The organism is Kitasatospora sp. NPDC058048 (genome assembly GCF_042885555.1).
Classification (GTDB): domain Bacteria; phylum Actinomycetota; class Actinomycetes; order Streptomycetales; family Streptomycetaceae; genus Kitasatospora; species Kitasatospora lactacystinica.
On the sequence record NZ_JBHVRT010000003.1, the window covers coordinates 273,509 to 330,854 of the forward strand.

General features: G+C 73.5%; 49 protein-coding genes. 29 read left to right on the forward strand and 20 right to left on the reverse strand.

Translation table 11 applies throughout. From position 1 onward, the window contains the following. Positions 1–632: 632 nt before the first annotated feature. On the forward strand, positions 633–1,958 hold the full coding sequence (locus ACFVVA_RS04995; protein WP_380545356.1) for a hypothetical protein: 1,326 nt from the start codon (positions 633–635) through the stop codon (positions 1,956–1,958). A gap of 221 nt (positions 1,959–2,179) precedes the next feature. On the opposite strand, the gene ACFVVA_RS05000 is transcribed toward ACFVVA_RS04995, so the two are convergent. From ACFVVA_RS05000 to ACFVVA_RS05040, 9 genes are all read right to left on the reverse strand, one after another. Then, the gene (locus ACFVVA_RS05000; RefSeq protein ID WP_380354263.1) at positions 2,180–3,058 is read right to left on the reverse strand and encodes a CDP-alcohol phosphatidyltransferase family protein; all 879 of its coding nucleotides are present in this window, start codon (positions 3,056–3,058) and stop codon (positions 2,180–2,182) included. Next, the gene (locus tag ACFVVA_RS05005) at positions 3,045–3,737 is read right to left on the reverse strand and encodes a phosphatidylserine decarboxylase (RefSeq protein WP_387685794.1); all 693 of its coding nucleotides are present in this window, start codon (positions 3,735–3,737) and stop codon (positions 3,045–3,047) included. Before ACFVVA_RS05005 ends, ACFVVA_RS05000 begins: the two co-directional genes overlap by 14 nt. Positions 3,738–4,226: 489 nt before the next feature. Then, positions 4,227–5,429: an acyl-CoA dehydrogenase family protein gene (locus ACFVVA_RS05010; protein WP_380354260.1), complete on the reverse strand. Its 1,203-nt coding sequence runs from the start codon at positions 5,427–5,429 to the stop codon at positions 4,227–4,229. A 231-nt stretch (positions 5,430–5,660) separates the two neighbouring features. Next, positions 5,661–6,164, reverse strand: coding sequence for a MaoC family dehydratase (locus ACFVVA_RS05015; protein ID WP_387685797.1), 504 nt, complete (start codon positions 6,162–6,164; stop codon positions 5,661–5,663). Between the two features lie 11 nt (positions 6,165–6,175). Continuing rightward, positions 6,176–7,138, reverse strand: coding sequence for an HpcH/HpaI aldolase/citrate lyase family protein (locus ACFVVA_RS05020; protein WP_387685799.1), 963 nt, complete (start codon positions 7,136–7,138; stop codon positions 6,176–6,178). Between the two features lie 42 nt (positions 7,139–7,180). Next, entirely contained in the window at positions 7,181–9,211 is a 2,031-nt protein-coding gene (locus ACFVVA_RS05025) for a protein meaA (protein ID WP_387685801.1), read from the reverse strand. A 9-nt stretch (positions 9,212–9,220) separates the two neighbouring features. Further along, positions 9,221–10,558 (reverse strand): crotonyl-CoA carboxylase/reductase, encoded by a 1,338-nt coding sequence (gene ccrA, locus ACFVVA_RS05030; protein WP_387685803.1) that lies wholly within the window; start codon positions 10,556–10,558, stop codon positions 9,221–9,223. A 368-nt stretch (positions 10,559–10,926) separates the two neighbouring features. Beyond that, positions 10,927–11,850 carry a TetR family transcriptional regulator gene (locus ACFVVA_RS05035; protein ID WP_380545346.1) on the reverse strand — a complete coding sequence of 308 codons (924 nt, stop codon included), beginning with the start codon at positions 11,848–11,850 and terminating at the stop codon, positions 10,927–10,929. A gap of 188 nt (positions 11,851–12,038) precedes the next feature. Continuing rightward, entirely contained in the window at positions 12,039–13,814 is a 1,776-nt protein-coding gene (locus ACFVVA_RS05040; protein WP_387685807.1) for a 3-hydroxyacyl-CoA dehydrogenase family protein, read from the reverse strand. A gap of 549 nt (positions 13,815–14,363) precedes the next feature. On the opposite strand from ACFVVA_RS05040, the gene ACFVVA_RS05045 reads away from it, so the two are divergent. The 4 genes from ACFVVA_RS05045 (at position 14,364) to ACFVVA_RS05060 (ending at position 21,480) form a co-directional block, all read left to right on the forward strand. Beyond that, entirely contained in the window at positions 14,364–17,075 is a 2,712-nt protein-coding gene (locus tag ACFVVA_RS05045) for an MXAN_6230/SCO0854 family RING domain-containing protein (RefSeq protein ID WP_387685810.1), read from the forward strand. A gap of 77 nt (positions 17,076–17,152) precedes the next feature. Further along, positions 17,153–18,616, forward strand: coding sequence for a glutamine synthetase (locus ACFVVA_RS05050; RefSeq protein WP_387685812.1), 1,464 nt, complete (start codon positions 17,153–17,155; stop codon positions 18,614–18,616). A gap of 3 nt (positions 18,617–18,619) precedes the next feature. Further along, complete coding sequence (locus ACFVVA_RS05055) at positions 18,620–19,738, forward strand: amidohydrolase family protein (protein ID WP_387685814.1); 1,119 nt, start codon at positions 18,620–18,622, stop codon at positions 19,736–19,738. 254 nt (positions 19,739–19,992) lie between these two features. Continuing rightward, entirely contained in the window at positions 19,993–21,480 is a 1,488-nt protein-coding gene (locus tag ACFVVA_RS05060) for a S8 family serine peptidase (RefSeq protein WP_359903359.1), read from the forward strand. Between the two features lie 202 nt (positions 21,481–21,682). Here ACFVVA_RS05060 and ACFVVA_RS05065 read toward each other — a convergent pair whose 3' ends face one another. Further along, entirely contained in the window at positions 21,683–22,585 is a 903-nt protein-coding gene (locus ACFVVA_RS05065; RefSeq protein ID WP_387685816.1) for a HipA family kinase, read from the reverse strand. Positions 22,586–22,676: 91 nt separating this feature from the next. Between ACFVVA_RS05065 and ACFVVA_RS05070 the strand changes: the two genes are divergently transcribed. The 9 genes from ACFVVA_RS05070 to ACFVVA_RS05110 all read left to right on the forward strand — a co-directional run bounded on the left by ACFVVA_RS05070 (position 22,677) and on the right by ACFVVA_RS05110 (position 33,866). Beyond that, complete coding sequence (locus ACFVVA_RS05070) at positions 22,677–23,117, forward strand: SRPBCC family protein (protein WP_359903353.1); 441 nt, start codon at positions 22,677–22,679, stop codon at positions 23,115–23,117. Between the two features lie 301 nt (positions 23,118–23,418). Then, on the forward strand, positions 23,419–24,573 hold the full coding sequence (locus ACFVVA_RS05075; RefSeq protein ID WP_387685818.1) for a glycosyltransferase: 1,155 nt from the start codon (positions 23,419–23,421) through the stop codon (positions 24,571–24,573). Between the two features lie 396 nt (positions 24,574–24,969). Then, positions 24,970–26,493, forward strand: coding sequence for a sugar transferase (locus ACFVVA_RS05080; protein WP_387685820.1), 1,524 nt, complete (start codon positions 24,970–24,972; stop codon positions 26,491–26,493). Between the two features lie 6 nt (positions 26,494–26,499). Next, positions 26,500–27,846 carry an O-antigen ligase family protein gene (locus ACFVVA_RS05085; protein ID WP_387685822.1) on the forward strand — a complete coding sequence of 449 codons (1,347 nt, stop codon included), beginning with the start codon at positions 26,500–26,502 and terminating at the stop codon, positions 27,844–27,846. Further along, complete coding sequence (locus ACFVVA_RS05090; protein ID WP_387685824.1) at positions 27,843–29,582, forward strand: lipid II flippase MurJ; 1,740 nt, start codon at positions 27,843–27,845, stop codon at positions 29,580–29,582. The genes ACFVVA_RS05085 and ACFVVA_RS05090 overlap by 4 nt, the downstream gene beginning before the upstream one ends. Next, positions 29,572–30,423: a polysaccharide deacetylase family protein gene (locus ACFVVA_RS05095; RefSeq protein WP_387685826.1), complete on the forward strand. Its 852-nt coding sequence runs from the start codon at positions 29,572–29,574 to the stop codon at positions 30,421–30,423. Before ACFVVA_RS05090 ends, ACFVVA_RS05095 begins: the two co-directional genes overlap by 11 nt. Next, complete coding sequence (locus tag ACFVVA_RS05100) at positions 30,420–31,535, forward strand: glycosyltransferase (protein WP_387685829.1); 1,116 nt, start codon at positions 30,420–30,422, stop codon at positions 31,533–31,535. Before ACFVVA_RS05095 ends, ACFVVA_RS05100 begins: the two co-directional genes overlap by 4 nt. A gap of 49 nt (positions 31,536–31,584) precedes the next feature. Then, the gene (locus ACFVVA_RS05105; RefSeq protein ID WP_387685831.1) at positions 31,585–32,709 is read left to right on the forward strand and encodes a Wzz/FepE/Etk N-terminal domain-containing protein; all 1,125 of its coding nucleotides are present in this window, start codon (positions 31,585–31,587) and stop codon (positions 32,707–32,709) included. After that, positions 32,706–33,866: a GNAT family N-acetyltransferase gene (locus tag ACFVVA_RS05110; RefSeq protein WP_387685833.1), complete on the forward strand. Its 1,161-nt coding sequence runs from the start codon at positions 32,706–32,708 to the stop codon at positions 33,864–33,866. Before ACFVVA_RS05105 ends, ACFVVA_RS05110 begins: the two co-directional genes overlap by 4 nt. 4 nt (positions 33,867–33,870) lie before the next feature. Here the strand turns inward: ACFVVA_RS05110 and ACFVVA_RS05115 are convergent, their stop codons facing one another. Further along, the gene (locus tag ACFVVA_RS05115) at positions 33,871–35,112 is read right to left on the reverse strand and encodes a glycoside hydrolase family 26 protein (protein WP_387685835.1); all 1,242 of its coding nucleotides are present in this window, start codon (positions 35,110–35,112) and stop codon (positions 33,871–33,873) included. 369 nt (positions 35,113–35,481) lie between these two features. Here ACFVVA_RS05115 and ACFVVA_RS05120 point away from each other — a divergent pair, with 369 nt between their 5' ends. From ACFVVA_RS05120 to ACFVVA_RS05160, 9 genes are all read left to right on the forward strand, one after another. Continuing rightward, the gene (locus ACFVVA_RS05120; protein ID WP_387685837.1) at positions 35,482–36,549 is read left to right on the forward strand and encodes a hypothetical protein; all 1,068 of its coding nucleotides are present in this window, start codon (positions 35,482–35,484) and stop codon (positions 36,547–36,549) included. 257 nt (positions 36,550–36,806) lie between these two features. Next, the gene (locus ACFVVA_RS05125; RefSeq protein WP_387685840.1) at positions 36,807–38,405 is read left to right on the forward strand and encodes an ABC-F family ATP-binding cassette domain-containing protein; all 1,599 of its coding nucleotides are present in this window, start codon (positions 36,807–36,809) and stop codon (positions 38,403–38,405) included. Between the two features lie 327 nt (positions 38,406–38,732). Further along, positions 38,733–38,966: a helix-turn-helix domain-containing protein gene (locus tag ACFVVA_RS05130; protein WP_030059940.1), complete on the forward strand. Its 234-nt coding sequence runs from the start codon at positions 38,733–38,735 to the stop codon at positions 38,964–38,966. Positions 38,967–39,297: 331 nt separating this feature from the next. Continuing rightward, positions 39,298–40,104 (forward strand): enoyl-CoA hydratase/isomerase family protein, encoded by an 807-nt coding sequence (locus tag ACFVVA_RS05135; RefSeq protein ID WP_387685842.1) that lies wholly within the window; start codon positions 39,298–39,300, stop codon positions 40,102–40,104. A gap of 282 nt (positions 40,105–40,386) precedes the next feature. Then, positions 40,387–40,875, forward strand: a complete 489-nt coding sequence (locus ACFVVA_RS05140) for an Asp23/Gls24 family envelope stress response protein (protein ID WP_380545380.1) — start codon at positions 40,387–40,389, stop codon at positions 40,873–40,875. 64 nt (positions 40,876–40,939) lie between these two features. Beyond that, entirely contained in the window at positions 40,940–41,131 is a 192-nt protein-coding gene (locus ACFVVA_RS05145; protein WP_359903317.1) for a hypothetical protein, read from the forward strand. Between the two features lie 164 nt (positions 41,132–41,295). Further along, entirely contained in the window at positions 41,296–41,574 is a 279-nt protein-coding gene (locus ACFVVA_RS05150) for a hypothetical protein (protein ID WP_387685844.1), read from the forward strand. 80 nt (positions 41,575–41,654) lie between these two features. Then, positions 41,655–42,272, forward strand: coding sequence for a DUF6286 domain-containing protein (locus ACFVVA_RS05155; RefSeq protein ID WP_387685846.1), 618 nt, complete (start codon positions 41,655–41,657; stop codon positions 42,270–42,272). Next, complete coding sequence (locus tag ACFVVA_RS05160) at positions 42,269–42,925, forward strand: alkaline shock response membrane anchor protein AmaP (RefSeq protein ID WP_387685848.1); 657 nt, start codon at positions 42,269–42,271, stop codon at positions 42,923–42,925. Before ACFVVA_RS05155 ends, ACFVVA_RS05160 begins: the two co-directional genes overlap by 4 nt. 45 nt (positions 42,926–42,970) lie before the next feature. Here the strand turns inward: ACFVVA_RS05160 and ACFVVA_RS05165 are convergent, their stop codons facing one another. Beyond that, complete coding sequence (locus ACFVVA_RS05165) at positions 42,971–43,732, reverse strand: SDR family oxidoreductase (RefSeq protein WP_387685850.1); 762 nt, start codon at positions 43,730–43,732, stop codon at positions 42,971–42,973. A 106-nt stretch (positions 43,733–43,838) separates the two neighbouring features. Here ACFVVA_RS05165 and ACFVVA_RS05170 point away from each other — a divergent pair, with 106 nt between their 5' ends. Further along, positions 43,839–44,246: a MerR family transcriptional regulator gene (locus ACFVVA_RS05170; protein ID WP_387685906.1), complete on the forward strand. Its 408-nt coding sequence runs from the start codon at positions 43,839–43,841 to the stop codon at positions 44,244–44,246. Positions 44,247–44,249: 3 nt separating this feature from the next. Continuing rightward, on the forward strand, positions 44,250–44,579 hold the full coding sequence (trxA, locus tag ACFVVA_RS05175; protein WP_359903302.1) for a thioredoxin: 330 nt from the start codon (positions 44,250–44,252) through the stop codon (positions 44,577–44,579). 28 nt (positions 44,580–44,607) lie between these two features. Here the strand turns inward: trxA and ACFVVA_RS05180 are convergent, their stop codons facing one another. Both ACFVVA_RS05180 and ACFVVA_RS05185 read right to left on the reverse strand, forming a co-directional pair. Continuing rightward, positions 44,608–45,405, reverse strand: coding sequence for an SURF1 family protein (locus ACFVVA_RS05180; RefSeq protein WP_387685852.1), 798 nt, complete (start codon positions 45,403–45,405; stop codon positions 44,608–44,610). Positions 45,406–45,436: 31 nt separating this feature from the next. Further along, entirely contained in the window at positions 45,437–46,432 is a 996-nt protein-coding gene (locus ACFVVA_RS05185) for a DEDDh family exonuclease (RefSeq protein ID WP_387685854.1), read from the reverse strand. Between the two features lie 125 nt (positions 46,433–46,557). On the opposite strand from ACFVVA_RS05185, the gene ACFVVA_RS05190 reads away from it, so the two are divergent. From ACFVVA_RS05190 to moaA, 4 genes are all read left to right on the forward strand, one after another. Next, positions 46,558–47,601: a zinc-dependent alcohol dehydrogenase family protein gene (locus tag ACFVVA_RS05190; RefSeq protein ID WP_387685856.1), complete on the forward strand. Its 1,044-nt coding sequence runs from the start codon at positions 46,558–46,560 to the stop codon at positions 47,599–47,601. A gap of 342 nt (positions 47,602–47,943) precedes the next feature. Then, positions 47,944–48,300 carry a DUF485 domain-containing protein gene (locus ACFVVA_RS05195; RefSeq protein WP_359911500.1) on the forward strand — a complete coding sequence of 119 codons (357 nt, stop codon included), beginning with the start codon at positions 47,944–47,946 and terminating at the stop codon, positions 48,298–48,300. Further along, positions 48,297–49,904, forward strand: coding sequence for a cation acetate symporter (locus ACFVVA_RS05200; protein WP_387685859.1), 1,608 nt, complete (start codon positions 48,297–48,299; stop codon positions 49,902–49,904). The genes ACFVVA_RS05195 and ACFVVA_RS05200 overlap by 4 nt, the downstream gene beginning before the upstream one ends. Before the next feature lie 75 nt (positions 49,905–49,979). Then, on the forward strand, positions 49,980–50,969 hold the full coding sequence (gene moaA / locus ACFVVA_RS05205) for a GTP 3',8-cyclase MoaA (RefSeq protein WP_359911515.1): 990 nt from the start codon (positions 49,980–49,982) through the stop codon (positions 50,967–50,969). Positions 50,970–51,073: 104 nt separating this feature from the next. On the opposite strand, the gene ACFVVA_RS05210 is transcribed toward moaA, so the two are convergent. The 6 genes from ACFVVA_RS05210 to ACFVVA_RS05235 form a co-directional block, all read right to left on the reverse strand. Continuing rightward, complete coding sequence (locus ACFVVA_RS05210) at positions 51,074–51,313, reverse strand: hypothetical protein (RefSeq protein ID WP_359911494.1); 240 nt, start codon at positions 51,311–51,313, stop codon at positions 51,074–51,076. 265 nt (positions 51,314–51,578) lie between these two features. After that, positions 51,579–51,962, reverse strand: coding sequence for a DUF3099 domain-containing protein (locus ACFVVA_RS05215; RefSeq protein ID WP_387685862.1), 384 nt, complete (start codon positions 51,960–51,962; stop codon positions 51,579–51,581). Between the two features lie 186 nt (positions 51,963–52,148). Further along, entirely contained in the window at positions 52,149–52,697 is a 549-nt protein-coding gene (locus ACFVVA_RS05220; RefSeq protein WP_387685909.1) for an RNA 2'-phosphotransferase, read from the reverse strand. Positions 52,698–52,728: 31 nt separating this feature from the next. Next, the gene (locus ACFVVA_RS05225) at positions 52,729–54,126 is read right to left on the reverse strand and encodes a metallopeptidase TldD-related protein (protein WP_387685864.1); all 1,398 of its coding nucleotides are present in this window, start codon (positions 54,124–54,126) and stop codon (positions 52,729–52,731) included. Further along, positions 54,126–55,736: a TldD/PmbA family protein gene (locus tag ACFVVA_RS05230; RefSeq protein WP_387685910.1), complete on the reverse strand. Its 1,611-nt coding sequence runs from the start codon at positions 55,734–55,736 to the stop codon at positions 54,126–54,128. The genes ACFVVA_RS05225 and ACFVVA_RS05230 overlap by 1 nt, the downstream gene beginning before the upstream one ends. A 213-nt stretch (positions 55,737–55,949) precedes the next feature. Next, on the reverse strand, positions 55,950–57,095 hold the full coding sequence (locus tag ACFVVA_RS05235; RefSeq protein ID WP_387685866.1) for an MBL fold metallo-hydrolase: 1,146 nt from the start codon (positions 57,093–57,095) through the stop codon (positions 55,950–55,952). Positions 57,096–57,346 lie beyond the last annotated feature (251 nt).

A 57,346-nucleotide genomic window follows, 5' to 3' on the forward strand; every position in this document is an offset into this window, starting at 1 on the left:
GGGGGGGTTTTTGCCGCCGGCCCCCCCCCCTCCCCACTATTAATGCTTCCCCCCCGCCCGCGGGGGGCGCGCTCTCTGCCGGCGGGCCCCACTCCCCCCGCGGCACGATCCCCCCGCCCCGCCCGTCATCCGTCCGGATTCGGACTGGACAGCTCCGCCGGAAGTCGGCGGAAGGGGATTCCCCGTGCGACCGGCGCGAAAACCACCCCGATGTCAGGGACAACAATTTGCCCGGCCGCCGACCCCCCACCCGTACGCACGGTAACCGCCCGAGCATTCCCGGCGACCAGGATGATGTGAGTGGCATGGGCAGGTCACACGTTTCCGGCCAGGCGGTTTGCCGCTGTTGCCCGATCTTGCGGAGGTGCCGCCACCGGTCGCCCGGTCGTACGGACAACCGGATGTGACAGAAGGCCGGTACAAGGGGAAGACTGCTCGACGTGACGTCTCGGAACCCGCGCGACCGTGATGCCCCGCTCCCGCCGACGATCGGTACCGGTGCGACGGTGACCCGTCTCCCCGGAACGGCCCAACGGCCCGCCGGTGGCAGGCCGGGCGGGGCGGGTGTCCCCCGTAACGGAGTACCCCGGCGGCGAGGGCCCGCTCCGGCTCCCGGGCGGGGCAGGGTTCCCGTGCCCGAGGGCTTCCCGGCACCCGCCGAGCTGGCGCCGCTGGCCCGCCGGATGCTGGTGGACGCCGTCCGCGTCGCCCGCTGGGCCGGTGAGCTGGCCGAGGTCGACAAGCGCGGCGAACTGCTCCCCGAGGACGCCCGCGAGGCCGGCCGGGCGCTGGCCATGACGGTCGGCGCCGCCGCCAAGGCATGGGGGCAGGCACTGCTGGTGGGCCTCGTGGAGCCCCGGGACGGCGGAGCCGGCCCCGGCTGGCGCCTGCACGCCTGGGAGCACGACGACGAGGCCGTGGTGCGCGGATGGTCGGCCATGTTCGACGCCTGGACCCTGCTCGCCCCGGTGCCGCCCGCCGCGCTGCGCGGCGTGTTCGCCGTGCTGGCCGGGCAGGCCGTGGACCAGGCCCCGCAGCTGCTCTCCTTCCTGCACCTGGTGGACGGCCCGGTCGCCGAGAGCGAACTGCTGGAACTGCTGCGCCGGGGCCTGGACGAGCGCCGGGTCGGCACCGGCCTCGGCGGACCGGGGCTGTCGCCGGTGCCGCACGCGGCCTCGGCCGTCTCCGCCGTCCGCGGCACCTGCCGCGCGCCGCAGATCGACACCCCGGCCGCGCCGGCCGACGTGGCCGCCGTCCTGGACTGGATGCTCGACGGCCTGGAGGCCGTCGGCGCCCTGGTGCGCAGGAACGATGCCGCGGAGCTGTCGCCGCTCGGCCACTGGGCGGTGCGGGCCAAGCTGGAGGAGATCTGCACGGTCGCGCAGACCGCGGCCGGGCACATCGAGCAGAGCGCCTTCGAGCTGCTGAACGCGTGTGCGGACTACTCGCCGGGCCCGGCCCGCGCCGAGTTCCGCGCGTGGGTCGCGGCCCGTCCGGCGGACCGGGCCGTGGGCGAGCTGCTGGAGGCCGCCCGGGGCGACGACGCGCTGGTGCGCGGACTGGCCTTCGAGGCGCTGCGGGTGGCCGGCGGCCCGGCCGAGCAGGCGGTGCGCGCGGCGGTGGACGCGCCGGTGCTGCGCCCCTACGCGCTGCTGTGGCTGGCGGAGCGCGCCGACGAAGGCGTCTCCCCGGCGGACGTGCTGGGCGCGGAGGACGCGGCCTGGCTCTGGGTGGACACCGCGGCCGCGGTGCTCGACCACGGCGAGACCGAGCTGCTGGTGGGTCATGTCGAGGGCGCCTCGGCGGGCGACCCGGTCCGGCTGTTCGCCCGGGCCCGGCAGTCCGGTCACCCGCGGGCGGCCTCGGTGCTGACGGCGGTCTCGGGCGTGCACCCGGACCCGGGCGTGGCCCGGGCGGCCCGCCGCTCGGCGTTCAGCGTGCACACCGGTGGCGCCTGAGTTTTATGACTTTTGCGGGGACGTTCGGGGTCCGCGGCGACCGCGACGGCGGCTCCGGCGTCCGCGTCGAGGCCTGCTCCGGCGTCCGTGTCGAGGTTCGCTCGGGTCTCCGCTCGGACGGCTCCTGAGCCCCGCACCCGCGGCGCTCGATTGTTATGACATACGAGAAGGGCCCGGAACCAACAGGTTCCGGGCCCAACTCTTATGACTTTTGCGGGGACTCAGCCGAGCCGGGACTCCGCCCGCCGGGCGCGGACGTCGCCGACCTTCTGCCCCACCTTGCGGCGGATGACCAGCAGCGGTGCCATCGCCGCGAGAGTGATCTGGGCGAACGCGCCGACGTGCATCAGCTGGTTGCCACCGGGCAGGCCGGTGGCCCAGGCGGCCAGGCAGCCGATGGAGACCACGATCCAGCAGAGCGTCGCGGTGGCCAGCAGCCCCTGCGGCTTCGGGTACTCGATCCGGCTGACCATCAGGTACGCGGCGCCGAAGATGGCGAGCAGACCGGGCAGGAACGGCGGGTCGAGCAGCACGATGGCGATCACCGTCATCGCGCCCATCGGGCAGGGCATGCCCTGGAACACCCCGGGCCGCATCTTGACGGCCGAGAAGCGGGCCAGCCGCAGGACCACCGCGAGCAGCACCGTGATGGCGATGAGCGCCGAGAGCTTGCTGTTGGAGCCCTGGGAGACCATGCCCCAGACCGCGACGAAGTAGGCCGGCGCGATGCCGAAGCTGATCAGGTCCGCCAGGTTGTCCAGTTCCGCTCCGAGGGCGGAGGAGCGCAGCTTGCGCGCCACCAGGCCGTCGAAGAGGTCGCACATCGAGCCGATCAGCAGCAGCGTGACCGCGGTGGCGGCGCTGTGCCGGTCCGGAGCGGCGTCCGGGTTGGTGATGTGCGGGACCAGGACCCCGGTGGTGATCGAGTAGATCGCCAGGAAGCCGCAGACGGCGTTCCCCAGGGTCAGGAAGTCGGCGGTGGACAGGTGCTGAGGAGAGCGCGGGGCGCGCAGCTCGCGGTCGCGCGCCCAGCGGCGGCGGCGCAGGGCCGTCTCCTCGTCGTCCAGGCCGACGATTGTCTCAGGATCAGTCACGGTCAAGGCGCGTCACCCCGGCTGTGGTCTTCTGGCCGACCTCGACGCCGACCTCGACGCCGGCCGGCAGGTAGGTGTCGACCCGGGACCCGAACCGGATCAGACCGATCCGGTCGCCCTGCTCGACCTTGGTTCCGGCGTCCATGTACGGCACGATGCGTCGGGCCACGGCCCCCGCGATCTGCACCATCTCGATGTCGCCGAGCTCGGTGTCGAAGTGCCAGACGACCCGCTCGTTCTGGTCGCTGTCCTTGTTGAACGCGGGGACGAAGCCGCCCGCGACGTGCTCGACCGACGTCACCGTGCCCGGCAGGGGCGCGCGGTTGACGTGGACGTTGAGCGGGCTCATGAAGATCGCGACCCGGGTGCGGCCGTCCGGCCAGGCGTCGATGCTCTGCACCACGCCGTCGGCGGGGGAGATCACTCTGCCCGTGCCGATCTCACGCTCGGGGTCGCGGAAGAACCACAGCATGCCCGCGCTGAGCGCGCAGGCGGGTACCGCAGCCAGGGCCCACTTGCCGCTGCGCCGGGTGAGGGCGGTGGTCACGGCGGCCGTGGCGAGAGTGGGGACGAACCAGGGGGTGGCTCCGCGCGCGATGGTCACGCGGGGTCGCCGACCGGCCGTCGGGGCTGCGAGGGCATCGCGGTCCGTGACGGAGGTGTGAGGGGACGGGCTGATGGGCATCGAAGACCTTTGTCGCGGGGGATCATGGCCGCTGGACGGGGGCCACCGCGGGATCGGTAATAGAGGGACGGCTTGCTGTCCCGGTGGATGCTATCGGGAGCACACGGTGGGTGGGCAACCCGCCTGCTCGTTCATGTGTCCGGTGGCGGCGCGTGTGCGCGTCCACTCCTACGACCGTAGCTCGACCCGGTCCGGTTCCCAAGGGACCCGACAGGGCTGGTGACTCTTGTCTCAACGGGTGCGCCGACGGAACCCGACGGGGCGAAACGGCCGTAGCGGCCGCAAGCGGGTGTGCGGAAGCGGCCGCCGGGCGCGTCGTTGCAGCTGTACGCCCTGCGGCCGCTTCCGGAGGGCCGTGCCGGACCCAGGCGGACCAGGCCGGGCCCGTGACGGGGCACGGCGCTCCGCCGGCGCGGGCCCGCACGCCCGTCGACCGGCGGTTCGAGGGGGCCGCCCGGCGACGTGGTCCGTCGGCGGGCGGCCCGGGGATCAGTCGGCGATCCGGTACTCCTCCAGGAGCCGGCGTCCGACGATCATCTTCTGGATCTCCGCAGTACCTTCACCGATGAGCAGCATCGGGGCCTCGCGGTAGAGGCGCTCGATCTCGTACTCCTTGGAGAAGCCGTAGCCGCCGTGGATGCGGAAGGCGTCCTCGACGACCTCCTTGCAGTACTCGGAGGCGAGGTACTTGGCCATGCCGGCCTCGAGGTCGTTGCGCTCGCCGCTGTCCTTCTTGCGGGCGGCCATGACCATCATCTGGTGGGCGGCCTCGACCTTGGTGGCCATCTCGGCGAGCTTGAACTGGATCGCCTGGTGCTCGGCGATCTTCTTGCCGAAGGTGGAGCGCTGCTGGGCGTAGGAGATGCCGAGCTCGAAGGCGCGGCGGGCGACGCCGCAGCCGCGGGCGGCGACGTTGACGCGGCCGACCTCGACGCCGTCCATCATCTGGTAGAAGCCGCGGCCCGGGATGCCGCCGAGGATGCGGTCGGCCGGGATGCGGACGTCCTGGAGGACCAGCTCGGTGGTGTCGACGCCCTTGTAGCCCATCTTCTCGATCTTGCCGGGCACGGTCAGGCCGGGAACCGTGGGGTTCGGGCCGAAACCGGCCTCCTTCTCGATCAGGAAGGTGGTCATGTTCTTGTACGGCGTGTTGCCGCCCTCGTCGGTCTTGCAGAGGACCGCGACCAGGGTGGAGGTGCCGCCGTTGGTGAGCCACATCTTCTGGCCGTTGAGGACGTAGAACTCCCCGTCCTTGACGCCCTTGGTGGAGATGGCCGAAACGTCGGAGCCGAGGCCCGGCTCGGACATCGAGAAGGCGCCGCGGATCTCGCCGGCGGCCATCCTCGGCAGGAAGTGGTCCTTCTGCTCCTGGGTGCCGTGGGCGTTGATCATGTGCGCCACGATGAAGTGGGTGTTGACGATGCCGGAGACCGACATCCAGCCGCGGGCGATCTCCTCGACCACCAGGGCGTAGGTGAGCAGCGACTCGCCGAGGCCGCCGTACTCCTCGGGGATGGTGAGGCCGAACAGGCCGAGCTGCTTCATGCCCTCGACGATGGCGGTCGGGTACTCGTCCTTGTGCTCCAGCTCGGTCGCGACCGGAATGATCTCCTTGTCGACGAAATCCCGCACGGTGGCGAGGATGTCCCGCTGGATCTCGGTGAGGCCGTCGGTCTGTGCGAGGCGTCCCATCGTGCGGCTCCGGAAAGGTCTGAGGGGCTACGGAAAGTCGGGGATTCCCCCCGGGGGGGGGGATTGCGGGGGCCCTGCCGGCGTGGCTGCGGCAGCAGGGCCCCCGGTACCGGGTGGGGCGCGGCCGATGACGGCGGCCTGCCCGTCCGGGGTCTCTCGAGGGGGCTCTCCGTCCGTGGAGGGAGGGCCCCCTATAGAGGGGAGAGGCCGAGAAGGCGGGGAGGGAGGGGCTCAGGAGAGCGGGGTCGGACGACCGGGCTGCTCGCCGCCGCGCTCCTTGATGTACGTCTCGGTCGGCACCATCACCTTGCGGCGGAAGACGCAGACGACCGTGCCGTCCTGCTTGTACCCCTTGGTCTCGACGTACACGATGCCGCGGTCGTCCTTGGACTTGGACGGCCACTTGTCGAGCACGGTGGTCTCGCCGTAGAGGGTGTCGCCGTGGAAGGTCGGTGCGACATGCCGCAGCGACTCGATCTCCAGGTTGGCGATCGCCTTGCCGGAGACGTCCGGGACGGACATGCCGAGCAGCAGCGAGTAGATGTAGTTGCCCACCACGACGTTCCGGCCGAAGTCCGTCGTCTTCTCCGCATAGTTGGTGTCCATGTGGAGCGGGTGGTGGTTCATGGTGAGCAGGCAGAAGAGGTGGTCGTCGTACTCGGTGACCGTCTTGCCGGGCCAGTGCTTGTAGACCGCGCCGACCTCGAACTCCTCGTAGGTGCGTCCGAACTGCATGCCGTGGGCCCTCAGCTTTCCGGGATCTCGAACTTGGTGGTGCGCTGCATGCCCGCGGCCCGGCCCTTGCCGGCGACGACCAGCGCCATCTTGCGGCTGGCCTCGTCGATCATCTCGTCGCCGAGCATGGCGGAGCCCTTGGCGCCGCCCGCCTCGGAGGTGCAGTAGTCGTACGCGTCGAGGATCAGCTCGGCGTGGTCGTAGTCCGCCTGCGAGGGCGAGTAGATCTCGTTCGCGGCGGCGACCTGGTCCGGGTGGAGCACCCACTTGCCGTCGAAGCCGAGGGCGGCCGAGCGGCGGGCGACCTCGCGGTAGCCCTCCTGGTTGCGGATCTGGAGGTACGGGCCGTCGATCGCCTGGAGGTCGTTGGCGCGGGCGGCCATCAGGATGCGCATCAGGATGTAGTGGTAGGCGTCGGCGTTGTAGCCGGGCGGCTGCTCGCCGACGACCAGCGACTTCATGTTGATGGAGGCCATGAAGTCGGCGGGGCCGAAGATGATGGTCTCCAGCCGGGGCGAGGCCTCGGCGATGGCGTCGACGTTGATCAGGCCCTTGGCGTTCTCGATCTGCGCCTCGATGCCGATCCGGCCGACCTCGAAGCCCATGGTCTTCTCGATCTGGGTGAGCAGCAGGTCGAGCGCCTTGACCTGCTCGGCGTCCTGCACCTTGGGCAGCATGATGCAGTCGAGGTTGGGGCCGGCGCCCTCGACCACGGTGATCACGTCGCGGTAGGTCCAGTGCGTGGTCCAGTCGTTGACGCGCACGACGCGGGTCTTGCCGCCCCAGTCGCCGTTGTTGAGCGCGTCGACGATGTTGTGGCGCGCGCTCTCCTTGACCAGCGGGGCGCAGGCGTCCTCCAGGTCGAGGAAGACCTGGTCGGCCGGCAGGCCCTGGGCCTTCTCCAGGAAGCGCGGGTTGCTGCCCGGCACAGCGAGACAGGAGCGGCGCGGGCGCAGACGGTTCACAGCAGTCATAAGAATCGAGGGTTCCTTCCCAGTGGTCAGCTGGTCAGCTGTTCAGTTCGTGGCCGCGGTCGGTGCGGGCGTCCACGGCTGGAGCTTGTTGGCCAGCCGGATCTCGTCCACGATCCGGCCGATGATGGTGGTGATGCCGAAGTCCTTCGGGGTGAACACGGCGGCGACGCCGGCGGCCTTGAGGGCCTCGCCGTCCGCTGCCGGGATGATGCCACCCACGATCACCGGGACATCCTCCACCCCGGCGCGGCGCAGCCGCTTCAGGACGTCGGGCACCAGCTCGCTGTGCGCGCCGGAGAGGATGGACAGGCCCACGCAGTGCACGTCCTCCGCGACGGCGGCGGAGACGATCTGCTCCGGGGTCAGCCGGATGCCCTGGTAGACCACCTCGAAGCCGGCGTCGCGGGCCCGGACGGCGATCTGCTCGGCGCCGTTGGAGTGCCCGTCCAGGCCGGGCTTGCCGACCAGCAGGCGCAGCTTGCCGGCGCCCAGCTCCGCGGCGGTGGCGGCGACCGCGGCACGGACCTGCTCCAGCTCGCCGCCGGGCTCGGCGGCCACGGCGACGGGCGCGCCGCCGACGCCGGTGGGCGCGCGGTACTCGCCGAAGACCTCGCGCAGGGCGAAGGACCACTCGCCGGTGGTGACGCCGGCCCGGGCGCAGGCGAGCGTGGCCGGCATCAGGTTGGTCCCGGTGGCGGCGACGGCCTTGAGCTCGGTCAGCGACGCCTGGGCGGCGGCCTCGTCGCGCTGGGCGCGCCAGGCCTCCAGGGCGGCGAGCACGGACTGCTCGGAGGCCGGGTCGACCACCATGATCGCGGTGTCGAGGTCGGCGGTGAGCGGGCTCGGCTCGGTGGTGTCGAAGCAGTTCACCCCGATGATCTTGTCCTCGCCGGACTCGATCCGGGCCCGGCGGGCGGCGTGCGAGGCGACCAGGTTGGACTTCAGGTAGCCGGACTCGACGGCCGGGATCACCCCGCCCATCTCCAGCACCTTGGCGATCTCCGCCTCGGCGCCGGCCAGCAGCTCGTCGGTCTTGGCCTCGATCACCTCGGAGCCGTTGAAGATGTCGCCGTACTCCAGCAGGTCCGACTCGTACGCCAGTACCTGCTGGATGCGCAGCGACCACTGCTGGTCCCAGGGCCGGGGCAGGCCGAGCGCCTCGTTCCAGGCGGGCAGCTGGACGGCACGCGCGCGGGCGTCCTTGGAGAGGGTGACGGCCAGCATCTCCAGGACGATCCGCTGGACGTTGTTCTCCGGCTGGGCCTCGGTCAGGCCGAGCGAGTTGACCTGGACGCCGTAGCGGAAGCGGCGCTGCTTGGGGTCGGTGACGCCGTAGCGCTCCAGGGTGACCTTCTCCCACAGCCGGGCGAAGGCGCGCATCTTGCACATCTCCTCGACGAAGCGCACGCCGGCGTTGACGAAGAAGGAGATCCGGGCGACCACCTCGCCCATCCGCTCGGCCGGCACCTGGCCGGAGTCGCGCACGGCGTCGAGCACCGAGATGGCGGTGCACATCGCGTAGGCGATCTCCTGGACGGGCGTGGCCCCGGCCTCCTGCAGGTGGTAGCTGCAGATGTTGATCGGATTCCACTTGGGGATGTTGCCGACCGTGTAGGCGATCATGTCGGTGATCAGCCGCACCGACGGGCCGGGCGGGAAGACGTGCGTCCCGCGCGACAGGTACTCCTTGACGATGTCGTTCTGGGTGGTGCCGGTGAGCGTGGCGATGTCCGCGCCCTGCTCCTCGGCGACCACCTGGTAGAGCGCCAGCAGCCACATCGCGGTGGCGTTGATCGTCATGGAGGTGTTGGTCCGTTCGAGCGGGATGCCGTCGAACAGGGTGCGCATGTCGCCGACGTGGCCGACCGGGACGCCGACCCGGCCGACCTCGCCGCGGGCGAGGACGTGGTCGGAGTCGTAGCCGGTCTGGGTCGGCAGGTCGAAGGCGACGGACAGGCCGGTCTGGCCCTTCGCCAGGTTCCGCCGGTAGAGCGCGTTGGAGTCGCTCGCGGTGGAGTGGCCGGCGTAGGTGCGCATCAGCCAGGGCCGGTCGCGCTTCTGGGGCTCAGTCATCGGCGGGTCTCACACGTTCCTGAAGCGGTTGATGGCCGGCAGGTGCTTCTCGCGCAGCTCGGGGTCGGTGACGCCCAGGCCCGCCTCGGGGGCCAGGCAGAGCACGCCGACCTTGCCCTGGTGCTTGTTGTGGTGCACGTCCAGGGCGGCCTGGCCGGTCTCCTCCATGGAGTAGACCTTGGACAGGGTCGGGTGGATCTTGCCCTTGGCGATCAGGCGGTTGGCCTCGAAGGCCTCGCGGTAGTTGGCGAAGTGCGAGCCGACGATCCGCTTGAGCGACATCCACAGGTACCGGTTGTCGTACTGGTGCATGTAGCCGGAGGTGGAGGCGCAGGTGACGATGGTTCCGCCCTTGCGGGTGACGTACACCGAGGCGCCGAAGGTCTCCCGGCCCGGGTGCTCGAAGACGATGTCCACGTCCTCGCCGCCGGTGAACTCGCGGATCTTCGCGCCCAGGCGCTTCCACTCGCGCGGGTCCTGGGTGTGCTCGTCCTTCCAGAACTTGTAGCCCTCGGCGGAGCGGTCGATGATCGCCTCGGCGCCCATGGCGCGGCAGATCTCGGCCTTCTGGTCGTTGGAGACCACGCAGATCGGGGTGGCGCCGCCGGCCAGCGCGTACTGGGTGGCGTACGAGCCGAGGCCGCCGCTGGCGCCCCAGATCAGCACGTTGTCGCCCTGCTTCATGCCGGCGCCGTTGCGCGAGACCAGCTGGCGGTAGGCGGTGGAGTTGACCAGACCGGGGGAGGCGGCCTCCTCCCAGGTGAGGTGCTTGGGCTTGGGCAGTAGCTGGTTGGTCTTCACCAGGGCCAGCTGGGCCAGACCGCCGAAGTTGGTCTCGAAGCCCCAGATGCGCTGCTCCGGGTCCATCATCGTGTCGTTGTGGCCGTCCGCGGACTCCAGTTCGACCGAGAGGCAGTGCGCGACGACCTCGTCGCCCGGCTTCCAGGCGTTGACCCCGGCGCCGGTGCGCAGCACCACGCCGGCGAGATCGGAGCCGACCACGTGGTACGGCAGGTCGTGGCGCTTGGTGAGCGGCGACAGCCGGCCGTAGCGCTCCAGGAAGCCGAAGGTGGAGACCGGCTCGAAGATCGAGCTCCAGACGGTGTTGTAGTTCACCGCGCTCGCCATGACGGCGACCAGGGCCTCGCCGGGGCCCAGCTCGGGCAGGGCGACCTCGTCGAGGTGAAGGGACTTGCGGGGGTCCTTGTCGCGGCTGTCGAGGCCCGCGAACATCTGCTCCTCGTCCTTGTGGAGCGTCACCGCCCGGTAGGACTCGGGGAGCTTGATCGCCGCGAAGTCCGCCGACGTGGTGTCGGTGCTGATGATCGCGTCGAGGATTTCCTGCATGGCTGCCTCCGAAGGCGTACCTGTGTGAGGGCACAGGGCGTCTGGGGGAGCCGGGAGCGGACACCGGCTTCGCTGAGGTGGGTGGTGGGCGGGTCAGACTGGGCACCCGGGGTGGACCGGGCCGTTCTGGCTCTGCTCCCGGGGTGTGGGAACGCCGGACGACGGCGCGCCGAGGTGGGGAGCCGCGGCGCCGCGACTGGTGAGTAACAAGGTAGTGGCACCCTGTGCCACTCGTAAAGACACCGGGTGTCACGAATTCCGGCGGCCTCCGGGGCGGCGTGACGCGCGTTGCGCGGGCATGCGAAAGGCCCGCGCCGACTTCTCGGCGCGGGCCCTCGATACCGCTCTGACCTGCGTGAATACTGCGCTTACGACTCCCGGGCGCCACTCAGTGCGGCCCGGATGCTGTCCACCACGACCTCCAGTGGAGCATCCGTTCGGGCGACTGTGATGAGCACCTCACCTCCGGGACTGGCACTCAGTGCGCTCTCCGCCCCGGTGTCCCCCAGGGTCCCATTGGCACCCGGTGCCACCACCGATCCCCGACGCCTGGCACCCGGAGCGCTGGCGGCCCAGAAGGTCCGCCGGATCACCTCGAAGGAGTGGTCCAGCTGCGCCTCCACGTCGCCCCGGCCGCCGGCCCGCAGCCAGCGCCGCAGCACGTGGTTGTGTGCCGCGACCACCGCCGCCGCCGAGACCTCGGCCAGCATCGAGTCGTCCTCGCCGCCGCGCTGCCAGCCGGACGGGATGGACTCGCCGGTGTCGAAGCGCCCCAGCAGGTAGCGGGTGAACAGCCGCTCGTAGCGGGCCACCACGGCGATCTCCCGCTCGCGCAGCGCCGGGACCTGACGGATCAGCTGGTACCGCGCGACCGACACCCCCGGAGTGGAGGCGTACATCCGCAGCACCTCCTTGATGCCGCGGCAGACCACGTCCAGCGGGTGCTCCTCCGGCTCCGCACTGGCCAGCAGGTCGGCCACCCGCACCAGGGTGTCGTCGTGGTCCGGGAAGATCGCCTCCTCCTTGGACCGGAAGTACCGGAAGAAGGTGCGCCGGGCCACCCCGGCGGCGGCCGCGATCTGGTCGACCGTGGTCTCCTCGTAGCCCTGCGAGGCGAACAGCTCCATCGCGGCCGTGGCCAGGTCCTGGCGCATCTGCTGGCGCTGCGCCGCCGCCCGGCGGCTTCCCGGCCCGCCGTCCGGCCCGGTGCCCCCGGTCGAGGGGGCGGTCCGGCCGTCGCCGCCGTGCGGCCCGGCGGGGTGCTGCGGGGAGCTTGACTGAACCCGATCCATGTCCGGAACGCTACACGGCCCGGACGGCGCGGCCACGGCCCTTCCCCGCCGCACCGGTGCGACCGGACCGGTCACGGCCGGGCGGGGCCAGCGGGAGGACACCGTCCCGGGGCTCCAACCGGGTTGCGCGGAGGCCGCGGATCCGGCCGGCGGCGGCCCGTACGGGCCGCCCCCGGCCTGCGGCGTGGTCATCGGCGCGCGTGGTCGCGGAAGCCGCGGCCGGTCTTGCGGCCCAGGCAGCCCGCCGCGACCAGGTGCTCCAGCAGCGGCGCGGCGGCCAGGCCGGGCTCGCGGAACTCCTGGTGCAGCACCTGCTCGATCGTCAGCGAGACGTCCAGGCCGACCACGTCCAGCAGTTCGAACGGGCCCATCGGGTAGCCGCAGCCGAGCTTCATCGCGGTGTCGATGTCGTCCACCGTCGCATAGTGCTCCTGGAGCATCCGCACCGCGTCGTTCAGGTAGGGGAAGAGCAGTGCGTTGACGATGAAGCCGGCCCGGTCGCCGCACTCCACCGGGTGCTTGCGGACCCCGGCGGTCAGCTCCAGCACGGTGGCGGTGACGTCCGGCGCGGTCAGCACGGTGGAGACCACCTCGACCAGCTTCATCGCCGGGGCCGGGTTGAAGAAGTGCATGCCGATCACGTCCTGCGGCCGCGAGGTGGCGGTCGCGCAGCTGATCACCGGCAGCGAGGAGGTGGTGGTGGCGAGCACCGCGCCCGGCCTGACGATCTTGTCCAGGGTGGCGAACAGCTCCCGCTTGACCGCCAGGTCCTCGGCGACCGCCTCGACCACCAGGTCCACCTCGGCCAGTTCGGCGTACTGGCCGACCGGGGTGACCAGCGCCAGTGCGGCGTCCCGCGCCCCGGCGGACAGCCGGCCCTTGGCCACCGAGCGCTCCAGCGACTTCGCCAGCTGCGCCTTGGCCTTCTCGGCCTTCTCCTGGCTGCGGGCGGCCAGCAGCACCGGGTGCCCGGCCTTGGCGAACACCTCGGCGATGCCGGTGGCCATCGTCCCCGAGCCGCAGACGCCGACGGTGCGCACCGGCCGGCCCGGCACCTTCGGCCGGGCCGGCCCGGTGGCCGCGTCCACGGCCCGGGAGGAGCCCGGCGCCTCGTAGGTGTAGAAGCCGCGGCCGGTCTTGCGGCCCAGCAGCCCGGCGGCGACCAGCTGGCCGAGGATCGGGGCGGGCGCGTGCAGGCGGTCCCGGGACTGCTCGTACATCGCCTCCAGCACGGTGCGGGCGGTGTCGATGCCGATCAGGTCGAGCAGCGCCAGCGGGCCCATCGGCAGGCCGCAGCCGAGCCGCATCGCGGCGTCGATGTCCTCCCGCGACGCGTACTTGGACTCGAACATCGCGGCGGCCTGGTTCAGGTAGGCGAACAGCAGGCCGTTCACCACGAAGCCGGCCCGGTCGCCGGCCGCCACCGGCTCCTTGCCGAGGTCGCGGGCGAAGGCGGCGGCGTCCTCGGCGGTCCGCGGGGAGGTCAGCACGGTGCGGACCACCTCGACCAGCTTCATGCCGTGCACCGGGTTGAAGAAGTGCAGGCCGAGCACCCGCTCCGGACGGGAGGTCGCGGCGGCGATCCGGGTCACCGACAGCGCGGTGGTGCCGGTGGCCAGCACGGTGGCCTCCGGGCAGATCCGGTCCAGCTCGGCGAAGACCTCCCGCTTCAGCTCCAGCTGCTCGGGCACCTCCTCGATCACCAGGTCCGCCCCGGCGGCGGCCGCCAGTTCGTGGCCGACGGAGATCCGGGCCAGCAGCCCGGTGCGCTCCTCGGCGGTCAGCCGCTCCCGGTCGACCGCGTGCGCGGTGGCCTCCTCGATCCGGGCCAGTGCCCGGGCGGCCGAGTCCTCGGTGGCCTCGATGCCGATCACCCGGCGGCCGCTCTTGGCGACCGCCACCGCGACGCCGGCACCCATCGTGCCGAGGCCGACGACGGCGACAGTGGGGAAGGGACGCTCCATCTGTCCTGACTCCTAGTCATGAAGGGCCCGCGCGTGCTCCGGAGGGCACGCCGCCGCGCCCGGACGCGCGCCGGGGGCGGCCGCCGCCGGAGGAGGGTCCACGCGCGGGGGCTGGGGAGATGACGGGGTGCGGCGCATCCGGGCAGGGGCCGGTCCGCTCCGGCCGAACTGCGGATGTGCCGTGGTGCTCAGGCGCTCGAAGGTGAAGGAAGCGGCTCTGATACGAGGAGGAACCCGGCCCGCCGCGGTCCGCGGCACCTGCCGGTGAAAGCGCACCGCGCGGGCGCCGGAGAAGCGGCGACCGCGGCCTGCCGCCGGTGCGGCTCCCGAAGCCCGGCGGAGGTGCGTGTCCGGCCACTGTAGCGAAGCTACTGATGAGTAGGAAGGGGGCGTGGGCGGAAAACCGTTCGGGGCCGTGGGCGGGCGTTCGCTAGGGTGATCGACGCGGGGGCGGCTCCGCGGCGTGCTTCCTTCTCACTCATCTGCAAAATGAACCCGAGTGCGCCCACTCTCCGCCCCCGCTTCGTCGTATCCACCGGGGGAAGAGCAGTGAAGAAGCAGAACGCCGTGGTGCCCGAGGCCGCACTGGACGCCTACCTGCTGCACCGCCACGGGATGGTCCGGGTCGAGCCCGGAGCCGGGCCCGACGAGCCCCTGCCGTGGTCCGCCCAGGGGCTGGTCGCCCTGGAGGCCGACCTCGTCCGGCGCGGCCACGTGCTCACCGCCCCGCTGCGCGCCGCGCTCGGCCGGCTGCGCCCGCTCGACCTCGCCGCGGCCGGCACCCGGCTGCTGCGCGGCATCGACGCGATGCTCGGCGCCGACCGCAGCCACACCCCGCTGTTCCGCCGCTTCCCCGAGGGCGTGCCCTCCCACGCCCACGCCGACTACTCCGCGCTCGTCCGCGGCTACCTCCTCTGCCAGGCGAGCCAGATCTGCCTGGTCTGCGAGCGTGACAGCCTGGAGGCCGGGATCGGCGCCCTCGCCCCCTGCGCCCACCTGCTGTGCGGCGACTGCTACCTGGAACTGGTCGAGAACGGCGGCGACCTCCACTGCCCGCTCTGCCGCACCCCGCTGGATCGAAAGCGCCGCCTGTCCAACGACACCAGGGCCGCCCGCAACGCCGCCCGCGAACTGCGGGCCGGCCGGCAGCTCAAACCACTGCGCCAGGCCCGCCCCGAGGACGTGGGCCTCCTCGCCGCCACCGGGCTGGCCGCGCTGCTCGCCCGGCAGACCCCGCTGAGCCCGCAGGACCGCGAGGACCTCGCCCTGCTGCTCCACCACGCCCCGGACGACCCGGCCGGCTGGCTGCCCGCCGAGATCCCCGTCCGGGAGACCCGCGCCACCGTGCTGGCCGCCCTGCTGCACCGCGACCGGGAGGCCGCCCGGCCGCTGCTGGCCGCCCACCTCACCACCGCCACCGACGTCCTGCGGCTGATCTGGGCGTGGTCCGGCGCCGAGCCCGACCTGCTGCCCGAGACCGCCCGCACACTGCGCCTGCGCAACCTGCCCCGCCCGCTGCGCCGCGAACTGCTCGCCGTCCTGGACGCGTTCCCGGTCGGCACCCTCGCCGAGGACCTGCGCCGCCACCGCGAGCCCTGGCTGCGGGCCGGCGAACTGCTGCACCCGTACGAGCACCGCGCCCGCTTCCCGTACGCGGCGGCCGCGTTCGCGGTGGTCCGGCAGAGCGATCTCGACCTCCACGGCCTCGGCCCGCTGCTGCGCGAGGCGCCCGCCCCGCTGCGGGTGAGCGAGACGCCCGGCGGCCACACCCGGCTGACCGTGGAGACCTTCGCCGCCCGGGTCGAGCGCGCCCTCGGACAGGGCGACCTGCCCGCCGCCGTCCGGCTGCTGGCCGGCCGTCCGGGCGAACTGGTGCGCCGCCTGCACCACCTGCTGCGGGTCCACGCCGCCTGGCTGCCCGGCGAACCGCAGCCCGCCGAACTCGCCGAGGCGCTGCCCGGCGCCCTGCGCGCCGTCGCCCCCGGCCCGCTGCTCGGCGCGTACGGACGGCTGCGCGCGCCGCGCGAGTACGGCGAGCGGCGGCTGTACTTCCCGCGCGGCCGGGTCGCCTCGGCGCACGCCCGGGCCGACCGGGGCACGCCCGTCCCGGCCGCTCTCAGCGCGCCCGTCTGCGCCCTGATCGAGGCCGAACTGCTGCGCCGGGCCGGACGGTCGGCCCACGGGCCGGAGCGCTACGAGGTGGCCGTGCTGGACGCCGCGCTGGCCGACCTGGTCGTCCCTTTCGCCGAGCGCGCCAGCGCCAAGACCCTGGTCGCCGTGCCGCGAGGCAGCGTGCAGCGGATCCCGGACGGCCAGCGGCTGCGGCTGTTCCTGCACTGGACGCAGCGCCCGCACCAGCGGGTGGACCTCGACCTGTCGGTCGCCTTCTACGACGAGGAGTGGCAGTTCGTCGGCCTGTGCGACTACACCCGGCTGGTCACCGGCCCGCGGGCCGCCGTCCACTCCGGGGACTACACCAGCGCCCCGCCGCCGCACGGCGCCACCGAGTTCGTCGACCTCGACCTGCCGGCGCTGGGCGAGGCCGGCGCCAGGTACGCCGTGGTGGTGGTGTTCAGCTACAACGACATCCCGTTCGAGGACCTCACCGACGCCTTCGCCGGATTCATGGCCCTGACCCCGTCCGAGGCGGCCCGGCAGCGCAAGAGCGGCTTCCACCCCAAGGGCGTGCGCCAGCGCCTCGACCTCGCCGGGGACGCCAGGATCTGCGTGCCGATGATCGTCGACCTGCAGCGCCGCGACTACACCTGGACCGACCTCAACGCGGGCGCCGGCAGCGGGTTCCACAACCTCGACCGGCACCACGCCAGGATCGGCTCGCTGGCCGCCGACGTTCTGACGCACTTCGCCCCCGGCTCCCGGGCCACCCTCTGGGACCTCGCCTGCGCCACCGCCGCGGCGGGCAGCGACGAGGTGCTGGTCCGTGACCGGACCGGCCGCGGGCTCGACGTCTACCGGCGGGGCGCGGACGAGCCGGTGAGCGCCTTCGCCGAACGGCTGCGCGCCCGCCACGAGAGCGACCGGCGCACCGAGCTGCCGCCGGACGACACCGCCCGGCTGATCGCCGAACGCCTCGACGGCGCCCGGGCGTTCGCCGCCCTGGTGCACGCCGACATACCCGCGCCGGCGCAGGCTCGCGGGACGCTCTACCGGCTCTACCCGGGCCCGACCGACGCCGCCCCGGACACCCTGGAGCGGATCACCGCGGGGGAGTGGACGGCCAGGTTCGCCCCGAACGGGTGAACGGGTGAACGCGGCTGCCAAGAGGACCACCCGATAGGGGAGTTATCCGACCCCGACCGGCGGGGCAGCATGGGGACATGACCACCGGAACCGCCACCGCCGGCCCCACCGCGCCCGGTCCCGACGAGCCGCCCGTCACCGCCGAACGGCTCGCCGCCGCCGCCGCGGCGGCCGTCGCGCTGCCATCGCGCGCCGACCGGGCCGAGCGCGCCGAGGAGGCCGTCGACCGGCTGCGCACCGAGGCCGTCGAGGCGGTGGCCGTCACCTGGGTGGACAACGCCGGCATCACCCGGGTCAAGGCCGTGCCGCTCGGCGGTCTGGTGCACGCCGCGCAGTGGGGCGTCGGCACCGCGCCCTGCTTCGACGTGTTCCTCGCCGACGACGCGATCACCACCAGCGCGATCATCGGCGGCCCCACCGGGGACCTCAGGCTCTACCCGGACCTCGACCGGGTCGTCCCGCTGGCCGCCCAGCCCGGCTGGGCCTGGGCCCCGGGGGACAGGTACACCCAGGCCGGCGCCCCGCACCCCGGCTGCCAGCGGCTGTTCGCCCGCCGGGCGGAGGCCACGGCGGCCGCGCGCGGCCTGGGCCTCAAGGCGGGCATCGAGGTCGAGTGGACGGTCGCCCTGGCCGGCGCCCCGAAGGAGGACCCGCAGTACCCGACGCACGGCCCGGCGTACGGGATGCACCGGGTCACCGACCTCTCCGACTACCTGCGCGACGTCCTGCGCGCCCTCGGCCGGCAGGGGCTGACCGTCCTGCAGATCCACCCCGAGTACTCCCCGGGCCAGTTCGAGGTCTCGGTCGCCCCCGAGGGCCCGGTCGCCGCCGCCGACACCTCCGTCCTGGTCCGGCACACCGTCCGGGCCGTCTCCGCCCGGCACGGCCTGCGGGTCTCCTTCGCCCCGGTGGTCGAGACCGGCGGCGTCGGCAACGGCGGGCACCTGCACCTCAGCCTCTGGCGCGACGGGCGCAACCTCGGCCACGGCGGCCCCGGTCCGCACGGCCTGACGGCCGAGGCCGAGGGCTTCCTCGCCGGGGTGCTGGACGCGCTGCCCGAACTGCTGGTGCTGGGCTGCTCCAGCCCGGCCGGGTACCTGCGGCTGGTGCCCTCGCACTGGGCCGGCGCCTACCAGTGCTGGGGCCTGGAGAACCGCGAGGCCGCGCTGCGCCTGGTGACCGGCTCCACCGGGGAGCGGGCCGCCGCGGCCAATGCCGAGGTCAAGTGCTTCGACGCGAGCGCCAACCCGTACCTGGCGGTCGGCGGGGTGATCGCCGCCGGTCTCGCCGGGCTGGACCAGCGTCGAGCGCTGCCACCGGAGTTCACCGGTGATCCGGCGGCCGCCGAGCCCGGCACGGTGCCCCGGCTGCCGGCGGGCCCGGCCGAGGCGATCGCCGCGTACGAGCGCTCCGCGGTGCTGCGCGAGGCGCTCGGCGAGCCGCTCTACCAGGCCGTGTTGGCGGTGCGACGGGCGGAGCAGGAGCAGTACGCGGCCGTCACTCCCGAGGAGTTGGTCATGGCCACCCGCTGGCGGTACTGAACGGTGGCCCGGCCGGGGGAGCCCGCGCTGGTCGACCACCACTGCCACAGCGTGGTGGCGGCCGAGCTCACCGACGAGGCCCTGGCCGGGCTGCTCACCGAGTCCGACCGGCCGCCCGCTCCCGGCTGTTCGCCCTTCGACAGCGCGCTGGGCCTCGCGGTGCGGCGCTGGTGCCCGCCCGCGCTCGGCCTGCCGGCGCACGCCCCGGCCGCCGACTACCTGGCCCGGCGGCGGGAGTTGGGCGCGGCCGAGGCCACCGGGCGACTGCTGGCGGCGGCCGGTCTGGACACCTGCCTGGTGGACACCGGGCTGGCCACCGCCGCCGGTCACGAGCTGCTGCCGCTGGCCGAACTCGCCGCGGCCACCGGGGCGTCGGTGCGCGAGGTGGTCCGGCTGGAGTCGGTCGCCGAGACGGTGACGGCCGGCGCCGGGGACTGGCCGCGGGCCGTCGCGCAGGCGCTCGCGTCGGCCGCGGCCGGGGCCGTCGCGGTCAAGTCGGTGCTCGCCTACCGGCACGGTCTGGCCGCACCCGCCGAACGCCCCGCCGCCGCGGCCGTGGTGGCCGCGGCCGGCGCCCACCTGCGCGGCGGGCGGGGCCGGTTGACCGACCCGGTGCTGCTGCACCACCTGCTCTGGACGGCGGTGGACGTCTGCGCCGAGCTCGGCCTGCCGCTCCAACTCCACACCGGCTTCGGCGATCCGGACCTCACCCTGCACCGGTCCGATCCGTCGCTGCTGACGGACTTCGTGCGGGCCGCCGAGCCCAGCGGCGTCCCGCTGGTGCTGCTGCACGGGTACCCGTACCACCGGCAGGCCGCCTGGCTGGCCCAGGCCTTCCCGACGGTGTACACCGACCTCGGGCTGACCGCCTCCTACACCGGGCCGCGGGTGGCCGCGGTGCTGGGCGAGATGCTGGAGCTGGCCCCGTTCGGCAAATTGCTGTTCTCCACCGACGCCTACGGGCTGCCCGAACTTTATTTGGTGGGCACCTGTCAGTTCCGGTACGGACTGGGTGCGGTGCTCGCGGACTGGCGAGCCGACGGTGCCTGCTCCGCGGCCGATGCCGGGCGGGTGGCGCGGCTGCTCGCGGCCGACAACGCGCGTCGGCTGTACGCGTTGTAGGGGTGCGATCCGTGCTGGTGGTGAAGGCCGTGACGGGTGTGGCAGCACGTCGGCGAACCATCACTTTTTAACACTCTTGACCTCTGTTTTCCTTGTTGACCGCCGGGCGGCGGTAACCCCTACTCCTGGTCAAGATGTGACGATTAGATGACTACCCCTTGCGCTTATAACCAAATATTCATTAGCGTCCCGGTCATTCCCAAGCGCACCTGCCCACCGCAGCTGCCGCCTGATGCCTCGGGAGGCCAACCCTCATGCGTGTTCCTCGGATCAGCCGTACCCGGTACGCGGCCGTGGGCGTCGTGCTCGCCACCGCCGGTGCCCTCGCGCTGCCGGCCGGCACCGCCGTCGCGGCTCCCGCGGCCGACTCGACGACCGGTCCGCTGATGAGCTACGTCGTCAACACCAAGGCCAACCACGGCCAGGTGCAGAAGGTCGAGAAGGCCATCACCGGCCTCGGCGGCACCGTCGTCCAGTCCTACGAGCAGGTCGGCGTCGTCGTCGCCCGCTCGAACGACACCAAGTTCGCCGAGAAGCTGCGCCTGGCCAAGGGCGTCGACTCGGTCGGCGCCAGCCGCACCAAGGGCATCCAGGCCTCCGACCAGGGCAAGGCCGAGGTCGCCACCGAGTCGGCCGCCGTGGCGGCCGCCCCGGGCGAGGACCCCGACGAGGCCTACCAGTGGGACATGCGTCAGATCGGTGCCGACAAGGCCCACAAGATCTCGCTCGGCAGCCGTAACGTCACCGTCGGCGTGCTGGACTCCGGCATCGACGCCACCCACGAGGACCTGGCCGCCAACGTGGACGCCTCGCAGTCGGTCTCCTGCATCGACGGCAAGACGAACACCGACTGGAAGGCCTGGCAGCCGACCACCAGCGACCACGGCACCCACGTGGCCGGCACCATCGGCGCCGCCAAGAACGGCAAGGGCATCGTCGGCGTCGCGCCGAACGTGAAGCTGGCCGCCGTCAAGGTCGTCGACGACGGCGGGTTCATCTACCCGGAGAACGCGGTCTGCGGCTTCGTCTGGGCCGGCGAGCACGGCTTCAAGGTCACGAACAACAGCTACTTCGTCGACCCGTGGATGTTCAACTGCAAGACGGACAAGGACCAGGCGGCCATCTCGGACGCCGTCCGCAAGGCCGTCGCGTTCTCGCAGCGCAAGGGCGTGCTCAACATCGCCGCCGCCGGCAACGAGAACATCGACCTGGCGCACAAGACCGTCGACGTGGCCAGCCCGGACGACACCACCCCCGGCACCCGCCCGGTCACCAACGACTGCCTGTCGCTGCCGACCGAGCTGCCCGGCGTCGTGGCCGTCTCCGCGGTCGGCTCCGACGGCGTCAAGGCGTACTACTCCAGCTACGGCAAGGGCGTCGTGACCGTCACCGCGCCGGGTGGCGACCGCCGCTTCCAGTTCCCGAACACCCCGGACAAGGACGGCCGCATCCGGTCCACCATCCCCGGTGGCAAGTACGGCTACATGCAGGGCACCTCGATGGCCACCCCGCACGTCGCCGGCGTGGCCGCGCTGCTCGCCAGCACCTTCCCGTGGGCCAGCCCGGACGAGCTGACCGAGCTGCTGACCACCCACGCCGAGTCCGTCCCGTGCCCGAAGGGCGAGTTCAACCCGGGCGGTGCCGGCACCTGGAAGGCCACCTGCGAGGGCGGCGCTGACGACAACGGCTTCTACGGCGCGGGCCTGGTCAACGCCGAGAAGGCGGTCCAGTGGTGGCGCTGACGCGCTGACCGCGGACAGTACTGAACAGTAGAGCCGGGGAGCGGGACCACTGGGTCCCGCTCCCCGGCCGCGTTCGCGCACCGGCCGGTCGCGGGTGATCGCCGTTCGGTCGCTGTTCGGTCGCATGCGAGCACCAGGGCGCCGGAATGCCGGAGCACCGGAGTGCCGGCCGCGGTCGCCCCGTGCCCGACCCGACGAAGAACTACCGGTCCTCGTCGAAGTGGTGCTCCCAGACCGTCTCCACCGACGGCTTGCCGTGCAGGTCCGGCACCTCCTGGAGCCAGGCCGGCCGCCCCGCCCTGGTCCGGGCCGCCCGCCGCCGCTCCGCCTCGCGCAGTTGATCGGGCGTGGCGAAGCCCTCCGGCAGCCACTCCTCGGAGAGCACCACCCGGGCGGCCAGGTGCGTGACATAGGCGTGCCGGACGGCGTCCACCGAGTCGAAGCCGGGCTCGCCGGCCAGCCACTCGTCCGGGACCAGCGCCACGACCTCCTCCAGCAGCGGCACGGTGACCAGCGGCCCGAGCTCCTCGTCGGCCAGCCGGACGTCCGGGGCCGAGCCGCCGAGCGCGTGGGCGCTGAGGTCGTACCGCTTGCCGACCGCCGCCCCGGCCCCCGCCCAGCGGTGGTGGAAGATCAGCGCGGCACCGTTGTCGATCAGCCAGAGCCGCCCGTGCCAGACCACCAGGTTGGGGTTGTGCACGGTGCGGTCGACGTTGCCGGTCAGGGCGTCCAGCCAGACCACCCGGCCGGCCTCGGCGGAGTCCACCGCGATCATCCCCGGCGTGAAGTCCCGCGCGCCGGGCAGCAGGTCCATCCCGAGGTTGAGGCCGGCGCTGGCCTTGAGCATGTCCTGGATCTCGGTGTCCGGCTCATGGGCGGCGACGGCCGGGTCGAAGTCCACCAGCCGCAGCTCCGGCACCCGCAGGCCCAGCCGTCGGGCCAGCTCGCCCACGATCACCTCGGCGATCAGCGCCTTGCGGCCCTGCGCGGCCCCGGTGAACTTGACCACGTACGTTCCCAGGTCGTCGGTCTCCACCACACCGGGGACGGAGCCGCCCGCCCGCAGTGGATCGACGTAGCGCACGGCAGTCACCAGATCGAGCACACCGGCCACCCTATCCCGCCGCGTCGCGGGCGTGAGCCTGTGATTGGCTTGCCGGACAGAGCGGTTCCCACCGGATGAGGAGAGCAAGGTCATGGGACAGGTGCAGGCCACCACGGAGCGGGTCTACGACGCGGCCCCCGAGCGGGTGTACGAGGCGCTGGCCGACTACCAGGTGACCCGCCCGAAGCTGCTGCCCGCGCAGTACAGCGAGTACGAGGTGCGGGTCGGCGGCACCGGCGCCGGCACCCAGGTGCACTGGCGGCTCCAGGCCACCGAGAAGCGGGTGCGCGACTGCCTCTTCACCGTCTCCGCGCCCGAGCCCGACCAGCTGGTGGAGAAGGACGCCAACTCCAGCATGGTGATCACCTGGACGGTCTCGGCCGTCGGCGAGGGTCGCTCCAAGGTCACCGTGACCGCCACCTGGCAGGGCGCGACCGGCATCGGCGGCTTCTTCGAGCGCACCTTCGCCCCGAAGGGCCTCAACCGGATCCACGACCAGGTGCTGGCCAACCTGGCCGCCGAGGTCCGCTGAGCGCTGAGCCCTGAGCCCTGAGCGCTGAGCCCTGAGCCCGCTCAGGGACAGCCGGGTCCTTCCGGCGGTCCACCGGGACCTCCCGAGAACCACTGCGGCCGCCGCAGCCGTCGGGGCCCGCCGGAATCGCCAACCGCGCGATTCGCGCGCGTGGATCCATCGAAGCGCTCGAATCGCCTGCCGATTCGAGCGCTTCGGTCTCCCGTACGAGCCGAAAGCCGTACGGGTGGCCGAACCGCCACCTGCGGGTGACGAGGGCCGCCCGGAACCGGCGAGCCACCCTAGGCTCGCCGCCGTGCATATGACGATCCTTCACATCTCACAACCGGTGGACGGCGGCGTCGCCCGCGTCGTCGCCGATCTGGTCAGGGGGCAGCGGGAGGCCGGCCACCGGGTCATGGTCGCCTGCCCGCGCGGCGGGCGGCTGGCCGGGGAGGCCGCCGCGGTGGGCGCGCTGGTCCAGGACTGGCCCGCGCGGCGCTCGCCCGGCCCGGGCACCTCCGCCGAGGCCTGGCGGCTGCGCCGGATCGTCCGGGCGGCGGCGCCCGACGTGGTCCACCTGCACAGCGCCAAGGCCGGGCTGGCAGGCCGGCTCGCGGTGCGCGGCACGGTGCCGACCGTCTTCCAGCCGCACGCCTGGTCCTTCGCCGCCGTCGACGGCGCGCTGGGCGCCGCCACCCTGCGCTGGGAGCGGTTCGCGACCCGCTGGGCGCACCGGGTGCTGTGCGTCAGCGTCCAGGAGCGGGCCGACGGCGTGGCGGCGGGGGTGCACGCCGACTGGGCGGTGGTGCCCAACGGCGTGGACGTGCGCCACTACGCGCCCGCCGATCGCCGCGCCGCCCGGATCGCGCTCGGTCTGGACCTGGACGCCCCGCTCGCGGTGTGCGTCGGGCGGCTGTGCCGGCAGAAGGGCCAGGACGTGCTGCTGGCCGCCTGGCCGGAGGTGCTGCGCCGGGTGCCGCGGGCCCGGCTGGCGCTGGTCGGCGGCGGGCCGGAGGAGCAGCGGGTGGCGGAGCTGGTCCGGCAGACCGCCGAGCCCGCCCGGATCCGGCTGGTCGGGGACGTGCCGGATCCGCGCCCGTGGCTGGCGGCGGCCGATCTGGTGGTGCTGCCCTCGCGCTGGGAGGGGATGGCGCTGGCCCCGCTGGAGGCGATGGCGGCCGCCCGTCCGGTGCTGCTGACCGATGTGCCCGGTGCCCGGGAGTGCCTGCCGCCGTCCGAGCTCGCGCGGGCGGTGGTCCCGCCCGAGGACGCGCGGGCCCTCGCCACCCGAATGGGGGACGCGCTGTCCGATTCGATCGAATGCGAGCGACGCGGTGCCCGGTTGCGCGACCACGTGATCGGTCGGCACGACGTGCGCACCGTGGTCGAACAGGTGGATGTTCTCTACCGTCACCTGCTGGGTGCGGGACCGGCGTCGGGGCGGCGCCGGGCCCGTGTCCCAGAGCGGATCTGATCGTTTCACATGCCGTGAATGCCCGCCGTTTCCGGTGTTGTCGTATTCGCACCCTCGATTGGATGCGGAGGCGAGGCATTAAATCCGAAATACCTATTAATGGGCGGCTGGAATGAATCGGCAAGTCAACTTCCGCTCCGTCCCGCCCGGTTCTGTATTGTCGGATTTTGCCTGCTTCGTTCAGATTTCATGCCGGAAATTCACGGCTGAGCTCCGTGCGACCGACTCCTTCGTGACCGGTTCCTTCGCAATCGGCCCCGCCACCGGACATCCGGAAGCCGCCAGCGGCAGCAGGCGCTGTCAGGACCGCGCCCACCGGGCCGGGACGGCAGCCCCGCGCCAGCCGGTGCCGGGGCGCCGTCACCCCGGGCACACAGCAGGGGAGATCGTGCGCTGATGACCATTGACCACGACAGTGTGCCGCGCTCGGGAGGGCCCCTCTCCGGTCCCCGCCGGCCCGGTACCGGGCTGCTCGACCGGCCGGCGGGAGCGGCGCGCCCTGGGGTGGTCACGTCGCCGCGCCGGCCCCGCGGGGCGGTCCGCTCCCGGCTGGCCCTGTCGCTCGCCCTGGTCCAGGCCGACATCATCGCGCTGTGCTCCGCCGGCGGCATCGCCAACCACGCCGTCGACCCCGCCGCCCCGCTCGACCCCCTGCTCGGCGTCCCCGCCGTCCTGCCCCTGTTGCTCCTGCTCAACCTGGCCGGCGGCCTCTACCGCTCCCGGCTCACCCTCTCCGTCCTGGACGAACTGCCCGCCCTCACCGCCCGGGCCGTGGTCGCCACCGCCTTCGCCGTCACCCTGTCCGGCTGCCTCGACGGCCACTGGCCCGACTGCGGCCCGGCCAGCCCCGCCCGGCTCACCGTCCTGCTCGGCGCCCAGCTGCTGATCGCCGCCGTCGGCCGCGCCGTCCTCTACCACCTGGTCCGGCGGATCCGCCGCAGCCGCCCCAGCCCCGTCCTGGTGCTCGGCGCCGGCCGGCTCGGTCGCCGGGTCGCCACCGCCCTGCGCGAGCACGGCGAGTACGGGATGCGCCCGGTCGGCTTCCTCGACGCCGACCCGCCGCTGCTGCCCGGCGGCACCGACCTGCCCGTCCTCGGCGGCCGCGAGGCACTGGAGCGCGAAGTGCGCCGGCACGGCGTCCAGCACGTGGTCGCCACCGCCGGCGCCGCCGACGAGGCCGAGACCGCCGCCACCCTGCGCGACGCCGCCCGGCTCGGCTGCCAGGTCTGGCTGGTGCCCGCGCTGCGCGAGTACGGCTCGCTGCCCGCCACCCCGGTCACCGGCGGCGACCACCTGTGGGGCTTCCCCTGTCTGCGGGTCGGCCGCCCCGCGCGGCGCCGCCCCGGCTGGGCCGTCAAGCGCGCCCTGGACGTCACCGCCGCCACCCTCGGCCTGCTGCTGCTCGCCCCCGTCCTGGTGCTCTGCGCGCTCGCCGTCCGCTTCGACACCGGCCCCGGCGTGCTCTTCCGCCAGCAGCGCACCGGCCTGGACGGCAGGGTCTTCACCGTCCTCAAGTTCCGCACCCTGCGCCCGAGCAACGAGCACGAGTCCGCCACCCGCTGGAACATCTCCCAGGACCACCGGATGGGCACCGTCGGCCGGCTGCTGCGCAAGAGCTCGCTGGACGAGCTGCCCCAGCTGTGGAACGTCCTGCGCGGCGACATGAGCCTGGTCGGCCCGCGTCCCGAACGGCCGTACTTCGTCATGAGGTTCGGCCAGGCCTACCCCGAGTACGCCGACCGCCACCGGGTCCCGGTCGGCCTCACCGGCCTGGCCCAGGTCAACGGTCTGCGCGGCGACACCTCCATCGAGGACCGGGCCCGCTTCGACAACCGCTACATCGAGAGCTGGAGCCTCTGGCAGGACGTCAAGATCCTGTGCCGCACCGCGGCCCTGATGCTCCACCCGGACGGGAGCTGACCCCGCGTGGCCCTGACCCTCCCCGCCCTCCACCGCCCGGTCTTACGCGGGGCCCTGCCCGCGCTCGCGCAGCGCACCAGCCCGCTGGCCGCCGCCACCGTCCTGCTGGTCTGCGTGCCCACCGGGCAGAAGGACGTCGCCGCCGCCGTCCACATCACCGCCGCCGACCTCGCCTCGCTGGCCCTGGTCGCCCTCACCGCGCTCGACCTGCTGCGCGGACGCCTGCCCGCGATCAGCCGCACCGCCTGCGCCCTGTTCGGCGCCGTCGTGGTCGCCGCCGCCGTCGCCACCCTCGGCTCGATCGACCCCGCCGCGAGCGCCACCGGCTTCGTCCGCCTCACCCAGGTGTTCGTCCTGGTCCCCGCCGCCGTCCTCTGCTCCCTGCGCGACCGCACCGACCAGCGCCTGGTCCTCGGCTCCTTCGTGCTCGCCGCACTGATCCAGGGCGCGGTCGGCGCCAAGCAGTACCTCACCGACACCGGCGCCTCCTACACCGGCCAGCCGATCCGGGCCGTCGGCACCTTCGGCGCCCTCGACATCATGGCGATGTCCAGCGTGGTCAGCTACGGGCTGCTCGCCGCCCTCGCGCTCGGCCTCGCCGAGCGCGGCCCCGACGGCAACGCCCGGCTGCGCCGCGCGATGTTCGCCGCCGCCGCCTTCCTCGCCTTCCCGCTGGCCGTCTCCTTCAGCCGCGGCAGCTGGATCGCCACCGGCCTCGCCGCCACCGTGCTGCTGCTGCGCGTCGACGCCCGGCTGCTGGTGCGCGCCGCGGTCCTCGGCCTGGCCACCGCGGTCGTCCTGGTCGGCGGCCTCGGCCTCGGCGGCTCCGGCGTCACCAAGCGGCTCAGCTCGATCGGCTCCGTCTCCGCCGCCCCCGACCAGTCCGTCTCCGACCGGTACGACCTCTGGTCCACCGCCGGACGGATCTGGCAGGACCACCCCGTGCACGGCGCCGGGCCCAAGGCCTTCCAGCAACTGCGCGACAGCCACGCCCCGCTGCGGCTGTCCTCCGGCAGCGACGCCGCCGACGCCACCATCGGCTTCCAGCGCGAACCGCTGCTCTCCCCGCACAACATGTACCTCCTGGTGCTGAGCGAGCAGGGCCTGATCGGCATCACCGCCTACGCCGCGCTCTTCCTCGCCCTGCTGACCGGCTGCCTGCGCCACCGCCACGGCCCCGGGCTCGCCGCACTCGCCCTGCTCACCTGGGTGCTGGTCGACTTCCTGTACGCGGACATCGGCGGCGCCACCACCGTGCTGACCTCCGTCGTCCTCGGCCTCGCCGCCCGCGCGGCCGCCCACCGACCCGAACTCCCCGCCACCGGCCCGGTGGCCACCGGAGCGGCCCGGTGACCACCGACCCGCCCGCCGCCGTCGTCCCCTCCCTCCCGGCTCCCCGCGGCGCCACCGGCGAGGACCCGCCCGCCGAGCCCCACCCGGCCCCCCGGCGCGGCTTCCTCGCCAAGGCCTTCGGCATCACCGCCGTCCTCAGCGCCGCCGGCTCCGGCCTCGGCCTGCTGCGCGACCTCCTGCTGGCCCGCTACTTCGGCGCCAACCAGGGCACCGACGCCTTCCTGGTCGCCTGGACCGTCCCCGAGACCGCCGCACCGCTGCTGATCGAGGACGCCATGTCCTTCCTCATGGTGCCCGCCTTCGCCCTCGCCCTGGTGCTGCGCGAGGAGGACCCGGACGCCCCCGACCCGGTCCGCCAGCTGGTCCGCGCCACCCTGCCCTGGCTGCTGATCGCGCTCGGCGGCCTCGCCCTGGCCGTCGTCCTGGGCGCCCCGGAACTGGTCGACCTGCTCGCCCCCGGCCTCCCCGACCCCGCCCTGGCCGTCACCTGCACCCGGATCACCGCGATCACCGTGCTGCCCTTCGGCGTGGCCGGCTACCTGGCCGCCGCGCTGCGCGCCCACCACCGCTTCCCCGCCCCGGCCGGCATCTACGTCGCCTACAACCTCGGCATCCTCGCCGTCCTGCTCTGCCTCCACGCCTACCTCGGGGTGCGCTCCGCCGCCCTCGGCGTCGCGGCCGGCAGCCTGCTGATGGCCGGTCTGCTGGTCGGCCCCTTCCTGCGCCGGCTGCGCCAGGGCCCGCCCGACACCGGCCGCGGCCGCCGCTCGCGCCGGGCCCTGGTGCTGATGCCGCTGGCCCTGCTGCCGGTGGCCGCCTTCACCCTCACCCGCCAGTCCCAGGTCTTCGTCGAGCGCTACCTCGGCTCGGCGCTGCCGCCCGGCACCATCTCGCACCTCAACTACGCCGCCAAGGTCTCCCAGCTCGCCATGACGGCGGGTCTCCTGATCTGCACCGTCACCTTCCCGCTGGTCGCCCGGGCGCTCGCCGCCGGGGACCTCACCGCCGCCCGCGACCGGGTGGAGAAGGACCTCGGCCAGGCGGCGGCCGTCGTCCTGCTCGGCACCGCCTTCCTGATGGCCTGCGCCCCCTCGGTGGTCTCGCTGCTGTTCGAACGCGGCGCCTTCGGCCCGCACGACACCGCCGCCACCGCCGACGTCATCCGGGTGTACAGCTTCGGCCTGCCCGCCCAGGCACTGACCGGCGTGATGATCCGCCCCTACTTCTCGCTGCGCCCGGTGGTCCGCCGGGCCGACGACCCGGGCGGCGAGGACGGCCGCCGCCGGCTGCTGGACTGGTACCCGGCCGCCGCGATGGTGCTCGGCCTCGGCGTCACCGTCGCCACCGGCCTGCTCGCCACGCCCCGCTTCGGCGCCCTGGGGCTCGCCGCCGGCAACGCGGCCGGCATCACCGCCACCGCCGCCCTGCTGCTGCACGGACTGGTGCTGCGCGGCATCCCGCTGCGGCTGCGCCGGGTGCTCGGCGGCCACGGCCGGCTGGTGGCCGCCGCCGCCGGGGCCGCCGTGCTCGGCGCCGCCGTCGCCGGACCGACCGCCGACCCCCTGCTCTCGACCCTCTTCGGGGGCCTCACCGTCGTGCTGGCCTTCGCGGCTCTCGGCACCGGGCTCGGCGCCCGCGAGGTGCGCGGCCCGGTCCTCGCCGTCGCCCGGGCGCTGGGGCCCGTCCGGAACCCGCCAACCGTCGCCGAAGAAGGGAAGCGTCCCGATGGACAATGAACGGGGCACCGTCCGTTCGGCCCGGGCGGGCGTCAGCGGCGCACCGCCGCACCGGGCACGACTGCCCAGGAGCCGCCACCCGGTCGGTGAACCGCCGATCCCCGGCTCCGCCTCGCCGTGGATCCTGATGTACCACTCGGTGGCGGTCGAGACGGAGGACCCCTACCGGCTCACCGTCAGCCCCGAGCGGTTCGCCGAACAGATCGCCTGGCTGCACCGGCGCGGCCGGCGCGGCGTCTCCGTCCGCGAGCTGATGCGGGCCCGCGCCCTCGGCCGGGACGACAGGCTGGTCGGCCTCACCTTCGACGACGGCTACGCCGACTTCGCCCGGTACGCGGTGCCGATCCTCCGGGCGTACGGCTTCACCGCCACCGCGTACGTGGTCGCCGACCTGCTCGGCCGGGACAACGACTGGGACACCGACGGCCCGCGCAAGAAGCTGCTCACCGTCCAGGAGGTCACCGAACTCGCCGCCGCGGGCTGGGAGATCGGCTCGCACGGCCTCGGCCACCGGCCGCTGCCCGGCCTGCCCGCCGAGGCCCTCGCCGTCCAGGCCCGGGAGAGCCGGCGCCTGCTGGAGGAGGCCGTCGGCGGCCCGGTCACCGGGTTCTGCTACCCGTACGGCGCCGTCGACCTGCCCGCCGCCCTGGCGGTGCGCGACGCCGGGTACGACCACGCCTGCGCCATCGCGCACTCCCCGCTCACCGGCCGCTTCGCCCTGCCCCGCTGCTACGTCGGCGACCGCGACGGCGCCTGGCGGCTGCGGGCCAAGCAGGGCCGGCACCGGCTGCGCGACGCCGTCACCGGGCTGCGCCACGCCCGCCGGGAGGCGCGGCCATGAGGGTGCTGCACATCGTCACCGGACTCGCCGCCGGCGGTGCCGAGCGCCAGCTCCACCTGCTGCTGCGGCACCTGCCGGCGCACCAGCAGTGCGAGGTGCTCGCCCTGACCAACCCGGGCGCGGTCGCCGCCGCGCTGCGCTCCGACGGCGTCACCGTCCACCACCTCGGCATGCGCGGCAACCGGGACCTCGGCGCGCTGCCCCGGCTGGTCCGGCTGGTCCGGGCCGGCCGCTACGACCTGGTGCACACCCACCTCTACCGGGCGCAGCTGTACGGACGGCTGGCCGCCCGGCTGGCCGGGGTGCGCGCGGTGGTCTCCACCGAGCACTCACTGCACGCCGGGGTGATCGAGGGCCGCCCCGTCACCCGGGGCGTCAAGGGCCTCTACCTGGCGGCCGAACGGCTCGGCAGCACCACCGTCGCGGTCTCCCGGCAGGTCGCCCAGACACTGCGCTCCTGGGGCGTCCCGCCGGCCCGGATCGAGCTGATCCCGAACGGCATCGACACCTCCCGCTACCGCCTCCCGCCCGCCGAACGGGCCGCCGCCCGCCGTCGGGTGCGGGCCGAAATCGGGCTGCCGCAGGGGAGCTGGGCGGTCGGCGGGGTGGGCCGGCTGGTGCCCGGCAAGCGCTTCGAGGTGCTGGTCGAGGCGCTCCCCGGGCTCGACCCGGCCACCCGGCTGGTGCTGGTCGGCGAGGGCCCGGAACGCGCCGCGCTGGAGCGCCGGGCCGAGGAACTCGGCGTGCGGGAGCGACTGGTGCTCACCGGCGAGCGCGACGACGTGCCCGAACTGCTGGCCGCCCTGGACGTGCTGGCCGCCCCCTCAGCCGCAGAGACCTTCGGCCTCGGCGTCCTGGAGGGCCTCGCGGCCGGGCTGCCGGTGCGCCACAGCGCCTGCCCGGCGCTCGACGAACTGCCGCCCAGCGCCGCCCCGCAGGCCCGCCGCATCCCCTCCGAGCCGGCCGCCTACACCGCCGCGCTGCGCGACCTGCGGCCGCTCAGCGGGCACATCGCCGACCCGCTGCCGCACCCCCCGGCCGTCGGCCACTACGACATCGCCCGGGTCGCCGCCGACCTGGGCGCCCTCTACGACCGGCTGGCCCGCGTCTGACCGCCCGCCACCGCCGGAACCGCCGTACCAGACCCAAGGAGCAAGACCCATGACCACACCGCGCCGAAGCGCCCGTCGCCTGGTCCGCCGCTGGTGGCCGGTGGTGCTGGCGGTACCGCTGGGCGCCGCGGCCGGCGCCGGGTACGCCGTCGTCTCGCCGCCGTCGTACGCCGCCAACGCCTACGTCCTCGTGGTCGCGCAGAACCCCGGGGAAGCCGCGATCGCGACCAACTTCGCCCAGGCGTACGGCCGGCTGGCCGGTCAGCCGCAGGTGCTCGCGGTCGCGGCCGCGGAGACCGGCCACACCCGGTCCGAGCTGGAGTCCCTGGTGCACGGGACGACCTCGCCGGACGCCCCGATGATCGAGCTCACCGGCACCGGGCGGCTCCCCCAGGAGGCCGCCCGGACCGCTGACGCGGTGGCCCGCTCGCTGGTCGCCTTCGCCAACACCAGCAGCAAGGACACCAACGTCCGGCTGGTAACGCTGTCCCCGGCCGCCGCGCCGGACAGGCCGACCACGCCCTCCGGGAAGCTGGACGTCGCGGTCGGCGGCGCGGCCGGGCTGCTGCTGGGCGCCCTGGTGATGATGAACCGCCGCCGGGGCGGCGCGGGGACGCCGGAGGCCGCCGGGAGTCCCGAGATGCCGCGGGTCCTGCGGGCCGCGCGGGCATCGCAGGCGGCACAGGCCGCACAGGCCGCACAGGCCGCGCAGGGATCGGAGGGATCGGAGGCCCCCGCCGCCTCCGCGCCGGTGGCGGTCCCGACGACGCCGCGCCCGCGCCGCGAGGAGCCGGCCCAGGTCAGGACCGAGTCCGGTGGCGACGCCGTGCCCACGCCCGCGCCCGGCGCCGAGGCCGGCGCCGAGGTCGAAGGGGCGAAGGCAGGGAGCGTGAAGACCGCGAGCGTGAAGGCCGGGAACGGGAAGGCCGAGAGCGTGACGGCCGGGAGCGTGAAGGCCGAAGGCGTGAAGAAGGGGAGCACGAAGGCCGAGAAGAAGCCCGTCGGGAAGCCCGCCAGGAAGGCCGGCGCCGGGCCCGCGGCGGCGGAGCAGCCCCCGGCCGAGGACCGGACCCCCGCGGTGGAGGACCAGCCCTCCGTCGTCGAGGAGCAGGCCCCCGCCGTCGAGGACCGGCCCGCCACCCAGGCCAAGGCGCCGGCCGGGAGCGCACGATGAGCACCGAGACCCGCAGAAGCGGCCTGCCCGCCCAGGCGACGGCGCCGATCTGGACCACCGAGCTCCACGGCGAGGACGACGCCCTGGACCTCCTCGCCGAGGAGTGGGACGACCTGGCCGGCCGCTGTCGGACCGCGACCTTCTTCCAGGCCGCCGACTGGCAGCGCTCCTGGTGGCGCCACTACGGCCGCCCCGGCAGCCTGCTCGTGGTGCTGGTCCGCCGGGACGGCCGGCTGGTCGGCGCGGGCGCCTTCGTGCGCCGCGGCGGACCGTTCGGCGGACTGACCGGCCTCGGTGGCGGACTGGTCGACTACACCGACGTCCTGCTCGACGACGAGTGCGCCGACCGGGCCGCCGCCGAGTTCGCTGCCGCGCTCCCGCTCACCCGCCCCTGGCACTGGCTGGAACTGCGCGAGGTGCACCCCGAGGCGGCGGTGCAGCGGGTGTACGCGCACTGGCGCGGCAGCCGCCGCCGCTACCGGGACTCGCTCTGCCAGTACCTGCCGGCCGTCCCGATGGACCGGCTGCTCAAGCGGGTGCCCGGCAAGACCGCCCAGCGCAGCCGGGTGAAGCTCCGCAAGATCGCCGAGGCCGGGGTGACGGTCCGCTCCACCCCGGCGGCCGAGGTGCCGCAGGCGCTGGACGGGCTGCTGCGGCTGCACTTCCAGCAGTGGCAGGCGCGCGGTGTCACGCCCGAGCACCGCACCGAGCGGTTCGCCAGGCACCTGACCGAGTCCACCACCGGACTGGTCGCCTCCGGCAGGGCCACCGTCCACCAGTTCCACCTGGACGGCCAGCTGGTCGCGGTGAACCTGCTGCTGCTCTGCCCGTCCTTCGGCGGCCTGTACATGTACGGGGCGCACCCGGTGCTGCGCGAGCGGCTGGACATCGCCGGGCTGCTGTTCAGCGCGGCGCTGGACGAGACGGTCGGCGCGGGCGTCCCGCTGCTCGGCCTGTTGCGCGGCCAGGAGCCGTACAAGCAGCGCTGGCGTCCGGACCAGCTGTCCAACCACCGGCTGCTGCTCGGCCCGGCGGGGGCGGCGCCGGCGGCGGCCGTCCGTGCCGGGGCGGTGCGGGCCCGGCAGGCGGCGGCGCACCAGCTGCGCACCCGCTTCCCCCGGCTCAAGGAAGCGCTGCTGGCCTGCCGCCGCAGCTGAGCGCTCAGTGCCGGGCGTGCGGCGCGCCCGTCGGCCGGCCCGTCGACTTGCCCTTCGCGGGACGGGCCGACGGGCTCGCCGTCCTGCTCGGCGCGGTGCCGCCCCCGGGCACGGCGGGCGCGGCCGGCACGGCGGGCGGGTCCGGCGGGCTGGGCGGGCCCTGCGCCGGGGGCACGTCCGTCGGGGCCGGTGCGTCCGCCGGCGCCGGCGCCCCCTTCGAACCGGCCATCAGCTGTTTGAACGTGGCCGCCGAGCGCGGATTGCGCTCGCACTGGAAGAAGCCGTGCGGACAGTAGTCGGTGACGGTCTGGTAGGCGGTGTCGTGGGTGCGGATCCAGTCGACCATCCGCTGCACGAACTCGGGGTTGTCGCCGTTGCGGAACAGCCCCCACTCCGGGTACGAGACCGGCTTGCCGCGCTTGGCGGCGAACTCCACCTGGTCCTGGAGGCCGTACGGCTCGCGCACGTAGTCGTCGAAGGTGCCGCCCGCCGGCTGGTCGTAGTTGTCCATGCCGATGATGTCGACCACGTCGTCACCGGGGTAGCACTTGGTCCACGGGACGGCGTCCAGGCCCCGGCTGGGGGCGAAGTCGAAGCGGAACCGCTGCCCGGGCACCGAGCGCATCACCCCGACGATCCGCCGCCAGTACGTCTTCCACGCGGCCGGGTCGGGCTTGCAGCGGTGGGTGTAGGTGGTGCCGTTCATCTCCCAGCCGAGCGTGAGCACGGTGTCCGCGCCGCCCAGCGCGACCAGCCGGCGCGCGAGCTTGAGGAAGTGCCCGTCGAAGTCCCCGCGCGCCCCCTGGGCCAGCAGGTCGGCGACCTCGCCGTCCGGCACCTTCGCCTCGCTGGGCACCAGCATCGGCACCCCGAGCACCAGCAGCCGGGACGGATCGGCCTGCCGCCACTGCGACCACAGACCGAGCACCATCGGCTCGCCCTCGATGTCGCTCCAGCTGTTGCCCGCCAGATAGGTGTGGCCGACCTGCATGTTCGCGTCGCCCAGCCACTGCGCGTACCGGCCGATCTGCGGGATGTAGTCGTCCCAGGAACCGACGAAGGCACCGAACGGCGGCTCGTGGTTCGGCCGCTGGACCGGCGGGCGGGGAGCCGCGCCGCGGGGCTCGATGGTCTCCGAGGAGAGGGTGTGCCGTTCGGTCTGGCTGAACGGCGTCCCGGCCGGGACGCTGGCCGTGGCCATCAGCAGCAGGGTGGCGGCGGCCAGCGTCAGGCGGCCGATTCGCATGGTGCTCTCCTCCGGACGTCTCGTGGGCGGGGCGCACGGTCTCGGCGTGGACGGACCGTGGCGCCCCGCTCGCCGACAGTAGGCCCGAAGGGGGACGAAAAAGCCGAATGTCACCCTAAAGTGGGCGCCGATCGAACGCCGTCTGCCGCAAAGACCGGCGACCCGCGGTCATGTATCAGCTTGGTAACGGTCCTGTCGGGCCCCCGCGGCCCGCTCCGCAACGCCCGGCGCGGCGGCCGGAACCCCGACGGCGCAGGTGGGCGGGTGGACGTGCGGGAAGGGCGCGCGGGGCCCGGCGGACGCCCGGCGGGACACGGCGACGGCGGAACCGGGCTGACTCGCGTGCCCGGTGAAAGGTACGCTCCGGCGGTGTCCTGGAAGCCGCTGCGTGTACTGACCCCCCGCTCGATCCTGCCTGCCTCGGCGGTGATGCTGGTCCTTGCGGCCGGAGCGGCGGCGCACGCGAACAAGCCGGTGCCGTTCGGCGACCGGGTCGCGGGACCGGGCGACGCCGGGGCGACACCGGTGAACTCCGAGTCGCTCAGCTCGGCCGACCTCGACCTGCGGGTGGGCCCCGGCCTGGAGGCCTTCCACAAGCGGACCGGCGAGCAGGCCTGGTCCTACCGCCGCGAGGGCGCCGAGGCGCTCTACCTGGCGATGGCCGGCGACAACGCGATCGTGGTCTGGGACGACGGCATGGTCACCTCGGTGCGCCCCGGCGACCACGAGGTGCGCTGGCACCGCGCGGTGCCGGGCCTGGCCGACTGGCTGCACGGCGACGGCGAGCCCGGCGCCGACAAGCGGACCGACGCCCAGCGCAAGGCGCTCGCCAAGCAGCGGGCCGCGGCCGCGCTGCACACGGTCCAGCGGGACGGCTCGCCCTGGCTGGCCCTGGTCACCCCGAACCTGACCATGGGCCTGCGCGACGCCGACGGCGACCTGCGCTACAACGACAAGCCCTCCGGCAGCTGCGTCTACGACCCGCTGCGCGCCGTCCACACCGACTACGCCGTGCTCATCCCGCGCACCTGCGCCAACAGCAGCGGGCAGGCCGTCTCCGGCGGCATCACCGGCTACCGGCTGGACAGCAACGGCTGGGCGATGAACACCGGTCCGACCGCCACGGTCAAGGTGCTGGACCGCAGCCGGGTGGAGATCACCGACGGCCCGATCGTCCCGCCCAAGGTGTTCGACACCAAGGCGGCCGCGCCCGAGACGGCCTGCGGCAGCGTGGACGCGCCGTTCGCGGCGGTCCGTCCGCAGGGCGGCTGCGCGGCGGACCCGTCGGTGAACCCGGCCGTGGGCGACCCGTCGGTGAACCCGGCCATGGGCGACCCGGCGGCCACCGGTACCGCGCCGGACGCCCCGGCGGCTACCGGTACCACGCCGGACATTCCGGCGCCCGCGGAGGACCGATCGGGCGCGCAGCCGCAGTAACGGGGACGACCCGCGGACGACGGCCTTCGGCCCCGGAACCGGCGGGCGGCAGGCCGCCGGATACCCCGGGCCGGTACACCTCCGAGGGTGACACGGGGCCCGGTAGACTTGCCGCCATGGCTATTTTCTCCGGGCAATAGCGGGCGGCGGCGCCAGGAGGGCCGCGCCGACCGCCGATGAAGTCCCCCTCACGCCAACCCGGCCCCGGGTCAGTCCTGCCCGGCCGCCCGCCCACGTCCCAGGAGCAGCTCCCAGCCATGATTTCCGCCAACGCCCTCGAACTGCGTGCCGGTGCCCGGATCCTGATCGAGTCCGCGAACTTCAAGGTCGCCGCCGGCGACCGGATCGGTCTGGTCGGCCGCAACGGCGCCGGCAAGACCACGCTCACCAAGGTGCTGGCGGGCGAGGGCCTGCCCGCCGCCGGTACCGTCACCCGTTCGGGCGAGGTCGGCTACCTCCCGCAGGACCCGCGCACCGGTGACCTGGAGGTCCTCGCCAAGGACCGCATCCTCTCGGCCCGCGGCCTCGACACCGTGCTGAAGAAGATGCGCGAGAACGAGGAGCGGATGGCCAACGGCAAGGGCGCCACCCGGGACAACGCGATGAAGAAGTACGCCCGGCTGGAGACCGAGTTCCTTACCAAGGGCGGGTACGCCGCCGAGGCCGAGGCCGCCACCATCGCCGCCGCGCTGGGCCTGCCGGACCGCATCCTCGGTCAGCCCCTGCACACCCTCTCCGGCGGTCAGCGCCGCCGGGTCGAGCTGGCCCGGATCCTCTTCTCGGACTCCGACGTGCTGCTCCTCGACGAGCCCACCAACCACCTGGACGCGGACTCGATCGTCTGGCTGCGGGACTTCCTGAAGACCTACAAGGGCGGCTTCATCGTCATCTCGCACGACGTCGACCTGGTCGAGACGGTCGTCAACAAGGTCTTCTACCTGGACGCCAACCGCTCCTGCATCGACGTCTACAACATGGGCTGGAAGCAGTACCAGCAGCAGCGCGAGGACGACGAGAAGCGCCGCAAGCGCGAGCGGGCCAACGCCGAGAAGAAGGCCGCGACCCTCAACGCCCAGGCCGACAAGATGCGGGCCAAGGCGACCAAGACGGTGGCCGCGCAGAACATGGCCCGCCGCGCCGACAAGCTGCTCTCCGGTCTGGAGCAGGCCCGGGTGAACGACAAGGTCGCCAAGCTGCGCTTCCCGGACCCGGCCCCCTGCGGCAAGACCCCGCTGACCGCCAGCGGCCTGTCCAAGTCCTACGGCTCGCTGGAGATCTTCACCGACGTCGACCTGGCGATCGACCGCGGTTCCCGGGTCGTCGTGCTGGGCTTCAACGGCGCCGGCAAGACCACCCTGCTGCGGATGCTGGCCGGGGTGGAGCAGCCGGACACCGGCGAGGTGATCCCGGGCCACGGCCTGAAGATCGGCTACTACGCCCAGGAGCACGAGACGCTCGACCCGGACCGCAGCGTGCTGGAGAACATGCGCTCGGCCGCGCCCGACACCGACCTGGTGCAGATCCGCAAGATCCTCGGTTCCTTCCTGTTCTCCGGCGACGACGTCGACAAGCCGGCCGGGGTGCTCTCCGGCGGCGAGAAGACCCGTCTGGCGCTGGCCACCCTGGTGGTCTCCTCCGCCAACGTGCTGCTGCTCGACGAGCCCACCAACAACCTCGACCCGGCCAGCCGCGAGGAGATCCTGGGCGCGCTGCGCGAGTTCTCCGGCGCGGTTGTGCTGGTCACCCACGACGAGGGCGCGGTCGAGGCGCTCGACCCGGAGCGGATCATCCTGCTGCCGGACGGCGTGGAGGACCTCTGGAACCCGTCCTACGCCGATCTGGTCTCCTTGGCCTGATCAGAAGTAGACGCGAGATCCGCTTTTCGGATGAGAATATCTAGTCCTTTCGGCGTGTCCGGGAATGAAGTAGACCCGGATTCCGTTTAAGGACTTTCCGTCGGCCCGCCACTCGATCGTGGTCGGGCCGACGTTGCTGATCAGCTCTTTCTCGGCGAACGGCCGGATCCGCCAGGGGGCGTGCACTCTGCGTGAGCGCCCTGATGCGCTCGGATCACCACCGAAGGACCACGCATTTCCGACATCGACCTTGTCGAATGGGTGGCCAGGACGCGGTGGATGGGTGATCATGGGAATCTGACCGAGCAACGCTACGAGGAGGCACGGGTGGCCGAGACTCTGAAAAAGGGCAGCCGGGTGACCGGTGCCGCGCGTGAGAAGCTCGCGGCCGATCTCAAGAAGAAGTACGACTCCGGGGCGAGCATTCGCGCTCTCGCGGAGGAGACCGGTCGTTCGTACGGCTTTGTGCACCGGATGCTGAGCGAGTCCGGAGTGATTCTCCGGGGCCGCGGCGGTGCCACGCGGGGCAAGAACAAGGCGACTGCCGGGGCCGGTTCCTGACGGTTCGTCAGCCAGTGGCTGGATGACGCGGCGGCAGGGTGCCGGCCGAGGAGACGACAGCTGACCGTCAGCTGGGCGTCCGCCCTCGAGCCGTGCGAGCCGGCCGCCGATCGTCATGTTCGGGGTGAGGTCCTTCCCCCATTCTTCAATACCGTTCATTTCCCTTTCGCTCTTCGCCGAGGCGCGCCTCGCCGCGCCTCGCATTCGCGCCTCGCGGGGCGTCGTGGAGTGCCGCAGGCCCCGTCGATCTCTCCGGGTCGGAGCCCTGCCCAGGCGCGTCGAGTTTTGTTACTCTCCGGTAGCCAAGTCCCTCGCCACCGGAGGTCCCCGCATGACCGCTCCCGCCATCGACCCGCAGGCCCCGAGCTGGGAGCGGGACGGCGTCCGCCTGGAGATCGAGGGCGAACTCGCCGTCGTCACCCTGTGCCGACCCAAGCGGCGCAACGCCCAGTCGCCCGCGCTCTGGCGCGCCCTCACCGACGCCGGCCGCGAGCTGCCCGGCAGCGTCCGGGTGGTGCTGCTGCGCGCGGAAGGGGTCTCCTTCTCCGCCGGGCTGGACCGGGCCATGTTCACCCCCGAGGGCATCCCGGGCGAGCCCACCTTCCTCCAGCTCGCCGCCTCCACCGACCGGGAGCTGGACGACGCCATCGCCTCGTACCAGGAGGCCTTCACCTGGTGGCGCCGTCCGGACCTGATCTCCATCGCGGCGGTCCAGGGCCACGCCGTCGGCGCGGGCTTCCAGCTGGCCCTCGGCTGCGACCTGCGGGTGGTCGCCGAGGACGTCCAGTTCGCGATGAAGGAGACCTCGCTGGGCCTCGTTCCGGACCTGGCCGGCACCAAGCCGCTCACCGAGCTCGTCGGCTACGCGCGGGCACTGGAGATCTGCGCGACCGGCCGCTGGGTGGGCGCCGAGGAGGCCGCCGCGATCGGGCTGGCCAACCTCGCCGTGTCGGGCGAGGACCTGGAGGCGGCCGCCCGCGACCTCGCGGCGGCCCTGCTGGCCGCTCCGCGCGGGGCCGTGATCGAGACCAAGGCCCTGCTGCAGGGGGCCGCCGGGCGCTCCTTCGACGAGCAGCGTTCGGCCGAACGGGCGGCGCAGGCCCGCCGGCTGCGGGAACTCGCCGGGATCGGCGACTGACCGCACGGCGACGACGCAGGGACCGGCCCCGGGGGACTTCCCCGGGGCCGGTCCCTTTTCTCCTGTGTGGGGTTTTTCGCGCGGGTCTCCCGGGTGTGTCTCCCGGTGAGCCTCCCGTGTGGGGGGACGGAATCTCTCGCGCAGGGGCGGGCGCCGGGGTGGGCTGCCGACGCTCGGGGGGCGGGGAACGTGGCGAAATGCCAGAGTTGGGGAGGTTTGCGATATAGCTGGTGCCGTACGACGGGAGAAGCGCCCATGCCTGACACTCCGACGCCCGCGACCATGCACAAGCACACCGGTGGTGGCAGCGCCCCGACCCCCGGTCCGCCGGGTGCCGGCGGCGGTGCCAAGCCGGTGGGGGAGCGCGGCCGTACCGCGCTGGCCGTCGGCGTGGTGGAGAAGATCGCCGGCATGGCGGCCCGCGAGGTCGCCGGAATCCACGCGCTCGGGTCCGGCCTCGCCCGTACCTTCGGCGCGATGCGGGACCGGGTGCCCGGCGGCAAGCCCAGCGTCGGGCGGGGCATCAAGGCCGAGGTCGGCGAGAAGCAGACCGCGATCGACATCGCCCTGGTGGTCGAGTACGGCGTGGTCATTCCCGAACTCGCCCGCCAGGTGCGGGAGAACATCGTCAACGCGGTCGAACGGATGACCGGCCTGGAGGTCGTCGAGGTCAACATCGCGGTCAACGACGTCCACCTCCCGGACGAACCGGAGTTCGAGGAGGAAGAGGAACCGGTGGCGCCGTCCGGGCAGCGGCCGAAGCTCAAGTAGCGCGTTCGGCGGCAGGCCGGGGGCGTCGGGCCCGACGGAGTAGCGGGAAACGAGGGAGTAGCGGATGAACCTGGCCATCGTCGGCCTGGTGGTGGGCATGGCCCTCGGCTTCGCCGGGTACTTCGGCGGGTTCGCGGCCTTCCTGCTGGTGGCCGTGCTCGGGCTGGTCGGCTTCGTGATCGGACGCCTGCTGGAGGGCGACATCGAGCTGGGCGACCTCGGGGACCTGCTCCGCGGCCGGGACCGGCGCCGCTGATGACGGGCCCCGTGTCGGTTCCGGTCGTGGTCTCCCGTTCCGGGTCGGGCTCGGGGCCCGGTCACGGTTCGGGTTCGGGTTCTGTTTCGGGGTCGGGGTCGGGGTCGGCTTCGGGGGCCGGGTCCGTACCGGGGCGTCGGGGACGGCTTCGGATCGCCGACCGGGTGTACGCCGGGATCGCGGCTCGGGCGGCCCGGGAGGTGCTGGCCGAGGCCTGGCCCGCCGGGCGGGCGAAGGGGGCGCCGCCGCACGTCTCGGTGACCGTACCGGGGAGCACGGTGCGGGTCCGGGTGGCTCTTGAGCTGCCGTTCCCCTCGGACGTCGCGGCGCTGGCCGGGGCGGTGCGGGCGCGGATCGCCGAGCGGGTGGCGGGGCTGACCGGGGTCAGGGTCTCGGAAGTGGTCGTCGTGGTCGAGAAGTTGGTGACGGGGGGTGCTTCGTGAGCGCGCAGGCCCCTGAGGCGGAGGGGGCGCAGGGGTCGGAGGAGGCGCGGGGGGCGGCATCGGAGCTTCGGGCGGACAAGGTGGGACGGCTGCGGGCGCCCCGTACGGCTGCGGCCGCGTTGGTGGCGACGGCGGTGCTGGTGGTGGCGGGGGCGCTGCTGTACGACGTGATCGCGGTGCGGCTCGGGCAGCCGGCCCGGCGGTGGCGGGCGCAGATCGCGGACGAGCTGGCGACGCGGCACCTCGACGACCTGGCGGTCCTGGTGGGGGCCGGAGCGGCGACCCTGCTCGGCGGGTGGCTGCTGTGGCTGGCCGTCGCGCCCGGATTGCGGCGCTGGCTCGTACTGCGGCCGTACGGGGGGACGAGCGCGGCCATCGACCGGGCCGGGGTCGGGCACCTGCTGACGGACCGGGCGGCCGGACTGGACGGGATCGACCACCTGCGGATCCGGGTCGGGCGGCGGCGGATCCGGATCTCGTTGGCGGGGACGGCGGAGCCGGCGTTGGTGCAGCGGCAGTTGCGGGACGAGCTGGGACGGGTGGGGCTGGGACGGCCGATGCGGCTGGACGTGCGGGCGGCGCGGGGAACCGCGCGTGTGGTGGGGGAGGAACCGGGCGGGGAGTCGGACCCGGGTGCCGGTGACCTCGGTGCCGGTACGGGGGCCGGGACGGCCGGCGGTGCGGGGGTGGCGGGGTGAGGCGGACGGTCGTCAACCGGGTGCTGCTGGGGGTGGTGGGGGCGGTGCTGCTGGGGGTCGGGGTGCTGGTGCTGGCGGGCGGGCTCGACCTGTACCGGAGGCTGGGCGTGCATCCACCGTACTGGTGGCCGCTCACCTCGCCCGACCAGCCGGTGGTCGGCGCGCGCTCGCGGGGGCAGTGGGTGGCGTCGGCGTGGTGGTGGCCGACGGTGATCGGCGGACTGACCGTACTGGTGGCGGGGATGGTGTGGTGGCTGGTGGCGCAGCTGAGGCGCACGGAGCTGTCGAGCATCGAGGTGCCGACGCCGGGGGCGGGCGGGCTTCGACTGCGGGTCGGTGCGCGGGCGCTGGAGGAGGCGTTGGAGAACCGGACGGTGGTGCTGCCGCAGGTCGAGCGGGCCGCGGTGCGGTTGGTGCGGGCGCCGAGGCATCCGCGGCTGCGCGGTGCGGTGCGGTTGCGGCCGGGCGGGGATCCGGCCGCGCTGGTGGAGCACTTCGAGGACGGGCCTCGGGCGGATGCCTGCGGGAGCCTGCGGCTGGCGGCGCTGCCGGCCGATCTGCGGATCAGGGTCCTGCAGGCGGCCCCCGCCGAGCCGCGGCACGGGTGGGGCCGACGGGGGCGGCGGGGGCGGAGCCAGTCGCGGGTGGAGTAGTCCAGGAACGGGTCGGGGTCGAGCAATCGAGAGTGGAGGCGGGAGTCAGAGGGTGCGGAGGGCGCCGCCGTCGACGGGGATCATGACGCCGGTCAGGTAGGAGGCGGCGGGGGAGAGCAGGAACGCGGCGACCTTGCCGAACTCCTCGGGGGTGCCGTAGCGGCCCAGCGGGATGGCGGCGCTGGCCTGGGCGCGGGCGGCGTCGGGGTCGGCGGCGAGGCCGTCGAGCTCGCGGACCCGGTCGGTGTCGATCCGGGCCGGGAGCAGACCGAGCACGCGGATGCCGCGGGGGCCCAGCTCGTCGGCGAGGGCCTTGGCGGCCATGGCGAGACCCGGACGCAGGCCGTTGGAGATGCCCAGACCGGGAATCGGCTGGCGGACCGAGCTGGAGAGCACGAAGGCGATCACACCGCCGTCGGTGAGCGCGGCGGCGGTGGCGCGGGCGAGCCGGAGGGCACCGAGGAAGACGGACTCGAAGGCGTCGCGCCACGCGTCCTCGGGGGTGGTCTCGACGGGGCCCGCCTGGGGGCCGCCGACGCTGATCAGGATGCCGTCGAGACGACCGAAGTGGTGCCGGGCCTCGGCGATGAGGCGCTCGGGGGTGTCGGGGGAGGCGTTGTCGGCGACGAGGCCCCGGGCGGTTCCGAGAGTCTCGAGTTCGGCGACGGCGTTGTCGACGGCTTGCCGGGTGCGGCCGCTGATGAGCACGCGGGCGCCGTCGGCGGCGAGTTCGCGGGCGCCGGCCAGGCCGAGGCCTCGGGTGGCGCCGGTGACGATGTAGGCCTTGTCTTTCAGTCCGAGATCCATGGGGGACATCTTGCCCGGTCGGGGAGTGGGGGCGGCTCGGGGCTGGCGTTGACGCCGAGGGGAAGGTTTACGGTCGTTGCAGGAAGTGCGGGAGGAGTGGTTCGGCGTGCGGATCGGGGAGTTGGCGGAGCGGGCGGGGACGACCACGCGGGCGTTGCGGTACTACGAGCAGTTGGGGTTGTTGCCGGCCCGGCGGGCGGGCAACGGGTACCGGGCGTACGACGAGGCGGATCTGCGGTTGCTGCGGGAGATCCGGATGTTGCAGGACTTCGGGTTCGGGCTGGAGGAGACCAGGCCGTTCGTGGAGTGCCTGCGGGCGGGGCACCCGGAGGGGGACTCCTGTCCGGCCTCCCTGGAGGTGTACCGGCGGAAGTTGGGGGAGCTGGACGAGTGCATCGCCCGGCTCCAGGACGTGCGGGCCCAGGTGGCGGGGCAGTTCGATCGGGCCGTGAGGGCGCGGGACGAGCTGGCCGCCGTTCAGGAGCCGCCTGTTTGCGAACTGGTGAAGGAGTAGACGGTGGAGATCACGGGTGTGCCGGCGGTGACGGACGAGACGTTCGCCGCTGAGGTGCTGGGGGCCGAGGGGCCGGTGCTGGTGGACTTCACGGCGGACTGGTGCCCGCCGTGCCGGATGATGGCGCCGGTGCTGGCGGACATCGCGCGGGAGGAGGGGCACCGGCTGCGGGTGGTGAGCGTGGACGTGGACCACAATCCGCGGACGCAGGCGGCGTACGGGGTGCTGTCGATGCCGACGCTGATGGTGTTCCGGGGCGGGCAGCCGGTGCGGTCGGTGGTGGGGGCGCGGGCGAAGGCGCGGCTGCTGCGGGAGCTGGACGACGTGCTCTAGGCGACGTGCTCCAGCCAGGCGACGTGCTCTAGGCGGGGACGGCGTCGAGCGGGACCTCGGCTTCGGCGGCCTGCTTGGCGCGGTCCTTGGCCTCGCGGCGGGCGAGGACCCAGACGCCGACCGGGATCATCGCGGTGAACAGCCACCACTGGATGGCGTAGGCCATGTGCGGGCCGATGTCGGAGTGGTTGGGCTCGGGGATCAGCTGGGGCTGGTCGGCCGGGGCGAAGGTGGTGCCGGTGAGTTCGAGGTAGCCGCCGAGGAGCGGGGCGCCGGTCCGCTTGGCCTGCTCGTCGGTGTTGATCAGGTTGAACTGGCGGTCGGGCAGGCCGGTGCGGTCCTTGATGCCGCTGGCGCCGTACGTCTCCTCGGCGCGCACGCGGCCGGTGAGGGAGACCTCGCCGGTGGGGGCGGCCGGGACAGGCGGGTACTCGGTGGCGCCGTCGCCGGAGGCGACCCAGCCGCGGTTGACCAGGACGGTGCCCCTGCCGTCGGCGAGCCGGAACGGGGTCACCACGAAGTAGCCGATGCTGCCGTTGGAGTCGGTCCGCTTGCGGACCACGAACTCGTGTGCCGGGTCGTACTGTCCGGTGGCCGTCGCCGCGCGCCAGGTGAGGTCCTTGGGGACCGCGAAGCCGGGGGCCGGCGACAGGGTGTCGAAGGGGACCGGCGCGGCGGTGAGGGCCTGACCGATCAGCTCGTTCCGGGCCACCCGTGCCTCGTGGCGGTGCAGCTGCCAGAAGCCCAGCTTGATCGTCGCGGGGATCAGCAGCAGCGCGACCAGCATGGTGATCAGCCACTGTCGGGTCAGCAGAAAACGGTACACATGGGAACGGTACGCCGACCTCACAAACGGCTCACGCACCGGGGTGCGGGGCGACCTCGCGCAACAGCTGGAGGAAGGCGTCCTCGCCGACGACGGGGGTGCCGAGCTCGCGGGCCCGGCGGGCCTTGCCGCTCCAGCTGTCCGGTTCGTTGGTGACCAGCAGGCTGGTGAGGCGGCTCACCGAGGTGGCGATGTGCAGGCCGGCCTCGACCGCGCGGTCCTCCAGGACCTCGCGGTCGGTGGCGGTGTCGCCGGTGACGGCCACCCGCATGCCCTGCACCAGGGGCTTGCCGTCCTCCCAGCGCCCCGGGTTGGGGTACGGGCAGGGCGGGCGCTTCTTGGCCTGGCGGTACGTGGCGCCGGTCCAGGTGCTGCGGCCCGGGGCGGCCGGCTCCTCCTCGCCGAGGTCGGTGACCGCGACGCAGTTCTGGAGCGGCAGCGGCACGCCGCCGTCGCGGGCGAGGCGCAGGCTGGGGCGGAAGGCCTCGGCGAGCACCCGGGCGTCGTCCAGGGCGTTGTGGGCTTGGCGCTGCTGGACGCCGAAGTGGGCGGCGAGCGAGGACAGCTTGCCGTTGGGCAGCGGCAGGCGCAGGTCGCGGGAGAGGACCATGGTGCACAGCCGCTGCTCGACCGGGGCGCGCAGGCCGGCCCGGGAGAACTCGCGGGAGATCATGTTCCAGTCGAAGAGCGCGTTGTGCGCGACCAGGACGCGGTCCTGCAGACGCGTGGCGAACTCGTCGGCGATCTGCGGGAAGGTCGGGGCGGTGGCGAGCAGCTCGGCGGTGAGGCCGTGGATCCAGACCGGGCCCGGGTCTCGCTGGGGGTTGACCAGGGTGTACCAGTGGTCGACGACATCGCCGTCCGCGTCCAGCTGGTAGACGCCCGCCGAGATGACGCGGTCCGAGCGGCCGAGACCGGTGGTCTCGACGTCGACGACCGCGAACCCCCCGGTGGGGACGGCGGAGCGCTGCGCGGGGACCGGCGCGGTCCGCGGCACTCCGTAGGTCTCGGGCTGGATCGGTTGCATGGTCCAACAGGATAAGGGGCGGGGCGGGGGGCTCCGGCCGGAATGTTGCGACCGACCGGCCGGAATAGAGTGGTCGACGGGGGTGTCGTACACCTGGTCGAGATCTTTCAGCTAAGGAACAGCGCATGCGTGCCACCGTGATTCACGGCCCCAACGACATCCGGATCGAAGAGGTCCCGGACCCGGTGATCCAGCATCCGACGGACGTGGTGCTCCGGGTGGTGAACGCCTGCATCTGCGGCAGCGACCTGTGGGCCTACCGCGGCGTGGCGCAGCGGGTGGCCGGGCAGCGGATCGGGCACGAGTTCCTGGGCGTGGTCGAGGAGGTCGGCGCCGAGGTGCGCGGCTTCGCCAGGGGCGACCTGGTGGTGGCGCCGTTCGTCTGGTCGGACGGGACGTGTGACTTCTGTCTCGAAGGGCTGCAGACCTCCTGTCCGCACGGCGGGTTCTGGGGGCAGGTCGGTTCGGACGGCGGCCAGGGCGAGGCGGTGCGGGTGCCGTTCGCGGACGGGACTCTGGTGAAGCTGCCGAAGGAGGCGGCGGGTGATGCGAAGCTACTGCCCGGGCTGCTGGCGCTGTCCGACGTGATGTCGACCGGGCACCACGCGGCGGTCTCCGCGCGGGTGCGGCCGGGTGCGACGGTCGCGGTGGTCGGCGACGGCGCGGTGGGCCTGTGCGGGGTGCTGGCGGCGCACCGGCTGGGCGCGGGCCGGATCATCGCGCTGGGCCGGCACGCGGCCCGTACCGAGCTGGCCCGTCGCTTCGGTGCGACGGACGTGGTGGCGGAGCGCGGCGAGGCCGCGGTCGAGGCGGTGAAGGAGCTGACCGGCGGCCAGGGCGCGCACGCGGTGCTGGAGGCGGTCGGTACCGAGGAGTCGATGCGGACGGCCATCTCGATCACCCGGGACGGCGGCGCGGTGGGCTACGTCGGGGTGCCGCACGGCGGCAGCGCGGGCGTCGACATCGGTCAGATGTTCGGCCGAAACGTCTCGCTGAACGGCGGCGTCGCCCCGGCCCGCGCGTACATCCCCGAGCTGCTGCCGGACGTGCTCTCGGGCGCCATCGAGCCGGGCCTGGTCTTCGACCGCACCGTCGGCCTGGACGGCGTTCCGGACGGCTACCGCGCGATGGACGACCGCTCGGCCCTGAAGGTGCGGATCGCGTTCTGAGACCTCGGCCTCCCGGCACCCGGCCCGTACCGCCCCTTCGGGGTGCGGCACGGGCCGGTGTCGTTACCGGTGTCGTTTCCCGGGGGAGGGCGCGGGGGAGGGCGCGGGCGGCGGCCGGGGGGTCGGGGGGCGGGGGTCGGTCCGGTGCGGCGAAGTCGCTGAGATGGACTGCTTTTCGGCCAATCGGATGGTGCGAGGGGGTGAACGCTCGACTGATCGCGGTCAACCCCTTCCGGGGCGGGCAGGACGCTCCTAGCATTGCGCGGCGCCAGACATGTGACGCCCCTCACGTTCGATCGTTCCCCCCGTGTGACAAATACGCCGAAGGAGTGAGGAGACAGCGTGGATTCGCCGCCGCTCACCACCGCCGCCACGGAAGCCCAACTCATCGACGACAGCGAGGAGTTCCGAACCCTGCGGCGCTCGTTCCGGAGCTTCGCCTTCCCGGTCACCATCGGTTTCGTGCTCTGGTACCTGCTCTACGTCCTGCTCTCCTGCTACGCGCCGGGACTGATGCGCACCAAGGTCCTCGGGCACGTCAACGTGGCCCTGGTGCTCGGGCTGCTGCAGTTCGTGACCACCTTCGCGATCGCCGCCTGGTACGCCCGCTACGCGGACCGGCGGATCGACCCGTCCGCCGCGGCGATCCGCGAGGCGCACGGCGCCGTCGTCCACGCACCCCGGGAGCCCGCCGAATGACTCTGCTCGCCAGCTCCGCCACCGAGCACCGCGGTCTGACGATGGCCCTGTTCGGCGTCTTCGTCCTGGCCACCCTCGGCATCACCGTATGGGCCGGGCGGCAGACCAGGAGCGCCTCCGACTTCTACGCCGGCGGCCGCGGCTTCACCGGCTTCCAGAACGGCCTGGCCATCTCCGGCGACTACATGTCCGCCGCGTCCTTCCTCGGCATCGCCGGGACCATCGCGCTCACCGGCTACGACGGCTTCCTCTACTCGATCGGCTTCCTGGTCGCCTGGCTGGTCGCGCTGCTGCTGATCGCCGAACCGCTGCGCAACTCCGGTCGCTTCACGATGGCGGACGTCCTCGCGTTCCGGATGCGCCAGCGCCCGGTGCGCACCGCGGCGGGCGTCTCCACCATCGTGGTGTCGATCTTCTACCTGCTCGCCCAGATGGTCGGCGCCGGCACCCTGGTCGCGCTGCTGCTGGGCGCGGAGGGGAACGCCGCCAAGCGCTGGACCATCGTCGGGGTCGGCGCGCTGATGATCATCTATGTGGTGATCGGAGGGATGAAGGGCACCACCTGGGTGCAGATCGTCAAGGCGGTACTGCTGATCGCCGGCGCCGCGCTGATGACCGTCCTGGTACTGGCCAAGTACCACTTCAACCCCTCCGAACTGCTCGGGGCGGCGGCGAGCGCGAGCGGCAAGGGCGAGGCCTTCCTCCAACCGGGGCAGAAGTACGGCAGCGGCACCGCCAAGCTCGACTTCATCAGCCTGGGCATCGCGCTGGTCCTCGGCACCGCCGGCCTGCCGCACATCCTGGTCCGCTTCTACACCGTGCCCACCGCCAAGGCGGCCCGGAAGTCGGTGCTCTGGGCGATCGGCATCATCGGCGTCTTCTACCTGATGACCCTGGCGCTCGGCTTCGGCGCCGCCGCGCTGGTCGGCTCCAAGGCGATCAAGGCGGCGAACGCGGCGGGCAACACCGCGGCGCCCCAGCTGGCCGAGGCGCTCGGCGGAGGCGCCGGGACCACCGGCGGCGCGATCCTGCTCGCGGTGATCTCTGCGGTCGCCTTCGCCACCATCCTGGCCGTGGTCGCCGGGCTCACGCTCGCCTCCTCGGCCTCCTTCGCGCACGACCTCTACGCCAACGTGATCCGGCGCGGGAAGGCGAGCGAGAAGGAGGAGGTGCGCTCGGCGAAGTGGGCCGCGGTCGCGATCGGGGCCGTCGCGATCGTGCTCAGCCTCTTCGCGGACAAGCTCAACACCGCCGCCCTGGTCGCCCTGGCCTTCGCGGTCGCCGCCTCGGCGAACCTGCCCACCCTGCTCTACTCGCTGTTCTGGAAGCGCTTCACCACCGTCGGCGCGGTCAGCTCGGTCTACGCCGGACTGATCACCTCGGTGACGCTGGTGGTCTTCTCCCCGGTGGTCTCCGGCGCGAAGACCTCGCTCTTCCCGCACTCCGACTTCCACTGGTTCCCGCTGGAGAACCCCGGCCTGGTCTCCATCCCGGTCGGCTTCCTGGCCGGCTGGCTCGGCACGCTGCTGTCCAGGGAACAGTCCGACCCGGCGAAGTACGCTGAACTGGAGGTGCGCTCGCTGACCGGGCTGGGCGCCCACTGATCGTCCCGCGTGACTATGCTGGCCCGGCCCGCCGTGACGGTGGCCGGGCCGGCCGCATCTCGGGGAAGGACGCACGTGCTGCTCGACACCTTCGGACGACAGGCCGTCGACCTGCGGGTCTCCCTCACGGACCGGTGCAACCTGCGCTGCACCTACTGCATGCCGGAGGAAGGCCTGCAGTGGCTCGCCAAGCCGGACCTGCTCACCGACGAGGAGATCGTGCGACTCGTCACCGTCGCCGTGCGCGACCTGGGCGTGCGCGAGGTCCGCTTCACCGGCGGCGAGCCGCTGCTGCGCCCCGGGCTGGTCGCCGTCGTCGCCGCCTGCTCGGAGCTGGAACCGCGCCCGGAACTCTCACTGACCACCAACGGCATCGGGCTGGCCCGCACCGCGACGGCGCTGCGCGAGGCCGGCCTCGACCGGGTCAACGTCTCACTCGACACTCTCGACCCCGAGGTCTTCCACACCCTCACCCGCCGCCACCGCCACCAGGACGTGCTGGACGGGCTCGCCGCCGCCGAGGCCGCCGGGCTCGCGCCGGTGAAGCTGAACGCGGTACTGATGCGCGGGGTCAACGACCACGAGGCGGCCGACCTGCTGGCCTGGTGCCTGGAGCGGGGCTACGAGCTGCGCTTCATCGAGCAGATGCCGCTGGACGCCCAGCACGGCTGGGACCGCGCGTCGATGGTCACCGCGACGGAGATCCTCGACCTGCTGCGGGCCCGCTTCGCGCTCACCCCGGAGCCGTCCGAGCGCCGGGGGGCGGCACCCGCCGAGCGCTGGCTGGTGGACGGCGGCCCCGGCCGGGTGGGCGTGATCGCCTCGGTCACCCGTCCGTTCTGCCGGGCCTGCGACCGCACCCGGCTGACCGCCGACGGCCAGGTGCGCAACTGCCTGTTCGCGACCGGCGAGACCGACCTGCGCACCGCGCTGCGCTCGGGCGCGGACGACGCCGAACTCGCCGCGCTGTGGCGGGCGGCGATGTGGGGCAAGAAGGCCGGGGCCGGGATCGACGACCCGGAGTTCCTCCAGCCCGAGCGGCCGATGTCCGCGATCGGCGGCTAGGCGGCCCCTCGGCGGCCGACCGGCTTCCGGACCGACTCACCGGTACATCCGGATCGACTCGCCGGAACCCCCGGATCGACTCGCCGGAACCCTCGGACGGGTTGCTAGGCGGCCCCGCCGGAACTCTCGACGGCCTCGGGGGTCCAGTCGGCGAAGGCGACGACCTCCTTGAGGAAGCCGCGCACCCCGAGGAACTGGGAGAGGTGCTCGCGGTGCTCGTCGCAGGCGAGCCAGGTCTTGCGGCGGTCCGGGGTGTGCAGCTTGGGGTTGTTCCACACCAGCACCCAGCCTGCGTCCGCCCGGCAGCCCTTGGCGGAGCAGATCGGCGTCTGCGGGGTGTCCATCGGGCCGTCCTCAACGATTGGCGGGTGACGTCTGCACCGCCAGTCTGTCACGCCCGCTCGGGCCGACCGGATCCGGGCATGGCGACGCCGGGCAGCCACGGGGGGAGCCGCCCGGCGTCGGTCCGTCGCTCCGACGGGGGATGCGGAGCGCGTACGCAGTATGTCACGCCACCACCCTCGGATGGGGAGGTCTTGCATGATTAATCTGAGCTTCTTTTGAGCTTTCGACGAGCTGAACGAGGGCGAAGTGGCGTGAAACGGACGGTCAGTCCACGTCCTGTGAAGGATCGGTGGGAACGGCCTTTGCCTCTCCTGTACCAGCCTTCGCACCAGCCCCACCCGTCCCACCGGGGCCGAGCATCAACGGGGTGTCGAGCGGGAAGTCGAAGGTGCTCGGCAGGCCCGGGGCCCGCTCCCGGCCCGCGTTGGCGATCAGCACCGCGAAGTACGGCAGCAGGACGGCGCCCGCCAGGGCGGCGAACGCCAGCACCCGCTGGACGTCCCACAGCACCACCGCGAGCAGCACGCAGGCCGTGCGGACCAGCATCGAGATGACGTAGCGGCGCTGGCGTCCCCGGACGTCCTCGGTGAGGCTGCTGCGCGCCCCCGTGATCCGGAAGACCCGCCCGTCGTCGGCGCTCTTGCCCATGTGTCCTACCGCCCTCGTCGCGCACCCGCGCGCCTGGCCGCGCGGCCTCCTCACGGTACGCCCGGGCACGGGTGGCGACGAGACCGGGTGGGCCGGACCCACCCGGTCGGGTACGCGAAGGGCCTGTCCGGCGGAGCGGACAGGCCCAACGGTGGCGGGCGCCGGCGCGGGGCGCGGCCCGGCGGGCTACGAGCGCCGGGAGAGGTACTGCGGGGGCACGGCGTCGGTGAGCCACACACCGTTCTCGCTGAGCCGGAACTCGTGGCCGGCCGCCGTCATCGCCGCCGCGTTCACGGTCAGCACCACCGGACGGCCGTGCCGGGCGCCGACCCCGGTCGCCGTCCCGGTGTCCGCCGAGAGATGGACGTCCTGGCGGGTCATCGGGCGCAGGCCCTCGCGGAAGATCGCCGCCAGGTGCCGGTCGGCGGTGCCGTGGTAGAGCACCGGCGGTGGTACGGCGGCGGCCAGACCGAGGTCGACCGCCACCGTGTGGCCCTGGTTGGCGCGGATCGAGAGACCGTCCGGCGAGTAGCCGAAGCGGCGCTTGTTGTTGCTCGCCACGACGTGGTCCAGCTCGGCCCGCGTGAGCGGCCTGCCCCGGGCGGCGAGCGCGTCGAGCAGCTCGTCGACCCGGACCCAGCCGGCCCCGTCCAGCGTGATCCCCACCAGCCCGGGTTCGTGCCGCAGGATGCGCGACAGCATCTTGCTCGATCTGACCATGCGCTTCTCGTCCATCATGTCTCTCGTATCCCCCGTTGGTCAGCGGCTAGGAGGCCCGGCTGACCGAACTCATGTTGAAATCCGTGACACGCACGGGTGGCATCGCGGTGCGGGTGACGTTGTCGCTCCACTCGCGGGGCAGGCAGCGTTCGGTGCGGCCCACCTCGGTGATCCGGTTCAGCAGGTCCACCGGGGACTCGTTGAACCGGAAGTTGTTGACCTCGCCGACGACCTCGCCGTTCTCCACCAGGTAGACGCCGTCCCGGGTGAGCCCGGTGAGCAGCAGCGTCGCCGGGTCCACCTCGCGGATGTACCAGAGGCAGGTGAGCAGCAGGCCGCGCTCGGTGCGGGCGATCATCTCGTCCAGGGTCGGCGCCGACTCCTGGTCGGCCGTCTCCAGGACGAGGTTGTCGATCGCCGGGCGCAGCGGCAGGCCGGTGAGGGCCGCCGCGTGACGGCTGGTGATCAGGTCGTTCAGTACGCCGTCGCGGATCCACTCGGTGGCGGCGACCGGCTGGCCGTTGTCGAAGACCGAGTAGTCCCCGCCGGTGGAGTGGGTGAGCACGAACGGCGCGGCCTCCAGGTGGGGCTCGTGCGGGTCGGAGCGCAGCGTCAGCGGCAGGCCGCTGAGCTTGTCGCCGATCCGGGTGCCCCCGCCGGGCTTGGAGAAGACCGTCCGGCCCTCCTGGGCGTCCCGGCCGCCGGAGGACCAGTTGAGGACGATCAGCAGGTCGGCCACGGCCGAGGGCGGCAGCAGCGCCTCGTACCGCCCGGCCGGCAGGTCCACCTTGCGGGCGCCCCAGCCGAGCCGCCTGGTCAGCTCGGTGTGCAGGGCGGCGACGTCGATGTCGGCGAAGTCCCGGGTGGACGCGCCCACCCAGGCGGAGCTGGATAGGTCGGCGGTCTTGGCGTTGATCTCGACCATGCCGGTGGGCTGGTCGTGGCGCAGCCGCAGGCCGGTGGAGCTGCCCAGGTAGCTGGAGGTCATCTCGTGCCGGGCGAAGCCGTAGAGCAGTTCGCCCTGGGCGGCGGCGCGGGCGAAGGCCTCGCCGAGGGCCGGGCCGAAGGCGTCGAACACCTCGACGGAGGTCAGCGCGGGCGGCTCGGTGAAGTCCGGCGAGGACGGCCGGTCGGCGATCAGCGGCTGGGCGTCCTCGGCCGGTCCGGCCGCGCGGGCGGCCTCCTCGGCGGCCCGCACCAGTTCCTCCACCTCCTGCTCGGTGACGGCCTCGCGGGAGACCACGCCGGAGGCGGTGCCCTCGGCGCCGGCCACGGTGGCGATCACGGTGAGGCGGCGGCCGCGGGTGACGCCGTTGGTGGTCAGCGCGTTGCCCGCCCAGCGCAGATTGGCGGTGGACTCCTCGTCGGCGATCACCACGCAGCCGTCGGCGCGGGAGAAGCCGAGCGCCAGCTCGACGAGTTCGTGGGGCTGCTTCGCGGTCATCAGTGACCCGCCTCCTGCTGGGTGTTGAGCACGTTGACGTTGCGGAACAGCGCCGACGGGCAGCCGTGGCTGACCGCCGCGATCTGACCGGGCTGCGCCTTGCCGCAGTTGAAGGCGCCGCCGAGGAAGTAGGTCTGCGGGCCGCCGACCGCCGCCATCGAGCCCCAGAAGTCGGTGGTGGTGGCCTGGTAGGCGAAGTCCTTGACCTGGCCAGCGAGTTCGCCGTTCTTGATGGCGTAGGCGCGCTGCCCGGTGAACTGGAAGTTGTACCTCTGCTGGTCGATCGACCACGAGCGGTCGCCCACGATGTACAGGCCGTTCTCCACCCCGGCGAACAGGCCCTCGGTGTCCGGGCCGTCGGCGGCCGGCTGCAGCGAGACGTTGGCCATCCGCTGCACCGGGACGTGCGCCGGGGAATCGGCGAAGGCGCAGCCGTTGGAGCGCTCGAAGCCCTTCAGCTCGGCGATGCGGCGGTCGAGCTGGTAGCCGACCAGGATGCCGTCCTTGACGAGGTCCCAGGACTGGGTGGCCACGCCCTCGTCGTCGTAGCCGATGGTGGAAAGCCCGTGCTCGGCGGTGCGGTCGCCGGTGACGTGCATCAGCTCGGAGCCGTACTTGAGCGAGCCGAGCTGGTCGAAGGTGGCGAAGGAGGTACCGGCGTAGGCGGCCTCGTAGCCGAGCGCGCGGTCCAGCTCGGTGGCGTGGCCGATCGACTCGTGGATGGTCAGCCAGAGGTTCGTCGGGTCGATGACCAGGTCGTAGCGGCCCGCCTCGACGCTCGGGGCCCGCATCTTCTCGGCCAGCAGGACCGGCAGTTCGGCGAGCTCGGCGTCCCAGTCCCAGCCGGTGCCGGCTCCGGCGCCGGCGCCGGTGAGGCCGCGCCCGTCGGGGGACGCCCCCCGGGCCCCCACGATGAACTCGTAGCCGCGGCCGACCGGCGGGGCCAGGGTCTGCATCGATTCGAAGGCACCGGTGCGCTCGTCGACCGAGGTGGCCTCCAGGTCGGAGTACACCCGGATCCGCTGCTGGGTGGTGACCGTGCCCGCGGTGTCCGCGTAGAACTTGTTCTCCTGGACGGTCCGCAGGGCCGCCCGGACGTGCGAGACGCCCTCGGCGGCCAGCAGCCGGGAGCTGCGCTCGGCGAGCAGGGCGGTCTTCTCGGCGTCCGGCACCTCGAAGGGGTTGACCTCGTACGCGGAGACCCAGGTGACGTCCCGGTGGACCGGCTCGTCGGCCAGCTCGACCCGCTCGGTGGAGCCGGCCGCCCGGCTGATCCCGCCGGAGAGCCGGGCCACCGCGACGGCCTGCTCGGCGACCCGGGCCGCCGCGTCGGGAGTGAGGTCGACGCCGGCGGCGAAGCCCCAGGCGCCGTCCAGCACCACCCGGACGGCGAAACCGAGCTGCACGCCGTCGGAGGTGCCGGCCGGACGCGCGTCGCGCAGCCGCCAGGAGGCACTGCGGATCCGCTCCAGGCGGAAGTCGGCGTGGCTCGCGCCCAGTTCGCGGGCCCGGGCGAGGGCGGCGTCCGCGAGCGGCCGCAGCGGCAGGGCGAGGAACAGCGGGTCGACGGCGCGCCCGTGCGGGGCGCCGGAGCGATCGGCCGGAGGGATCGGAGGCAATCGTGCTCCCAGGTCGCGGAGGGTGGCGGTGCGGCGCCACAGGGGCGCCCGCACCGCATCATTTCCCGTCCACCGGGTTTCCGGCCAGCGCATTTCCACCGGTGTGCCGCGGTTTCGGCCGGGACGGTCCGCCCTCCCGGCCCGCCTTCCCGGCGCGCCCGTCCGCCCTCCCGGCCCGCCTTCCCGGCGCGCCCGCGCGAGCCGTCAGCCGACGGTCTCCCACCAGCCGTTCAGCTCCGGCGGGTTGTCGACGTCGACCCGCTCGCCGGGGCGCGGCACGACCAGCGGGACGGCCTGCTCCTTGGCGGCCTTCACCAGTCGCTCGATCGGCTCCGCCCACGGGTGCAGGCCCAGGTTGAAGGTGCACCAGTGGACGGGCACCAGCAGGCCGGCGGCCAGGTCCCGGTGCGCGAGGACGGCGTCCTCGGGGGTCATGTGGATGTCCGCCCAGGCGGCGTCGTAGGCGCCGATCTGGACCAGTGCGGCGTCGAACGGGCCGTGCTGGGCGCCGATCCGGGCGTAGCCCTCGAAGTAGCCGGAGTCGCCGGTGTAGAAGACCTTGCGGTTCGGGCCGGCGACCACCCAGGACCCCCACAGGGTGGTGTTGCGGGTCAGCCCGCGGCCGGAGAAGTGGTGCGCCGCGGTGAGGGTGAGCACCAGGTCGCCCAGGGTGCAGGTCTCGTCCCAGTCCAGTTCGATGATCCGGTGCTCGGGGACGCCCCAGCGGCGCAGGTGGGCACCGATGCCGAGCGGCACCGCGAAGGGCGCGGACTGGCTGCGCACCAGGCGCTTGACCGTCGCCATGTCCAGGTGGTCGTAGTGGTCGTGCGAGATCAGCACCGCGTCGACCTGCGGCAGCTCCTCCAGCTCCACCGGCACCGGGTGCAGCCGCTTGGGGCCGACGTGCGCGGCGGGGGAGCAGCGGTCGCTCCAGATCGGGTCGAGCAGCACCCGGAAGCCCTCGATCTCCACCAGCGCGGAGGCGTGCCCGTACCAGGTGACTTCCACGCCCTCGGCGGCCGGCCCGGGCGGGGAGACGGGGCGGACGGTCGGCACCGGACGGGCGGGGACGCGGCCGGCCCGCTCGAACAGCATCCGGCGGGCGGCGGCGCCGTCGAAGCCGGGGGCGCCGGCCGTGCGGGCGAGGGTGGAGGGCGCGTTGTGGAAGACGCCGTCACGGTACTGCGGGGAGTTGCGCACCCGTTCCTCGCGCTCGCCGTCCGGCCGTCGCCCGAACGCGGCCGGCAGGTCGCGCAGCGCCCAGGCGGCCGTGCCCAGGCCGGCCGCCAGGGCGGTGAGGGCCAGCAGTCGTCCGCGTCGGTGGGTGCTCCCGGGCCGTGCCATGGTCATCCGCTCTGCCTTCGTCGCTCGCCGGGATGGTCGGGGATCGGTACGGCCGCTCCCGGGCCGGATCGCACCACGGGGGCAACGGGTGCGCCCGTCCGTGTTGTTCCCGTACAGTCGCCCCGATCCGGGCAGCGCCGGGGCCTGGGAGATGTCCGCCGCCGGGACGGTACGAGCGGGCACGGATTGTCGGATTGCGACAGATCCGCCGGGGAGGCGCTGTGGGAGCCCGATGCGCCGCCGCCGCCGACCGCCCG

Bases quoted from the DNA above. Each gene is read 5' to 3' on its own strand.
- ACFVVA_RS05005 (WP_387685794.1), bottom strand. From the start codon at position 3,737: ATGCCCATCAGCCCGTCCCCTCACACCTCCGTCACGGACCGCGATGCC.
- ACFVVA_RS05010 (WP_380354260.1), bottom strand. From the start codon at position 5,429: ATGGGACGCCTCGCACAGACCGACGGCCTCACCGAGATCCAGCGGGAC.
- ACFVVA_RS05015 (WP_387685797.1), bottom strand. From the start codon at position 6,164: ATGCAGTTCGGACGCACCTACGAGGAGTTCGAGGTCGGCGCGGTCTAC.
- ACFVVA_RS05020 (WP_387685799.1), bottom strand. From the start codon at position 7,138: ATGACTGCTGTGAACCGTCTGCGCCCGCGCCGCTCCTGTCTCGCTGTG.
- ACFVVA_RS05025 (WP_387685801.1), bottom strand. From the start codon at position 9,211: ATGACTGAGCCCCAGAAGCGCGACCGGCCCTGGCTGATGCGCACCTAC.
- ccrA (WP_387685803.1), bottom strand. From the start codon at position 10,558: ATGCAGGAAATCCTCGACGCGATCATCAGCACCGACACCACGTCGGCG.
- ACFVVA_RS05035 (WP_380545346.1), bottom strand. From the start codon at position 11,850: ATGGATCGGGTTCAGTCAAGCTCCCCGCAGCACCCCGCCGGGCCGCAC.
- ACFVVA_RS05040 (WP_387685807.1), bottom strand. From the start codon at position 13,814: ATGGAGCGTCCCTTCCCCACTGTCGCCGTCGTCGGCCTCGGCACGATG.
- ACFVVA_RS05050 (WP_387685812.1), top strand. From the start codon at position 17,153: ATGACCACCGGAACCGCCACCGCCGGCCCCACCGCGCCCGGTCCCGAC.
- ACFVVA_RS05060 (WP_359903359.1), top strand. From the start codon at position 19,993: ATGCGTGTTCCTCGGATCAGCCGTACCCGGTACGCGGCCGTGGGCGTC.
- ACFVVA_RS05070 (WP_359903353.1), top strand. From the start codon at position 22,677: ATGGGACAGGTGCAGGCCACCACGGAGCGGGTCTACGACGCGGCCCCC.
- ACFVVA_RS05075 (WP_387685818.1), top strand. From the start codon at position 23,419: ATGACGATCCTTCACATCTCACAACCGGTGGACGGCGGCGTCGCCCGC.
- ACFVVA_RS05080 (WP_387685820.1), top strand. From the start codon at position 24,970: ATGACCATTGACCACGACAGTGTGCCGCGCTCGGGAGGGCCCCTCTCC.
- ACFVVA_RS05095 (WP_387685826.1), top strand. From the start codon at position 29,572: ATGGACAATGAACGGGGCACCGTCCGTTCGGCCCGGGCGGGCGTCAGC.
- ACFVVA_RS05100 (WP_387685829.1), top strand. From the start codon at position 30,420: ATGAGGGTGCTGCACATCGTCACCGGACTCGCCGCCGGCGGTGCCGAG.
- ACFVVA_RS05105 (WP_387685831.1), top strand. From the start codon at position 31,585: ATGACCACACCGCGCCGAAGCGCCCGTCGCCTGGTCCGCCGCTGGTGG.
- ACFVVA_RS05110 (WP_387685833.1), top strand. From the start codon at position 32,706: ATGAGCACCGAGACCCGCAGAAGCGGCCTGCCCGCCCAGGCGACGGCG.
- ACFVVA_RS05115 (WP_387685835.1), bottom strand. From the start codon at position 35,112: ATGCGAATCGGCCGCCTGACGCTGGCCGCCGCCACCCTGCTGCTGATG.
- ACFVVA_RS05125 (WP_387685840.1), top strand. From the start codon at position 36,807: ATGATTTCCGCCAACGCCCTCGAACTGCGTGCCGGTGCCCGGATCCTG.
- ACFVVA_RS05135 (WP_387685842.1), top strand. From the start codon at position 39,298: ATGACCGCTCCCGCCATCGACCCGCAGGCCCCGAGCTGGGAGCGGGAC.
- ACFVVA_RS05140 (WP_380545380.1), top strand. From the start codon at position 40,387: ATGCACAAGCACACCGGTGGTGGCAGCGCCCCGACCCCCGGTCCGCCG.
- ACFVVA_RS05145 (WP_359903317.1), top strand. From the start codon at position 40,940: ATGAACCTGGCCATCGTCGGCCTGGTGGTGGGCATGGCCCTCGGCTTC.
- ACFVVA_RS05165 (WP_387685850.1), bottom strand. From the start codon at position 43,732: ATGGATCTCGGACTGAAAGACAAGGCCTACATCGTCACCGGCGCCACC.
- ACFVVA_RS05185 (WP_387685854.1), bottom strand. From the start codon at position 46,432: ATGCAACCGATCCAGCCCGAGACCTACGGAGTGCCGCGGACCGCGCCG.
- ACFVVA_RS05190 (WP_387685856.1), top strand. From the start codon at position 46,558: ATGCGTGCCACCGTGATTCACGGCCCCAACGACATCCGGATCGAAGAG.
- ACFVVA_RS05200 (WP_387685859.1), top strand. From the start codon at position 48,297: ATGACTCTGCTCGCCAGCTCCGCCACCGAGCACCGCGGTCTGACGATG.
- ACFVVA_RS05210 (WP_359911494.1), bottom strand. From the start codon at position 51,313: ATGGACACCCCGCAGACGCCGATCTGCTCCGCCAAGGGCTGCCGGGCG.
- ACFVVA_RS05215 (WP_387685862.1), bottom strand. From the start codon at position 51,962: ATGGGCAAGAGCGCCGACGACGGGCGGGTCTTCCGGATCACGGGGGCG.
- ACFVVA_RS05220 (WP_387685909.1), bottom strand. From the start codon at position 52,697: ATGGACGAGAAGCGCATGGTCAGATCGAGCAAGATGCTGTCGCGCATC.
- ACFVVA_RS05225 (WP_387685864.1), bottom strand. From the start codon at position 54,126: ATGACCGCGAAGCAGCCCCACGAACTCGTCGAGCTGGCGCTCGGCTTC.
- ACFVVA_RS05235 (WP_387685866.1), bottom strand. From the start codon at position 57,095: ATGACCATGGCACGGCCCGGGAGCACCCACCGACGCGGACGACTGCTG.